This window comes from Calderihabitans maritimus (assembly GCF_002207765.1).
Lineage (GTDB): Bacteria > Bacillota > KKC1 > Calderihabitantales > Calderihabitantaceae > Calderihabitans > Calderihabitans maritimus.
In genome coordinates this window covers 1-46,805 of record NZ_BDGJ01000101.1, presented here as the reverse complement: position 1 = coordinate 46,805, position 46,805 = coordinate 1, and the positions used below count along the sequence as shown (strand labels likewise).

Genomic DNA, 46,805 nt, shown 5'->3' with positions numbered 1-46,805 from the left:
CGCAACCACCGGTCCTGCTAACGGCCCGCGTCCTGCTTCATCCACTCCTGCCACAAGCGTACAACCAGTTTCCCTTTCAAAATTATAAAGTTCCCAAACACGTTTCCTTTCCTCCCTCAACTGTTCCCTTTTCCTGATAAGCTGCTGGTAGATTTTCCTAACACCCCGGCGGGGATCCACTTTAAGCTGCTTGATTAAAGTTTCCGGCAACTGATTATAATTTTCTTCTATGTATTTTCGAACCTCATCCACCGTTAACTCTCGAATATCCATCTCTTCCGCCCCCCACCTCAAAAATTTCTATTCGCTCTCCCAAAAACCTTTCTGAAAAAGAGATTTTGTAAAATTAGAAAAATAACCCGCAGGTGTTAATCAGCGGGTTAACTCATATTTTTTCTCGCTTTGAAATTGGTTTATTAATTCTTCGAGCCCCCTGGTGCTCCGCCTCAATCGTTCCAAATTATTAAGAATACTTTCCAGACCTTCCTCTTGCTGTCGACAACAATCAACGATTTTCTTCCATTGTTGGTTTAATTTACAAGTAATTAGCTGAAGTTCCTCCCAAACTTTTTTCTCGGCTTGCCAGACTATGCTAATTTCCTTCTGTATTTCCCACAAATGAGAAATGGGTTCCCAAATCTTTTCCTCCTCCTGCTCCAGTACTCCATCACTCGTTAATAACTTAGAAAATTCTTCTCCCGCCCTGAACATGCTGCAGCTCAAGGCCTCCACTTCTTTTTTTAAACGATACAACTCTTCAGAACTATTATCCAGAGCCCTTGCTGCCTCTTTAAGTTCGACCACTGCCCGGTCCTCTAGATAAAAAACTTGCTCCGTCCAGGGAGCAACAACCCTACTTCGGTTTTCAAGGTTGGCTTCTAAGACTATCATCATCACTTCTTCCCTTTGTTCCAAGAGATTCTGTAATTTCTCCTGCACTTCGCCCATTCGGGCTACCATTGCTTCAATCTTTTGGTTCACGTTTTCAGCCTTTTCTCCCATCCTTCCAACCTCTTCTGCCGCAAGTTCAACTAGATACCGGATATCAGTCCTGCTCTCAAAATTCCGGCTTAAAATACTCTCCAAGCTTTCTACAGTCTCCTTAAACCGAATGCTATTGGAGGTTAACTCCGACCAATATGTGCTCCGTTCTGTTGTTCTGGTAACTAGTTTTTCTGTTGCCTGCAAAACCTGTTTCAAATGTCTATTCAATAATCCATAATCTTTTCGGGACTGGTTGACCTGGGCTAAAATTCGTTGTGAAAAATTGGTTGCGCAGGAAATAGCTTCTTTTGCTATTTCCAGTATATTACGGAAATAGTCTGCAACCCAACTTAAAACATAGTAGAGATGGTTTAAATCGCCTTTCCTGAAACATGCCGGTGGGACAAAGAGTTTTCCCTCAATTATGGATTCCCCTGCCGCAATCGTCTGCTTTAATGGTTTTTGGACGGAATTTTGCAATACCAAATAAAGAAACCAACTGGTTCCGGCTATGAAGAGAAGTTGCGCGGCGACAGGTAACCCCTTAAATGACCATACACCGGCATTTTCGACTGTCTCCATCAGAAGATTTAGCCCAACAGCCACAAATGCCATGAAGCCAGTGACTTTCAACGTTATCCAGCGCCCCAGGTTACCGTTCATTAAGCATCCCTCTCTCTCGCCCAATGATTGCCAACTGATCTCCTATGCCGGTACCGGTCGTAACCAGAATACCCGGTTCCAGTTCAACCGCCATCTGCGCTTCTCTAATCCACGGACTGAAGCGGTACGGCTTTAACTGGCTGATGGCAAAAACTACGCGAAAACTGGAATTCAGGAAAACTACATCGATGGCAAAGCGCATAAAACACGTATGCACTGACCGGCAGGGTACCAAAAGTAATCCTTGGTGTTTTGGAAAATTTGGGTATCTCATAAGCCCTCTTAATCGCTTAAAAAAGGAATTAGCAACTGTTAGATCTTCAGCCAACATTCTTCTCCGGGTAACATTATATAATTTCACTTTTCATTCCCCCAGGATTTGCATTATTTGTAGCATGGCCGGTCCGAGCAGAACGATAAACAGAGTAGGAAAAATAAAAAGTACCAAAGGCAGTAACATTTTAATCGGTGCCTGCATGGCCTGGGTTTCTATTTTCTGCTTTCGCCGCGCCCGGATTTGGCTGGCCTGGGAACGTATAACCTTACTCATACTGACTCCCATCTGTTCCGCTTGAATTATGGCCCCTACGAAAGTGCTAACTTCTTCCAAACCTATTCGCAAGGCAAAATCCCTCAGACATTCCCGCCGCGGTTTACCTATCTGGAACTCCTTCAGTACCCGCTCAAACTCTTCGGCAAGGCTTCCTTTATATTTCTCCACCACCCTGCTCAAAGCGCCATCAAATCCCAGCCCTGCTTCTATACTTACGGTCAGAAGGTCTAAAACATCCGGTAATGAACGAGAGATTTCTTCTTGTCTCTTCCGGATCTTTTTCTTCAGATAATAGTCTGGAACCCAGCGACCGGTCCAAAATCCAAAGAGAGCATAGACTATAGCACTACCAATATTATCCTGAAAAACCAGGGCCAAAATCATTACTAATATAGCAATCAAAAGTGCCAGAAGATACCTGAGAGCTGTAAATTCATCTGCATTTAACCCCCAAGGATTTCCTGCTTGGTTGAGCAGCAGTTGTAACATCTCCTTTTTTTGTCCCGGGATAACTTCAGCCAAAAAATCAGCGAATTTTCTTATTAGAGGTAACCCCAGCCGCTTTAAAAAAGGCTGATTTAATTCCACATTTCGGAAATCGAACTCAGAATTAAAATTTTGTCGGAGGCGTTTTCTAAGACCAGAATTTTTTTCCTTAATTACCCCTTCAACCGCCTGAACCAAAAGCACCGTACTTAAGAATATTAACCCTCCAATAATTTTCTCCACGGTCAACGCCCCCTGCGCTCATATCTGAACATTAACTATTTTCCTTATCAAAATTACTCCTAGTACCTCGGAAATTACCCCCCAACCTAACAACAACCTTCCGGCACGGGTACTGAAAAGGACAGCTATGTATTGCGGATTGAAAATAAGTAAGAAAGCTAACAGGAATAACGGTAAACTGCCGATAATAAACCCAGAAATTCTGCCTTGCGCCGTAAGAGTTTTGATCTCACCCCGAATTCTAATTCTTTCCTTGATGGTTGAAGCGATATTATTCAAAATTTCTGCCAAATTTCCGCCTACCTGCCGTTGAATTAAAACGGCAGTTGTCATCAATTCCACGTCCGAACTTTCGGTACGTTGAGCAAGACGCAGCAGGGCCTGCTCCGTTGATGAACCCAGCTTAATCTCTTGTAAGGTCCTGGCAAACTCATTACCAATTGGAGCAGCCATTTCACGGCTAATCATTTCCATGGCCTGGGTAAAACTGAAGCCGGCCTGAAGAGCGTTGGCCATTAAAATTAGCGTGTCTGGCAACTGATTCTCAAGCTTTTGTTTTCTTTTAGCTCTAGCTCTATTCAAAAGCAGAGCCGGAAATAATAGCGTGCCGGCAAGCACGCTTAAGCCCAGTAAATATCTTTGGGTCAAAAAGAGTCCTGCTACGGCCATAGCGGACAGGAGCTCTAGAGCTAGAAACTCCTGCACTTTAAAAGGTGCATCAGCCTGAATTAAAACCAAATCCAATTTCCGCCATAGGTAACCCCATTCAATCTTCGTTTTAAATAGCTTGCCTGCTATATCTATGAATACCTTGAATTCTGGTAATTGTTTCTTAATATCCTTATTCGGTTCTACTGAATACCGGCTGTATCTTTCCCGCAGTCGTGCCTGCCGGTGATCTTTTAAGATACTTAATGCTACACCGATAAAAAATGCACTTGTAAAAGACAAAATCACCAAACCTAATTCGGGAGAAAGCTTCACTCCGTTCACTCCCTACCAGTCGGCCCGGGAAAAGATATCGTCGGGCAACCTGATGCCCATGGCTTCTAGCCGGGGCATGAACCTAGGTCGTATTCCCGTGGCTCGAAAGCGACCCAATACTTTTCCATCTCCTTCTACTCCCGTCTGCTCATATACAAAAATATCCTGTAGAACAATAACCTCTCCTTCCATTCCCTGAACCTCAGTGATATGAGTAATTTTGCGCGTACCGTCCCGCAACCGACTTTGTTGTACAATCAAGTCCACAGCCGAAGCAATCTGTTCTCTGATTGCCCGTACCGGCAAATCCATCCCCGACATTAAGACCATAGTTTCCAGACGAGAGAGTAAGTCTCGCGGAGAATTAGCATGGGCCGTGGTAAGCGATCCGTCATGACCGGTGTTCATAGCCTGCAGCATATCCAGGGCTTCTCCACCCCTTACCTCGCCTACCACTATCCGGTCCGGCCTCATTCGCAAAGCGTTGCGGACCAAGTCGCGAATAGTTATAGTCCCTTTGCCTTCAACATTCGGAGGTCTCGTCTCCAGCGAAACCACATGCTCTTGTCTCAAATGCAGCTCTGCCGCGTCCTCAATAGTGATAATCCGTTCGTGATGGGGAATAAAGGAAGAAAGAACGTTAAGGGTAGTAGTCTTTCCGGAACCAGTGCCGCCGGAAACTATAATGTTTAGACGGGCGCGGACACACGCTTCCAAGAACGAAGCCATAGCTTGGGTGAGTGTCCCGAACCGGATCAGGTCTCCTGCTTCCAAGGGTTTATGGGAAAACTTGCGGATAGTCAGTATAGGTCCGTTCAGAGCAAGGGGAGGGATAATAGCATTTACCCGGGAACCATCAGGAAGCCGGGCGTCTACCATAGGCATGCTCTCATCAATCCGTCGGCCTAAGGGATTCACTATTTTTTCAATAATGTTCAGAACATGCTCATTATTTCGGAACTGTACATCAGTCAACTCTAATTTTCCATTCCTTTCGATGTATACTTGCCGAGGACCATTTACCATAATTTCCGAAACAGTAGCATCATTTAGAAACGGCTGAATAGGGCCGTACCCGAGAACTTCGTGTAAAAGCTCCTGCACAATCGAATTTCTTTCCGAACGGGAGAAAAAAAGCTGTTCTTCTTCAAACATTTCCTCTACCACTGCCATTATCTTAGGTAACAACTGCTCCTTATCTATCCTTTCTTCCCCCAGCTCTTCCACTAATCTTTGGTGTGCCCTCATTTTAAAATTTTCTACCGCAGAAGTTTCAGAATCACTACCCGTTCTACGCTGGCGTTCTTCACTTCTATCTTTTTTCTCCAGCCGTCTTAAAAGAGACATGTCTTTTGCTCCCCCTTAATCTAAAACCATTCCCAGAACCTTATTCCAAAAAACACGTATCGGGAAACCGCGGTTGAAGGATACTTTATTTTTGCCAACTACCTCCCCGACTAGTTCAAATATCTTAACTGTAAAAGGTGCCGTCCCTCGGCGCAGCACCACGGGTATGCCTTGGTTTACAGATTCAGTTACCAACTTACTAGCCTCGGGTATCTGTCCAACCACCGGATATTTCAGAGCTTTTTTAAAAATGCTACCTTCAACCTCGCCTGCCGAGCCCAATCGGTTCACTACCACACCGACTTTCTGGTGATATTGCAGTTGCTCTAATATTTCTGCCAAACTCCGCAGGTTTTTAAGACTGGCCAAATCCCTTGCTGTAACTAACAGTATGTGATCAGCTACATCTAACAAACTAATATTAATGTCGTGAAAGAAGCAGGCTGTATCTACTATCACGTATTGATATTTCTCTTTTAAGTACTCTAAAATTTGTTCTACGTCTTCCCAGCTAACTAACTCCGCTTCCTGCGGAAAAGAGGGAGCCGCCAGTATCTTGACACCGGAAAAGTGGGGTATCAAATAGCTTTCCATTAGTTCATCATCCATCTGATCTTTCTCCTGGACCAGTCCGCTGATAGTTCTCCGGGGATCCAAATTAAGGAACAGGGCGATATCGCCGAATTGCAGATCTAAATCCACCAGTACAACCTTTCCTTTTTCGCTCCGGGCCAGGGCTACGGCAAAATTCGTAGCTAAAGTTGTTTTACCAACACCACCTTTTCCGGAAAAAAAGGCAATAATTTTGCCCCTTTCTTCCTTTTCAACTAAGCGTGTCTCCGCTACCTTTGTACCTCCCTCTCGCTTTCGACGGGCGGCATATACCTTACGAATGGTGCCCGCCAGTTCATCACCGCTGAAAGGCTTTACCAGATATTCGCTTGCGCCTGCCATCATAGCTTTTCTCAAATACTCCTGCTCTCCTTGAATGGAGATAATGATTACCGAGGTCTCAGGGACATGGCAGGAAATAGCTTCGGTAGCTGCAATCCCGTCCATCAGAGGCATATTGACATCCATTAAAACTATGTCAGGTTTTAGATTCTCCGCCATCTTGACGGCTTCTTCCCCGTTCTCCGCCTCACCTATTACGGTAATGTCGTCTTCAAAATACAGCAGACGACTGATATCCTTCCTGGTTTGAGCTACATCATCCACCACCAGCACGGTGATTTGTTTCACTGTTTTCCTCCTTCCCCTTATGGCAGCAGGTCGGTAGCTCTCTGAACCGGTAAAGAAACTCTTTCTTTATCTGTCACTGACCGAAGTATCAGATGTAACCGCCCCACTTCGGCGGCAAGTATCAAGCGCAGAGCCTCCTCCGCAGAAACTTCCAAAGTAACGCTGCGCAGACTGGAATTGATCTCCTCTCGCTGGTTTTCCCGTTTCTGACCCACGGCCAGTATTTTCACATTTTGGACCAACACTACCGCTCCCGTACCGAGTTCGTCCCCACTTTCTGAAGTCCTGACAATAGCTATTACGTCTACCCGATCACCTGGTTGAGCCAATCCGGCCACACCGGATATTTCATCAACAGCGATAGTTACCGCTCTCAAGCCAGGAGAAATGTGGTAAGCCAGCTCCGATGCTTCTTCCGTATCCTTAACCACCCGGTCCCACAATACCTGTTCTCCCGCATATAGATTTTGCCTGGTTATGGCTCCGATGAGCTCTTCCTTACTGGATACCGTTCCCGGTAAAACAAAAGAGAATGGTATTTCTTTCTCCTGCACCATTGACTCCTTAATCACTTCTCCTGGGGCAATGTTTTCGGCCGCCACAACCACTTTGACAGTTTTCCAGGTCTCTTTCCAAGACTCTTTCAACTTCAGGAGATACCAATAGGTTGTGCCGCCAGCCAGTAAACCCAGCACCAGGGCGAAAACAAAAATTCTCTTGCTATTCATCCTTATACCTCCGTCCATTTATTCCGCCAATCGTACGCCCCGGAGCCCAAAGTCTAATCCGTGCCCTGTTATTCCCGATGCCAGGGTTTCAACAAAATAACCGTGTACTTCGCTCTCCTTCCCCTGTCCTTTTACTGCCTCCACAAAAAAGGCAGCAAATCCGGTTATCTTTACTTTTTTTACTTGCTGCCCTTCGACCTTCCACGGAACAAATACCGGTACAATCAACAAGCGAGGGCAGTCCCGGTAAAAAGATTGTGGCGTACACTGCCGTGCGTGACTGCACAAAGAAAGGCGATAATCTATAGCCCTCAGGGTAGGACCGGACAAATTTCCGGTTTGAGTATCTACTACCTCGCCCACTCGAAGCCATCCTTCATATCCGTACTTGAGATTCTCCTCGTATTGGTCTGCACCACCCTTGCCCAAAGCCAGTGCTCCGAAGTTTCCGGGTCCGAGATTGTTTTCCCGTCGGGAACTTCCGGCTCCGTATTTGAGAATATACCGCCGTCCCAATACAAAATTATCTTGCTTAACAGCAAGCGGGGCGGCGCCGCGAACCGCTAATAAACTCCTAACTTCAGCCTGACTTGCCTTCTGTACCAAACTATCTCTTATCCCCAAAATTCTCCCGAAGAAAAGTCGTACCGGCCTGACCGCCTTCACTCGCAGGCTCTGTCTGTCTTGCGCCACTTGAATTTCCATTAATTCTTCCGCTAACCCGTTACGCCTTGCATATTCTTTAGCTATTTCTACTGCCCTATCCGGATTACCGGGCAATTCCTGTGCTCCGGCTAAAGCCGCCGCATCTATACTCCGGCTCAACTTCTGACTCGCCAAGTAAGCCAGTCCTATATCAGTTACCAAGGCGGTAAAGCCCAGCAGCATCACCATACTTAGTGCGGTGAGCACTATGACACTTCCCTTTTCTTCACCTATTAAACCGTCCCAAAAAACTTTCACTCGCCTCAATTTTTGCCACCTACTCTACCCGCATAACTGTGCTGGCCTTAACCGGATAAGGGTTGGTCAGGATAAAATTCAAAGGAGGGGTAAACAGCGGAATAGAATACTCAACTGAAACCTCTATCATTTCACCGGCCGTCCGGTTTTCTTCCGCCGGATAAATACTCACAGATATCCTCTCCGGTTCCAACGGGCTGGCAGCTCTCTTGACCTGCATCACGATCTCCGCGTCAGTTCCTCCCACGGCTCCCAAACGAGCTCCCTCCCGAGATCCATGCACTACCGCCAAATAAGCATTCGTAAGACGCGCGGTTTCGATTATCCCCCCCATAAGCATTAACAGGACCGGTAAAACCAGGGCCAGTTCCACCAAAGCTTGCCCATTATCCCCATCGCGTAATTTTTTGAGGGCGGTCATTTTCTCACCTCATCCACGCGACCACGAATGCTCCCAACGCTATAGCTAAGGCGTAGGGAAGTCGATAATCATTGTCCCTACTACGCAAACCTTGGAGAACGGACAGTGAAAAACGCGTCCAATATAGTTGCCATAAAATCATTCCCACCCGCATCAAGGTCGTCTTCAATTGCTTGTTTTTTAATAATACCAAACAAGATAATAATCCCCCGATAAGGGCTGCGGCCAGGAAAGTATAAAATACGAAAGAACTCCCCTGTAAGGCTCCAATCACCCCGAGAAGCTTGACATCACCGGCTCCTATACCGTCAAGTAAAAAAGGAAGGAAAAACAATCCTAAACCTACGAGCAGTCCTCGGATGGAAAAAAACACTCCCTGCCATCCGTCCGATAGGCCGTGTACCAGTACGGCCAATCCAAAGCCCGCAATTAGAATTCGGTTAGGAATTTTTCGTTCGCGCAGATCGTGATAAACTGCCATAACTAAAACTGTAATTAAAACCAAATTTAATATCATTTCCATACGCATCATCCACCTTGGTTGTCCAATGGTGAAACGGCATCACGGAAAAGAAAAAGAACGGCAGCCCTCCTGCTAATACAGCAGGGCCACCCAGGGTGGAAGGAACTAAAAATCCTAACCCCTCGGATTCGTACCCTCCAGTCCAGTGGTAATATCGTTAAAGATAGCAGCCAATTTATCTTTCATCGCCAGCAGAGAACCTATTAAGAGAACCGCTACCAATGCCAATATCAGCCCGTATTCGGTCATCCCCTGACCATCTTCCTCCCGCCACAGTCTGCGCAAAACCGCCAGCAACTTAACACACCCCCTAAGGAAACTCTTTTTCAAACTAGTTTTAAAGCCTTTGTTAGGCTCTGGGGTACCCCGGTTGTCTCTAATTTAACATATATTCTATTTTCTTCCTATCGAGCCAAAGTCTTAATTTACATAGGACTTCGGTCCCAAAAATTAAAAGAGACAATTGATAACAATTGTCTCTATAACTCAACCAGTTTATGCTTAACCGCATAAAGGGCAGCCTGAGTTCGATCCTCTACCTTAATCTTTCGAAAAATATTAGTAATATGATTTTTGACGGTTTTTTCGCTGATGAACAACTTCTCCCCGATCTCCCGATTGGAAAATCCCTGAGCAATCAATTTAAGAATCTCCACTTCCCGCTTGGTCAAGGGTGGGCTCTGAACCATCTCTTTTTCTTTGGCCAATTGCTGTAATCCATGAATGACTTTAGGAGTGAGAGAAGGATGCAAAGCTGGTTTACCCTCTGCTACTTCTAGAACTACCTTTATAAGATCGTGCGCATCGATATCTTTAAGAACATACCCGCTGGCCCCCGCTTTAAAAAGTTCAGTGACGTATTCTTCATCGTCGTGTATGGTTAAAACTATCACTTTGGTGGACGGAAATTCTCGTTTTATAAGGCGAGTAGCCTCCAATCCATTTACATTAGGCATATTGATATCCATTAGTACAATATCAGGCCGATATCTTCGAGTTAATTCCACGGCTTCCTGCCCGTCGCTTGCTTCTCCACAAATAACTATCCTTGGCTCCAGCAGTAGTATTTTTCGCAACCCTTCCCGGATTAAAGAGTGGTCATCAGCAATCAGAACCTTTATAACCTCCATAAAAATCACTCCCGTTTCTGCAAAGGAATGCTAATCCTGATCTGAGTTCCCTTACCTGGAGCAGAATCAATATTAATCTTTCCTTCCAAAAGCTCTACTCTCTCCCTCATCCCTATCAACCCGTAGGATTCTCCCTTCCCGCCAAACACCTCCTGAGGGTTAAAACCACAACCGTTATCTTTTACACTAACATTTATCCGTTCGGGAGTTGTTTCCAGCCTGACCTGAACTCGAGAAGCCCGCGCATGTTTTTTAACGTTATTTAGCGCCTCCTGTACCAAACGAAAAACGGCTACCTCTAAAGCTGGAGCTAATCTTTCTTCCTGTCCCAGAACGGTAAAATCCACTTCCAATTTGCTCTCTTCCTGCAGATTGGCCATGAACCTTTTCAGAGTCGGAATCAATCCCAAATCATCCAGTACCATCGGACGGAGGTCAAAGATAATCTTACGTACATCCTGTAGACTCTGCTTAACCAAATTTTTGAGCTCGGAGAGCTCCTTCCCCACCCGGGAAGGGTCAATAGCCAGCAGTTTTTCACAAATCTCCGCTCTCAAGATAACATTGGCAAGAGATTGAGCCGGACCGTCGTGAATCTCCCGTGCCACCCGCTTGCGCTCTTCTTCTTGAGCTTTAATGATACGCAACCCCAGTAGCTGTCTCTGCTGTATTTCTTCCAACTGGTTACTCAATTCCTGCAAGTTACCCCCCAGGAAGTTGAGAACTACTCCCACCTGGGAGGCAAGGTTTTCCGCTTTTTCCACCGTCTCTTCCAGCTTACGGAGACTAATTTCCAGCTGATCCCTCCGGAGTCTTAATTGCGTCTCCCGTTCCCTTAACAGCCCTAATCTGATTTGTAACTGCCTTGCCTTTTCGTAAGCCTGCCGCATATCTTCCTCCGTATACTTGTGAAAATTCCTGCTGACCTCCATCAGCCGAATTCGAGCCTGCTTTTCCTTTCTTTCCAAAAGGTCAACTTCGTCTATAGTCTTTTTTACCTGATTTTGAATTTCTTGTAACTCTGCCTTAATTCTTTCCCTTTCACTTCGAGCATTGTCGGCGATATCAAGGATTTGATCACGGCTTTTTTCCAAAGTAGCAAGGGTCTGTTTAATTACTTTGTCCAAAGCCCTAACATCTACCACCATAAACACCCCGAATATAAGAATATCAATATGTTTCTTGACTCAAGCAGTTATTTCCTGCCTGCTTCCACTATCAATCGTTATATCTTTAAGCAATAAAAAAATCACTACTAACTGTAGTGATTTAAATTCATCATTTGTCTATGCGATCCAAGGTGAATCTTCCAAGCTTGCCTTCGCGAAAGTCTCTTAATAAAATTTTTCCTGCTTTTTGGTAATCCACTTCGCCCCCGGGCAGCAAACAACCCCGTTTTCTGCCAATCTGTTCCAATACCTTTTTCGCGTTAGAGGTTAAATTTCCTAAACGGTAGCGATTTGACAAGACCTGCGGATAATGTTCCTGCAGGAATTCAACCAATTCAGTAGCTACCTCAGCCTCATCGTAGACCAATTCACTGATAGTGCCCACCAGTATCAGTTTGAAACCAATCTCTGCATCTGTCAATTTTGGCCACAAGACACCCGGAGTATCAAGCAATTCTAGATCCCGGCGAAGGCGTATCCACTGTTTACCCCTAGTTACGCCGGGCAATTCACCCGTTCTGGCAGGAGCTCTGCCCGTTAATCGATTGATTAAAGAGGATTTTCCTACATTAGGAATGCCTACAACCATGGCCCGGACAGCTCTAGGACGCAAACCCTTTAATCGCAGTTTCTCCAACCGGGGCCTTGCCACTTCCCGACAGGCAGGCAATATTTTCGATACTCCTAGCCCGGTAAGGGAACTGACGGCCACGGCCTTAAAGCCTTTTTGACGGTAATAATTAATCCAGGCTTCCGTAGCTTCAACTTCCGCCAAATCCGCCTTATTCAAAACCAGCAGGCACGGTCGGTCACCATAAAAGGCTGCTAAGTCCGGATTACGGCTGCTTTTAGGTATTCGTGCATCAAGTACTTCTATCACCAGGTCGACTACCTTCAAACTTTCCTGTAGTTGTTGTTTGGCCTTCACCATGTGGCCCGGATACCATTGGATTTTCACTTTAAGCACCTACCTGATTAACCCTGCTCGAAACCAAGGCCAAAAAATAAGGACCGCTTTGCCAATGATATACTTTCTATTCAGGGGCCCCCAGAAACGACTGTCTTGACTGTGACTGCGATTATCCCCCATCACGAAGTAGTAACCTTCCGGTATAGTGACGGGACCGTAATTGCCAAAACGGATATCAGGCGGCAGGTAAGGTTCCTCCAATTTTCTCCCGTCTATAAACACTTGGTTGTTTTTTACTTCCAGGGTTTCCCCGCCAAAGGCAATTATTCTCTTAATAAAGTCTCTTTGAGGATCTAAAGGAAAACGAAATACGATAACATCGCCTCGGCGCGGTTTTTGAAAATGGTAAATAAATTTATTTACCAATATTCTGTCTCCCGGCCGTAACGTCGGTTCCATAGAGCTAGAAGGAATGTAGAAAGGCTGAAAAAGAAAAAGGCGAATTATAAACGATAACATCAAAGCGATAGCGACAGTCTGCAAGATCTCGGTGAGATTGTGCCACAGTCTTTGGTTACCTTTCATTATGTTCTCCTGCTCCTCCAGAAATAAAAACTGCTTGATCAGGTAAATAAAGGGACTGGCATGGCAGTCCCTCCTATATTCTAACGTCTTTCTTTTATCCGAGCGGCTTTGCCAACTCTGTCCCGCAGGTAGTAAAGTTTGGCTCTACGGACTCGTCCCCGACGTACAACTTCAATGCGCTCTATCATCGGTGAATGGACGGGAAAAGTCCGTTCTACCGCAACTCCGTAGGAAATACGGCGTACCGTAAATGTCTCCTTGATCCCTTCTCCTTTCCTTTTAATGACGGTTCCTTCAAAAGGCTGAATTCTTTCCCGGTTTCCTTCGATAACCTTCACATGAACCCTTACCGTGTCACCCGGTCGAAAATCGGGAATATCTTTCTTAACATATTCCTGCTCTACCGCCTTTATTAAATCCATATGTAGTTTATCCTCCCTTCTTACTGCTCGAAAAAAGGCTTATTAGCTCCAAAACACCATGCTGTATTATAGCACAACCACTTCTCATTGGCAACTTATTTCCACCACTTTTCGCCACAGAGTCGATCAATAATAATCGATACGGCACTCCGGACCGAAAGGTGGTTATAGTTTCCGACTCCATATATAGGCTCAAGAATGTAATCGGCTTTCAACATTATTTCCTCGGCCAGACCCCAGCCAGTACCAAAAAGGATTAAATATGGATTTACCTCCTCTTCCAACTGCTTCCGCAACTCCCGATAACCGATGGAATTAGGATAAAGTCGAGCGTCTGTAACCACCACTCGAGGCCTTGTCCCTTCCTTTTCCCTAATCTTTTCCTCCGCTTCTGCAACGCTGGAAACTAAATGTATGGTGGTAAAGGCCCTTTGTCGATCCGGATTGTACCGGGCACCCTGTCCCGACTGCCAATATTTAATGATGCGCCTAGCTATTTCCACCTGTCCCGGCAAGGGCTGAATCACAAAATAACCGTCTAGCTCATAGCTGGCTGCAACCCGAGCCAGATCGTGTAAATCCAAGTTGGTAATCGAGGTGTTGATAATCTCCATCCGCTTGTTATAGACGGGATAATGAACCAGACCGATATACAGGGGCGCTCTTTTTTTGTCCATGGCTATTATACCTCTTTTATCTAATTTCCATAATTACTCTTCTTGGCCATGCTCCTGCTTAATTTCTTCCAAAAGCAGATGGTCTTCCTCGGTTAAAGTTGCCTTCGCCAGCAGATCCGGGCGACGCAACCAGGTCCTCCGCAAGGCCTCTTTACGGCGCCACCTTCGAATGCGCTGATGGTGGCCGGACAACAATACCTCCGGAACCGAATATCCCCGAAATTCCTTGGGGCGAGTATACTGAGGATACTCCAACAAACCAAAGGTAAATGATTCCTCACGGGCGGATTCTTCATCCCCGAGCACTCCCGGTATTAACCGGCTAACCGCATCAACTACTACCATAGCGGGTAATTCACCGCCCGTTAAAATGTAATCACCAATAGACAGTTCATCGGTAACGAGATGTTGCCGTATGCGTTCATCAAAACCCTCGTAGCGGCCACATATGAGGATCAGGCGGGAAGATGCGGCAAGTTCCTGTGCCTTCTCCTGGTTGAATAATTCTCCTTGAGGGCTTAACAAGATAGTACGGCATTGCGGGTAAAAATCCTCTCCTCGAATTGCTTCCACCGCCCGGAAAATCGGTTCCGGTTTCATTACCATCCCCGCACCGCCACCGTAAGGGTAATCGTCTACTGATTTATGTTTATCAAGGGCGTAGTCCCTGATATTTACTAGATTAATTTCCAGCAGACCTTTTTCCTGAGCTTTGCCGATTATACTGGTTTGTAACGGTCCCTGAAACATCTCTGGAAAAATAGTTAGAATATCAATGCGCATCTTTATCGCCCCACTTAGGCCTATTCCCGCAGGCCCGGTAATAATTCTACCACCAATTTGTTTTCTTCCAGATCTATCTTCTTAACCACATCCTTCAAGGCCGGTATCAGAATTTCTTCTCCCGTGTCGGGGTTCTGAACAACATAAACATCATTACTTCCTGTCCGATGCACATCCACCAGTTCTCCTAGAAATTCTCCTTTATCACTGTAAACCTCGGAACCAACCAGTTGAAATATGTAGTAGTGACCTTCAGGCAGAGGGACGACTTCTGACCTGTTAATCTTGATCAGGTAATCCTTCAATTGCAAAGCTTCGTTCATATCATTGATTTCTTTAAATTTAACAATAACGAATTGTTTGTGAAATCGTGCTCTCTCGACGTGCAGTTCTCGCATATCTTCCTTTTGTACATATACTTTACCAAGTCTCTGGAAACGTTCTGGGAAATCGGTTAACGGATATACCCGTACTTCCCCTCTATGTCCATGAGTGGTAGTGATTTTGCCTATGGCGATCAGGGGCTCAACCATCATGACACCCCTCCCCAATAGCATCCGGATAGCGGATGTCAATTATTTTGTTGTCTTCCAGGACAATTTCCACCCCACTGATTTTTTCCCAGTAGTCTCCAATCTGAACTTCCACCAAACGGTTTACCGTTCCCTGCTTTATTTCCTGACCAATTTCCATCTCTTGGACCTCTTTGAGTTTTTGTAAGAGTTGGTTGCGTGCCTCCATTCTTTTCTGCTTTTCTCCTTCTAATTGCCGCTTTATCACAACCACTTGGTCCGGCTTTTGCTTCTCCCATTCGGCAATTAATCTTTTTCCAGTAAATTCCAACCGTTGTAGTTCCGCTTCTAACTTTTGAAGAGCCGCCCGGATATCTCGGATAAGTTTTTCTTTCAAATGGAGGGTTACTTTTGCTTTTATGGTAATCGGCTGAATAATAGTTAAACTTTTCACCCCATCCCTCCTTCCGAACATAAAAGGGGCTGATAGCCCCTCCGGTTAAATGATTTCTAGAACAACTCTTTTGCCTTCCTTAGCTGCAGCTGCCTTGATTACCGTTCGAATAGCTTTGGCAATTCTACCCTGTTTCCCAATCACTTTACCCATATCTTCGGGAGCGACCCGCAACTCCAAAATGACTGATTTCTCTCCCTCAACTTGGTTAACCTGCACTGCATCAGGGTTGTCTACCAGAGCTTTCGCCAAAAACTCTACCAGTTCCTTCACCGGATTTACCCCCTCACCTCTACTTGGCTTTCGTCTCCATATACTTCTGCCAGACTCCTGCTTTCCGCAACAGTGCCTTGGCCGTATCTGAAGGCTGGGCCCCTGTCTTCAACCATTTGAGAGCCTTTTCCTCATCGATGTTAATGGCTTCCGGTTGTCGGGTAGGATCGTAATAACCTATCTCCTCAATAAAACGTCCATCCCTTGGAGAACGGGAGTCAGCTACAACTACCCGGTAAAAAGGATCCTTTTTGCCTCCCATTCGTTTCAACCTAATCTTAGTAGCCATGTGATCACCTCCTTTTAATTTCCCAATTAGTTAAATCCTATACATATTTTTTTAATGTAAGAAAGGGAAAGGAAATATTCCCTTTTTCGCCTTTTTTCCTTTTTTACCTTTTTTGAACTTTCCTCGTCCGCCAAAACCTGCCATCCCGCCTAACTGTTTCATCAACTTCTGGGTCTGGAAAAACTGCTTGAGCAGTCGATTCACATCCTGGACCGTGGTACCGCTTCCCCTGGCTATCCTCCTCTTCCTGCTACTATTGATGATCTCCGGATTACGCCTTTCTTCAGGAGTCATAGACTGGATTATGGCTTCGATGCGAACCAATTCTCTCTCATCAAACTGAAGGTTCTTAAGCTGCTTGGCTCCCGCCAACCCGGGGATCATGCCTATTATTTCCTCCAAAGGACCGAGGGATTTCATCTGCTGCAGTTGTTCCAGAAAATCCTCTAAAGTGAACTTTTCCTGAAGAATTTTTTGTTCCATCTGGCGGGCCTTCTCCTGGTCAATATTTGCCTGAGCTTTTTCAATCAAGGTTAAAATATCGCCCATCCCCAGAATGCGAGAGGCCATCCGATCCGGGTAAAACGGTTCCAGAGCATCCACTTTTTCTCCCATTCCTACAAATTTAATTGGGCACCCGGTAACCGCTTTCACCGAAAGGGCAGCCCCGCCTCTAGTGTCGCCGTCCAATTTAGTAAGGATGACTCCATCTAATCCTAACCTTTCATGAAAAGTTTTAGCCACATTTACCGCATCCTGCCCGGTCATAGCATCTACTACCAGCAGTATTTCATGAGGTTTGACCTTTTCTTTAATCTGAACTAACTCGTTCATCAATTCCTCGTTTATGTGAAGTCGTCCTGCCGTGTCTATGGTCACCACGTCATAACCACCTTGGCGGGCATACTCTACAGCAGCCAGAGAAATATCTACCGGATTCTGTTTCTCTCCCAAAGAAAATACAGGTATTCCTGTTTGCTCTCCTAAAACCTGTAACTGTTTTATGGCTGCAGGACGGTAAACATCAGCTCCAACCATTAAAGGACGTCTTCCCTGCTTACGCAACAAGTTGGCCAGTTTGGCAGCAGTAGTCGTCTTACCGGCTCCCTGCAGACCCACCAGCATTATTACTGTAGGAGGTTTGGATACTAAATTTATTTTGCTCTGCGTTCCTCCCATCAGTTGCGTAAGCTCGTCGTTTACAATTTTAATAACCTGCTGAGCTGGGGTTAAGCTTTTTAATATCTCTTCCCCCACAGCCCTCTCCTTGATTTTGCCGATGAAATCCTTAACTACCTTATAATTTACGTCCGCTTCCAGCAGTGCGAGCCGCACTTCCCTTAGGGCTTGTTCCACATCTTTTTCCGTAAGTTTTCCTTTATTTCTTAACTTTTTAAATGTCTCTTGAAGCCTCTCGGCCAATTTGGAAAAAACGGCCATTTTAATCCCTTTCTAATTCAAAAGTTTTTTCAAATATTCTTCTGCTTCCGTAAGATAACACATTTCTCCGCTGGCACGATACTTCGCCAATAAATTCAGAACTGTTTCTATATCTTTTCTTTGCGTCAGAAACTTGTTGAGAAGACCTAACTTACTCTCTAATTCTTCCAATGTTCTTCCTGCCCTTTTCAAAACGTCATACACAGCCTGCCGGCTGGTGCCATACTCCTCAGCAATTTCTCCCAATGATAAATCATGATGGCAATATAACTCCACAATTTCTTTCTGCTTACTGGTCAACAATTTCCCGTAAAAGTCATAGAGCCACGCTATACGCGCTATCTTAGGAAGCATTAGTTTCACCAACGTTGTTAAGGAGTAATGCTTTACAGTAGTATATTACTTATACCCTAACAAAAAGTCAAGAACCATAAGCAAAAAGATGTTTACTGTCAGGTTAACCCTAGTTAAACCCCTAGCCTTTAACGCTTTTCAGGGATCTATCAATTCCCCGGTAGTGCTGAAACGAAGTGGAAACGCTTCTTTTTCCACCCGCAAGTCCGCCCGTTCAGCCAGTTCCGGGAGTAATGTCTCCGAAGCATATAGTTCCTGCAGGTGCAAAGTGTTGTCAATTAGAAGAGCTCTGACTTGTCCGGCATCCATATGGAGGCTCCTTACAGCAACATCAATGGCTTCCCGGTCACTTTCGAAAACCATAGGCAGCATGGCTCTCTGGACAAATCCCGTGGTCAGACAATTCAAATAGGTTGCTTCAAAATTGATTTTTTTAACCAGCCGGCGTGTCGTAAAATCCGCTAAACCTATACCTGTAGCGTTACCGTGAGATTGAGGAGAAAGATCCAAAACCACTATGCGCCGAATATGGGGAACATCAGGTTCTGGTATTCCAAAAACTCTCCACCTTCCAATGACATTGGTATCCATACCTGTACCGCTGAAATTCTTGCCCATTTCCTTCACAATCAGCAGGTCCAGTGAGTTAACCGGCAACTGCGGAAGAAGTTTCCTTGCCTCTTGAAGGAGTTTCTTTTCCTCTTCCTGGAATTGTTCCGGCCGTATCGCTTTTATAATCGCCGTCTCTTCATATCCATTCTCAACGATGGCCAGTCCAAACAGAACCGGGAGCCGCGTGAGCATTTCCCGGGCGATTTCCGGAATGGTGCGGGCCATCTCACCGGGACCCAGCCGATGAACCACCGTCGCACCTGGTACGCGACCGAGTCCCACAGCCATCATTTTCAGCAACCCGCTTTCGTTTTCGCCCCGAAAGGCCGTGTGAGGTTTTACCCGGTTTACTACCACCAGACCATCAGCCTCCACCGCCTCTCGGGCACAGTAAACAGGAAACCCGGAAGAAGTACATCCTAATTGGACCACCTGATCGGAAACCAGTACCGGAACTCCCAAGTTCTCTTCCCTGATTCCTAACTTGCTTAAAATCTTACGCTGGCCCTCGGCAGTCCCGCCTCCGTGACTGCCCATAGCCGCTACCAGGAACGGGCGCCCTCCTGCCTCCTTTATCTTCTGACAGACACTCTTGAGGATCCGGTCGATATTAGCGATACCTCGACTTCCGGCAGTGACTGCTATCATATGTCCTGGCTTAACTATCTCCGGCAAATTAATTTTTTCCAGCTCCCGCGCCACCTCTACTTCAATATCTTCCACCTTGGGCCGCGGTAGTATCTGCTTAACTTTAACAAACGACGGTAAGCCTTCTCCCAACTTGCCTTCCTCCTTCCATTTTCCTCGCCCCCAGCGCGTTAAGTAATTCACTCCTCTAATTGTTTTAGTTTTTTCCATAGCGTGGTCCGGCTAACGCCCAGCAGCCGGGCTAGTTCGCTTCGGTTTCCTCCCACCCTTTTATCCAGTTGACGTATAATTTGTACAACCATATTGTCGAGCTTGTCTATTTCTATAACTAAACTATTATCATCCCAATCGTAGTTTTCTCTTTCAGCGTTATTCATGTCTTCACGAAAATGTTCCAATAAATTAGGCTCTAGTTCATCTCCGTCAGCAAGAATGACAAACCTTTCCACAAAATTTTCTAACTCCCTCACATTACCCGGCCAGTCATATTGCAAAAACCATTCCATAAGTTTTGCTGGAAGACTCTGAACCGTTTTGCCAAACTTAGCGTTAAACTTGCGAAGAAAGTGTTCCACCAGCAACGGAATATCTTCTTTCCGCTCCCTCAAGGGCGGTAGGGTTAGCTTAAGTACATTTAACCGGTAAAAAAGATCATCCCGGAAAGCACCCTGCTGTACTGCTGCCCGCAAATTCTGGTTAGTAGCGGCGATCACCCTGATGTCTACCGGGATAATTCGGTCGCCACCTACGCGCATGACCTCCTTTTCCTGCAACACTCTCAGAAGTCTAGCTTGTAACTCAAGAGATATCTTTCCTATTTCATCCAAAAAAATTGTTCCTCCATGAGCTAACTCAAAGAGTCCTGCCTTTCCTCCTCTTCGAGCGCCGGTGAAAGCCCCTTCAGCGTAGCCAAATAACTCGCTTTCCAGCAGACTTTCCGGCAGGGCAGCACAGTTGACTGCCACAAAAGGTCCCGTCCGGCGCTTGCTACTTTGGTGTATGCTCTGGGCAATTAGTTCTTTTCCTGTCCCACTCTCTCCTGTGATTAGCACGGTAGAATCCGTCTCCGCAAACTTTTCGGCAGAAGCTATAACATCTTTCATAACCTTACTCCGGTAAATAATATCGTTAAAACTAAATTTAGCTACCAACCCCTGGGTGTACAATTCTTTACGAATTCGTTGCTCTAACTGCTGAATTCTGGTAACGTCCTGAAGAGTTAAGATGATGCCTAGAGTTTGGCCCCCGACTTTGACGGGCATCCGGTTAACTATTACCTGAGATTCACCCACCTGTCTTAAATCTCCCTTTATTTCTTCTTGACCCTTGAGCAAATCTAACAGATCGTCATTAGCCGTCACCGCACTAATGCTTTTGCCAACTACCTGGCGGGCAGCTATACCCAAAATTTTTTCCGCGCCGGGATTAAAAACAGTGATCACACCGTTTTCGTCAACGGCAATTATCCCTTCGTTGGCAGCATGGATAATAGTTTTTAACCGTTCCTCCTTTTCCCGATCCTTGCGAATGATTCGGAGAATATCAATGGCCCTCTGGATTGCCTGCACTAACGCCCTTCTACTGGTATAAACCAAAACCCCTTGCATTCCTTTCTGCCGGGCTAATCTAACTCCGATATACCCGCCACCAACTATAACTTCAATACCGTCCTTATACGCTTTTTCTACCTGTTCTTCAATTTCCCGGGTATTGCCGTATAGATATTGTTTGACTTCCGTTCCCAAAATTTCTACCAAACTGTCAAAATCGTACTCAATTTGTTTATATCGGAATCCAAGAAAACCTATCTTATCTCCGAGTTTTTTTGCATTCCATAACGCCTGCAGAAGGTCAAAATCAGTATACTCAGCCGTAACTACAGGCACGTTAACTACCCGTTCAATTGCTGCGGCCGTACCCGCCCGGCTAATAACAACTTCAACTTCCCCTTCCTGTACAAGTTCCTGTGCGCTGGCAGCAGCCTCCTCAAGAACTTTCTCCAATATTATTGCTTCTACCTCCATCTCCACACATATTTGCCGGGCCAGAACAGTAAATTCAGGATAAGGCGAGGTTATTAAAATTTTAGACATTAACAAGATCACCCCATTTTAAAACGAAACTGTTAAGGAGAATTAAAAAACCCAAGCCTAAGTTGCTTGGGTTTTTTAATTCTCTACCCAAATTAATTTCCCTCTATAAAAGCGTTCACTTTATATACCGACTTGTTCTGATATTTAACATCAAGATTCTTTTTTCTCCGGTGCCATATGAAAATCTCGAAAGAACGGGGTATAATCCACCTGCATGTGATAATTAGGGGTAGGCCAGCCGAATTGCTGCCGCTGTGCCAACCTGTAAGCAGCTCCGTGTTTTTTCATTTCAAACCCTACGCTGCTGCAAAGTTTGTCTGGATCGAGATCTTCTAAATACACCACTTTCTCCTCCACAGCGCTCTTTACCACTTCCTCGCCCGCAGAAGATCTCACCAGCAGGGCAGAAGTGCCATAATAATCAGGTCCGGTCCGCTGTGGCGCCCAGTAATCCCCTACCGCAATGTCGGCGAGTTCACTTGACCAATCAATACACATTTCACAGCGGTCCCTTTTATAGTGCGGCATCAACATATGGTAAACATAACGGTGTCGGTCTACGGTAACGGTTTCTCCGTTCCGAAGCTGTACTACAAAATGCCCTGGCCAGTCTCCGCCCCGGTATTCCAACCGGGCTATTTCTTCCATTTTGTCTATACCGCACCACTCCACCAGAATATGGCGGGTACCCTCAAAATAAAACTGAGAAGCACAAAACAAACCTATTGTTAATTTAATTTTTACCGAAATATCCCGTGGTATACCATAATACTGCATCTTACGCACCGCGTGAATATGGCAGGGTAGACCAACCAGTGCTATACGCCGATATCCGCGCTTTACAGCTTCCCGAATGCGCATGTTAACAGGAACCACGGCATATTTGGACTGAGCAGCATCCACAATTTCCTCTCGGCTGGCCGCTATCTTGGCTTCCGTAAGCCAGGGTTTCTCTGTATTAAAGCCAGCCACAATCGCACAGTCAATTATTCCCGTTTCCAGGGCGTGCACCAAGAGTGCCGTTACCACGCCTCCGCTAGCGCCCTTTTTCCGGATAAAATCGTCCCTAGCATATCCATTATAGCTGTTGCGATAAACTCCCAGATCTGCTAAAGCCGGTTTACGATTTCTACCAAAACAATGTCGTTCCAATTCCAATAGCGGCACATCGTTTCCCGGGCAAATACGGGAACAAAGGCCGCAGGAGGAGCATACACCAGTACAAACCGGCATAGGTTCGCCGTACACCCGGGACATACTGAGCGCCGCGGAGGGACATATTCCCACACAACTGCCACACCCCGTACACAGTCCCCGTCGTACCACTAAACTTTCCAATTGGGGAAAACCTATGTTCATAGTCAGGACTGCCTCCTACTTCAACCCCAATTTCTTTACCCGATAATAACCGGTATAGATTACCCCTAAAGGATTGTGGGCTAATACCCGGTCCTTTACCACCAAGGTGGTTACCGGAGCCTTCGAATACTTGGTGAACAAAATGTCATGGCCAATACATAAGCCTACAATAATGTTTAATTCGGTCTTGCTATCATTCAGTATCATAGCCTGGCCTACCGGGTTGCAAGTAGCCTCATACCGGTCTTCTATAATGTTAGGTATGTTGAACTTTCTCTTGTCAATACCGCACACCTTGCAACAAACAGAACTCACTTGGAAGCCTTCTTTTTCGAGAGCCTTATTTAAAATGGCAGCCTCATCTCCCAGTCCAACACAAAAAGCCATGCCCAGACGACTGTAACCCATCTCCCGCGCAAAACGCATTAGTTCTTCTAGTCGGGTTAATTTCATATAATATTCGCTTTCTAACCGGCCCGCTGTGGAAAGAATTTTCCGCTGTTCCGGATCTTCGTAGTGAGGCATCACCTTATCAGCATAATCAACACACACTTTCCCATGGTTGTAGCAACGCCGTTCTTGACATGCGGCACACCGCATATTTAACACCTCTTTCTTTAATCATTACTTCCCAATCCGCTCGTTATTTTCCGTACATCGCTTATATACTCGAGTTGCAAGACATCCGTGATTACCTTTTCCAGACGCGAGGGCGTTAGGAACGCTCCGGCTAATTGCCGAAACTTTTCAATCAGTTCTTCCCGGCTAACAGGGTTCTCCGGATCTCCTTTCGGGAAATCCGTATATCCCGTAAATTTACGTCCGTCTTTGAGGATAATTTCCACCCTGCCCGGCCACTTGGCTGGATAAGCAGAATCCAGATCCGGATCGGTAACAAACTCTACACGGGACAGGAATTCCCGCAATTGGGGATCTCGCAGGTTATCTTCAGAAAATTCTTCCAGTCCTACCCTTCCGTACCTAGCCGCCAGTGCTACACAGAACTGAGTACTGAACTTAGCTGCGTAAGGAGTCTCCGGATCAGCATTGTCAGTGATATTCAAGGCTATTTGGTACGCTCTAACCCGCACCTTTGCAATTTCCTCAAAGGACAACCCGTATTTTCGCATTAAGTCTAAAACAATGTCAACAGTCTGATGAGTGTGCCGGCAAGAAGCGTGAATTTTGAAACTGGTTTCCGTAATTTTGTAATGTTTGCCTAGCCTGTCAGTTATTTTTTCGAGATCATATTCAGAGGCAGTTGCCCGGCAAAAGCCCCTCCGACCCTCAATAATTCTAGCGGCTCCTGTAAAATTCCTTTCAGCCAGCAAGGCCGCCAAAAGTCCGTTCATAGCAGCTTTTCCCGGATGCAGGTGTTTGGTCATAGCCCCATCTTCGATAAATTCCCACAAACCTGCAGCCTGCGTACCAGCATTGCCCAACGCGTGCACCAATTGTTCCTCTGTCAGGCCCACGATTTTTCCTACCGCTGCAGCAGCTCCAAAAGTACCGCAGGTAGCCGTTGTATGCCAGTAATAGTAATGTGAAGGAGTAACCGCCTCCCCAATTCTGATGCCCACATCGTAACCTATCACCACCGCGGTAAGAAGTTCTTTGCCCCCGGCTCCCTTCATTTCGGCCGCAGCTAAAGCAGCCGGAATTATAGGTGCTGCCGGATGGAAGATTGAACCTTTATGTACATCGTCCAACTCTACAGTGTGGGAAATAGCCCCGTTAACCAGCGCAGCGTGCAAACACGAATTTTTACTTCCGTCAGTTAGCACCGTAGCCTGAGGAGTGCCTCCCAGCTTCGTCACTAACTGAGAAAGGATCTTCCCCGGTAATTTATCAGAACCGGCTAAAGCCGAACCTAACCAGTCCAAGATGCAGAGCTTGGCATATTCAATTACTTCAGGCGGTAAGCTACTAAAATTGGTACGGTAGATAAAACTCGCCAGTTCCTTAGAAATCATCTATTCCCCCCCTTTATCCGAAATTTCCTCAAACACTGAAAAAAGTACCATCTTCTTCCTTTGTCACTAAACTCTGCGGTATTGCGCTTTTCCTTCCTGGTACAGATCACGACCATGAGCATCATTTACCACTATGGCCGGAAAATCTTCGATAATTAATCTCCTTACCGCCTCTGTACCCAAATGCTCGTAAGCCACCACTTCGGCCTCTTTAATATACTGGGCCAGCAAAGCTGCGGAACCGCCAACAGCAGCAAAATAAACGGCACCATATTTTTGCATAGCCTCCCGTACCTCCCGGGATCTGGCTCCTTTCCCGATCATTCCCTTTAACCCAGTTTTAAGCAGAACCGGGGTATAAGCATCCATACGACCACTGGTGGTAGGACCGGCCGAACCGATGACCTGCCCCGGCTTGGCTGGGGTCGGGCCGACATAGTAGACAATTTGTCCCCGCAAGTCCACCGGTAACTTTTCCCCTTTTTGCAATAACTCGACCATGAGTTTGTGGGCAGCATCCCGTGCAGTATAGACTTCTCCAGAAATCAAAACTTTTTGTCCGATATTCAACTTTCTCACTTGTTCATCAGTAAGGGGTGCTTGAACCCGGATTGCTGACATTGACCACACCTCCGGAATTTCGTTTGCCTATAAAATAATTTCCCGATGCCTGCCGGCATTACAATTGATGTTAACCGCTACGGGCAATCCACCAATATGGGTAGGATAGGTTTCTATGTGGACAGCTAGAGCAGTAACGCGCCCACCCAATCCCTGCGGACCAATTCCCAAGTCATTTATAGCAGACAACAGCTCTTTTTCCAGTTCAGCCACCTCTGGTTGAGAGTGATGGCTTCCCACCGGTCTCAGTAAAGCCTTTTTGGCCAGCAACGCCGCCTTTTCAAAAGTACCACCAACTCCAACCCCCACCACTACAGGAGGACATGGGTTAGGACCTGCCTTATCCACGCAGTCGATGATGAATTTTTTCACCCCTTCAAGACCATCCGCCGGTACCATCATCTTGATAGCACTCATGTTCTCCCCACCGAAACCTTTCGGTAGTACGCTAATTTTTAAGCAGTCGCCGTTAACAATTTCCGTATGAATTACGGCAGGAGTGTTGTCTCCGGTATTGATGCGGTTAAACAGCGGATCCTTGACTACCGATTTCCGCAAATATCCGTCAGTATACCCTTTTCTGACACCCTGGTTAATCGCTTCGGTTAAATCTCCCCCCACAATACAAACCTCGGAACCTATTTCTAAAAACACCACCGCCATCCCGGTATCTTGGCAGACCGGAACTTTATTCTTTTGAGCGATCTCAGCATTCCTCACCAACTGCTCCAAAATCTCTCTTCCCACTGGCGATTCCTCTTTTTCCAACGCACCTAACAAACTCTCTCTAACATCCGGGCAAAGCTCATAGTTAGCCTCCTGGCACAGCCTTGCTACCGTTTCGGTGATTTCACGGACATGAATTTCCCGCATATCGTTAGTCACCTCCAATTGTCCACTACTTACTAAGCCACCTTTTAAGCCCATGAACAACCGTTTCTCTATTTAATTCAGCGATAGAAGTAGTAAGAGGGATCTGTTTCGGACAGGCACGGACACAATTCTGGGCGTTACCGCACTCCGCTATACCCCCCTCCTCCATCAAAGCATCCAGGCGCTCCTCCTTGTGCATGGCGCCGGTAGGATGAGCGTTGAATAATCTTACCTGAGCTATAGCAGCAGGTCCGATAAAGTTACTCCTTTGATTGACATTGGGGCAAACTTCCATACAGCACCCGCAGGTCATGCATCTGGAAAGCTCATAAGCCCACCGCCTGGTTTTTTCCGGAAAACGCGGGCCGGGGCCCAGGTCAAAAAACCCGTCTATGGGGATCCATGCCTTCACTTTTTTTAAATTTTCAAACATCACACTTCTGTCTACTTTTAAATCCTTAATCAAAGGAAATTTGGTAAGGGGCTGTAAAACGATAGGTTGAGCCAAACGGTCTACCAGCGCACTACAGGCCTGCCTTACCTTACCGTTGATAATCATAGTGCAGGCACCGCATACTTCCTCCAAACAATTACATTCCCAAACTACAGGAGTAGTGGGTTTCCCGTCGGCATTAACCGGGTTTCTCTGAATGGCCATTAAAGCAGAAACCACGTTCATGTTAGGTTCATACTCAACCTCAAACTCTTCCCAATACGGCGAATCCTGCGGGCTGGCCTGCCGCCTAATTCTAAGCCGAATTTTGTCCGCCACGTTTGGCCACCTCCTCCAGTTCTACATCGTACCTCCTGGGTTTAGGCTTAAAATACCGGATGTCTACGTCCTCGTAACTGAATTCCGGTCCGTCCACCGTGTATCTTGCTTTGGTCGTTTTCAGCCAGTTAACGTCGTCTCGCTCTGGGTATTCCGGCTTATAATGAGCTCCACGGCTTTCGTTACGGTTCAATGCACCTAAAGTAATCACTCTGGCTAACTGAAGCATCCCCCACAGCTGCCTGGTAAAGATCACAGCTTCATTACACCAGCTCGATCTGTCAAAAACGTTAATCTTCTTGTATCTCTCCATCAATTCCTGAATTTTGTTATCAGTTTCCTGCAACTTTTTATTGTAACGAACTACGGTAACATTGGTGTTCATCCATTCCGACAGTTCCCGGTGAAGTTGCCATGGATTCTCTGTTCCATCCATTTTGCAGATGTTGTCAAATTTTTCCCTTTGTCGCTTAACTTCTATTTCAAAAATTCTCTTGGAGATATCCTGTCCCGATTTATCGAGTCCCTCTATGTATTCCTTAACCCGCATACCGGCCACCATGCCTCCATAAATGGCCGATAACAGTGAGTTAGCTCCCATTCGGTTAGCTCCGTGGTATTGATACTCACATTCTCCCGCAGCAAAAAGTCCCGGGATATTGGTCATTTGATTGTAATCAACCCATAACCCTCCCATAGAGTAATGGACTGCCGGAAAGACTTTCATCGGTACCTTTAAAGGGTCTTCTCCAATAAATTTACGGTAAATCTCTAAGACGCCACCCAATCTTACCTCCATTTCTTCAGGATCTTTATGAGTAATGTCCAAATATACAGCATTCTTACCTTCTATGCCCAAACCCATTTCCACACAGACTTTAAAAATCGCTCGTGCGGCTACATCCCTAGGAACAAGGTTTCCATAGGCCGGATACCACTCCTCTAGAAAATACCATTTCTTGCCATCCTTATATGTCCAGACCCGTCCACCTTCACCGCGTACGGTCTCCGATATCAGCCTGCATTTATCACTGCCCGGAATAGCGGTTGGATGAATCTGGATAAACTCGCCGTTAGCATAGTATACTCCCTGCTCATAGACGGTGCTGGCAGCAAATCCCGTATTGATGGTAGAATTGGTTGTCCGTCCGAAGATCATCCCCGGTCCGCCGGTCGCCAACACTACTGCCTCTCCAGCAAAGGCATGAATCTCCATATTGGTTAAGTTTTGGGCAATGATGCCACGGCAAATGCCTGTATCGTCAATAACTGCCGCCAGGAATTCCCATCCCTCATACTTTCGAACTTTCCCCTCCACTTCAAACCTTCGAACCTGTTCGTCCAGCGCGTAAAGAAGCTGTTGACCGGTAGTAGAGCCGGCAAAAGCTGTACGGCGGTATTTTGCTCCGCCTACACCTCTAAACTCCAGAAACCCTTCTGGAGTCCGGTTGAACATTACGCCCATCCGGTCGAACATGAAGATTATTCCCGGACCGGCTTCACACATCGCTTTCACAGGAGGTTGATTCGCCAGGAAATCCCCCGCATAAATTGTTTCATAAAAATGCTTTTCCGGTGAATCTCCTTCGCCCCCGGTATTGACCGCCGCATTAATGCCTCCCTGAGCACAAACCGAGTGAGATCTTCTTACGGGTACTACAGAAAACAGATCTACCTTTAAACCAGCCTCGGCAGCCTTTAAAGTAGTCATCAAGCCGGCCAAACCACCACCTACCACAATAACTTTCTTTTCCATCAAGTTTCATCACCTCTTTCATATTTAAACAAATGCCATCAACGCATTGATTCCAACGTAACTGAGTAAAATAAAGATCATACCGCAAACTGCAGATAATACCTGTTGTGCTCTCGGTCCTACCGCAATACCCCAACTTACCAAAAAGCCCCATAGCCCGTTAGACATATGAAATACAGTTGCTATCACGCCTATTACATAGAATGCCAGTACCCACGGGTTCAATAATAATTCCTGCATGGCTGCAAAAGATACTTCTTTCCCGTAAAGCAAATTGGCAAACCTCAAGGAATAAATATGAATTGACACAAACACCAACGTAACGATGGCCGTTAGACGCTGCAAATAAAACAACCAATTTCGGTAATAAGGGTATTGCAGAACGTTATTTTTGCTCAGGTAGACCACGTAGATTCCATATATGCTATGAAACAGCAATGGCATGAAAATGAACACAAGCTCAATAAAACCTAAATAAGGTAACCCCTTCATAAAAGCAATCTTTTGATTATATGCTTCCGCTCCTTTAAGAGCAAATGAATTGAGATATAAATGTTCGAACAAAAATACGGTCAACGGTACTACGCCGGCCAGGGAATGAACTTTCCGCGTCACAAACCCGATCTTGCTCACTAACCTTCCCCCCTTTTGACAGTTCTTTTGTAATGTGGACCTATCCATTTAAACAGGTAAAATCATCCAGCCGCGGCCTTCATTATTCATTTTCAAACTGATAGCAATTATGAGGCCAGCCACCTCATAAGTAACAATCCTTTAAATTACAATCATGCGAGAGCTTCAAAAAACGTAATTAAATTATCCCCTAGGTATCTTATGTCCATAATTTGAACACCAAGTTAACATCTCTCTTTCTCTCCCTGGAACCAGTGAAATTTACTCCCGATTATACTTCATGCGCCTTAGTGATACGGTCAACAAAGTAAGCTGAAAGACCTGTGTAGTTAACTGGATCTAATAAATGTTCAACCTCGTCTCTGGATAATAACTGACCGACAACTGGGTGAGAACATAAACCTTCAACCAAGGCAATGCCTTTTTCAAAACATTCCATAGTAATCTGATAAATCAGATCATGGGCCTTTTGCCTACCAATTTCTCTTGCTAGCCGCAGCATAACTGCTTCTGACATAATCAAACCACCAGAAATATTAAGATTCTCATACATTTTGGCAGGATATACCGTTAAATTTCGCAAGACGTGTTCTGAATATTTAAGTGCCGCCGAAAGCAGGATACAAACTTCCGGAAGAAACTCCCACTCCGCCTGCCAAGAGCTCATATCCCGTTCATGTTCCTGGTGATATGCTGTTTCCAAGGCTAAAGGAACCTGGGCGCGGATTATTCGAGTTAAAGCAACTATGTTCTCACAGATCATAGGATTCCGCTTATGAGGCATAGTACTGCTGCCGACTTTGCCTATAACAAAAGGCTCTTCCACTTCTCCCAGTTCCGTTTTCTGTAAGTTGATAATCTCATTGGCTATCTTCCCGAGAGTAGAGGCAATCAGGCCAACAACACATAAAAATTCAGCAATCCGATCGCGGGATACATGCCAGGCCACATCCGGCACTTCAAGCCCCAATTCCTTCATCATCAAGCGTTGAACTTCCAGTCCCTGATACCCTAAAGAAGCTAGAGTACCTACTGCACCAGCAAAGTTGCCTACCAGAACCCGCTTGCGACTTTCCCTCAACCTTTCCAAATGTCTGCCCATTTCGCCAACCCATATCGCCACTTTGTATCCAAAGGTTATAGGTAAGGCATGTTGTCCATGGGTCCGTCCGGGCATGGGTACGTCTCTGTATTTTTGAGCCAGTAGCGAGGCCGCTCGGTGTACTTCGGTCAGTTGTTTTTCAATAAGCTCGTAAGCCTCTTTTAACTGCAGAATAACAGCCGTATCCATTATGTCCTGGGTTGTGGCTCCCCAGTGAATATATTCACCCGCGTCCCCTGCGCAAGCATCGCGAAATACCCGGATCAAAGGAACTATAGGGTGCCCAGTCACCTCAACCTGCCGTTTCATTTCCGCTAAGTCCAAAAATGCAACTTTACCCTTACGGGCAATCTCTTCTGCAGCTTCTTTCGGAATAATGCCCAACTCGGCCTCGGCTTTAGCCAATGCCACCTCAACATCTAGCCATTTCTGAATGAGGTTTTCATCATCAAAAATGTTCCGCATTTCAGCTGTACCAAACTGATCTGCAAACAGGATAGAGTCCAACATGTGGGCAGCCAACTTTACCCCCCCCTTACACTCCGCTTTCAAGTTTTTCTTACATCAGACTGGGAAGGTATAACGATAACTTGGGAAAAGCCATAATTATAAACAATCCCACAATCATCATGATCAGGAAAGGCAATACCCCTCGTACTACCTCCCCGAGAGGCTCTTTGGCCACACCACTTACTACAAAAAGGTTCAACCCTACAGGAGGAGTAATCATGGCCAGTTCCATGTTAATGGTCATAATTATCGCAAAATGAATAGGATCTATACCAAGCTGTTTAATGACAGGTAAGAGAATGGGGAGAGTAATGAGTATAATGGAAACAGCTTCTAAAAAAGTACCCATGATAAAAAACATGATGTTAACGGCAATAAGAAAACCCCACCGGGAAGCAAAGTTTTCACCTATGAACTGCGCTACCACCTGGGGAACCTGCTCGCTGGTCAATAAAAGTGCAAATAACATAGCTCCTGCAATAATCATAAAAATCATAGAGGTGATAGAGGCAGTCTCTACCAGAATTGGCCGAATGTCTTTCCAGGTTATTTCTTTATACACAAAAATGGCTACAAACAAAGCATAGACTACCGACACAGCAGCTGCTTCGGTAGGAGTAGCTATCCCGGTATATATGCTGCCCAGGATAATTACGGGTAACATCGCTCCCCAGATAGCCTTCTTGGTGGCTTCCAACCGTTCACCCCAAGTACAAACACGCTGCTTACCAAATCCCTTTCTCTTGGCAATAACAACAGCGGCCGTAATCAAAATTAAACCCAGAAGAATGCCGGGGATAACACCGGCCATGAAAAGCTTACCTATCGATTCTTCTGCCACTACTCCGTAGATAATCAGAGCTATGCTGGGAGGAATAAGGATACCCAGCGTTCCTCCCGCTGCCACAATACCCATGGAATATCTCTTATCGTAACCGGCTTCCAGCATTCCAGGTATAACAATTGAACCTATAGCAGCAGCGGTGGCTGGGCTGGAGCCAGAAATGGCAGCAAAGATCATACACGCAGCTATGGCCACTACACTTAACCCACCGGTGGTATGTCCCAAGAGTGTTCGCAACCAGTTTATTAAGTATTTAGATACTCCACCCCGGGACAGTAAAACACCTGAGAAGACAAAGAACGGAATGGCCATCAGCGTAAAACTATCAAGGGAAGTAAACATACGTTGCGGGATCATGAATAAAGCAAAATTCCCTTGTTGGATAAAAATTAATGTGGTGGCTACGGCCAAGCTGAAAGCTATGGGTACGTTAAGTAAAATTAAAACAACAAATGCTCCAAATAGTGTTAAAACCATTACCGTTCACCATCCCCTAATTCCTTTGTTTGCGGTGAAACAAAAATTTTATAGATCCGTTCAAGAAACCGAATAGCCAGAAACAACCCGCCAATGGGCACCGCCAGATATACCAAAAACATGGGTATCTCTACATCGAAAGAGACTTGTCCTCTTGCCTTGACGAAGGAAACTAAAATGCTACCCTGCCAGATCAGAAATAGAGAGAACATTAATCCGACCGTATTGGCAAAAAGCGAAACCACTTTCTTCATCGGACGTGGCAGAACGGCGTAAAGCAGATCGACCTTGATATGTGAATTTTCCCGCAAAGCTACTGCCGCCCCTATAAAGGCACCCCAAATAACCATAAAACGAACAACTTCACTAACCCAGTTAACCGGACTCTGGAATACATAGCGCATAAAAACATTGTAGAAGGTAAGTAGAGCTGCCACCGAGATGAGAAGTCCGGAGGTAACGTCCTCTATTAAGCTCCATATTCTATTAATCCGGGACAAAAAACATCCCTCCCTGAGAATGATGAATTCTAAGACTTCCGAGCCCGCTACTTTACAAGCGGGCTCGGATAGGTACTTACTGCTGCACCATTTTGATAACATCTTCCAGTAGCTCTTTGCCTACTACGTCCTCAAATTCTTCGTACAGCGGCAGTACCGCTTCCCTCATCTTAGCTCTTTCCTCCGGGGACAATTCAATAATCTCTAGCTTGGTCTGCTTCAGCTTTTCTAAGCTTGCATGTTCTGACTCACGCGCTTTTTCCCGCTGCCACTGGGAGACTTCCTGCAATGCATCCGCCAGAATTGTACGAATATCGTCAGGCAATCCTTCCCACCAATCCTTGTTAGTAATAACAATATACCCCAAGTAAGAATGGTTACTAATAGTTAAGTACTTAGTAACTTCATAAAACTTCATAGTCTCAATGTTAGTAAACGTATTTTCCAAACCGTCCACTGTGCCCTGTTGTAAAGCTGCATATACTTCACTAAAGGGTAAAGTAATGGCGGACGCACCAAACAGCTTGTACTGAGCCTCTGTAATTTTACCGCCTGGAATGCGGAATTTAAGCCCCTTGAAATCTTCCACCGTCCTGATAGGTCTCTTGCTGTTTATAAGCTGCATAAAACCATTATCCCAGTAAGCTAATCCTTTCAAACCAATGTTCTCCAACTTGTCCAAAAGACGTTGTCCAAGCTCTCCATCGCTGAAACGGTAAAAATCTTCGGGCGTCGGGAAAAGGAAAGGAAACTGTAACAACTGGAAGGCAGGCGCATATCCTGTCAACTTCCCACTGTAGGGAGCAATAAAGTGAATATTGCCGGCCTGAAGTGCTTCTACTGAATGTAAATCATCGTATAATTGAGACGATGGGTAAACTTCAATCTTTATCCTGCCACCACTACGCTCATATACTAAATCGGCAAATCTCTGGGCGGCAACTCCTTTAGGGTGATCTGGGGTATTAACATGAGAAAATTTAAGAATCATGGGTTTTTCTTTAGTTGGCCCTTCCGCTTTGTTGCTTTCGACTTCGTCGCTGCCTTGACCACAACCTGTAGTAACCAAAGCGAGAACCAATACCAACAGGCCTACAATTAAACCGTTCAAAACTCTTTTTCGCAAAAGGGATCCCTCCGTTTCATTTTTTGTAAATTTCCTTAATTACGGACCTCCTGCAAGAGTGTAGACCCTCAACTTACACCCCCTTTCCAATTAGCCCGGATTAGATACAAGATAATTTAACAATTTAAAATTTTCTTACAAATACGGTTAAAAAAATATCATAAAATTTGCCGTAATAAAGTAATTATATCGTCAAACTTATCAGCGACATGCACCCCTGCGTCTCTTAACTTCTCTATTTTATGGGAAGGTTTTCCCATTCCGCCCGCTATCATGGCCCCGGCATGTCCGAAAACCGTTCCCTCCGGCAACGTCTCGGTAAACTTCCCGGCCACGAAGGAAATCAGCGGTTTAGTAAAACCTCCCTCCCGGACAAAATCAGCCATTTCCTCTTCAAAATTTGTACCAGGCTCAGAAAAGGTAACTACAGCTTGAGTGTCAGTGTCTTGTTCAAAGAGAGCCAGCAAATCCTTGGGAGGTGAGCCTATTAATGCGTCACCCCCAATGCTTACGCAGGTACTTACACCGTACCCCGCTCTTTTAACCATCCAGGCAGTTTCAGCAGTCATCCCTCCACTGCGAGAAATCACCCCCACGTGGCCGGGGACAAAACATCTCTCCGGATTGTCGCCTCCTATAGCCCCTAATTTCATCCGTTCTCCCGGACTAATTATGCCCACTGAGTTTGGTCCCACTATGCGTACTCCTTCCTCTCGGGCAATATGCAAGAATTTAATGACATCATGCTGCGGCACGTTTTCCGTGGCTATAAATATAAACTTGATGCCGTTATCTATAGCCTCCATTACCGCACTAAGCACAAAGGCCGGCGGTACATATACCATAGCCGTATTTATTTCATGTTCCCGGCAGGCTTGCCTCAACGTGTCATACACTGGTACTCCGTGCACTTCCTGTCCGCCTTTGCCGGGGGTCACCCCCGCAACGATAGGAGTACCATAATCCAAGGTGTGTTTAGTAACCATGGATGCTTCCCGACCGGTAATTCCCTGCACAACAATTTTACAGTTTCGATCCAACAAAATAGCCACTACCTCTTCCCCTCCTTTACTCTCCGTACCCGGGATATCTCTCTTTCATTTTTTCTACCATGCGCCGGGCTGCGCCAGTCATGGTAATTTCGTCCCCATAATATTCAATCCCCGCTTCAGCAAAAAGGCGCCGGGCAGTCTCTTCGTTCACCCCTGCCTCCCGAACCACAATCGGGAAATCCTTGGGGTCAATATTCAATTCCCGGATTGCCCGAATCACACCTTTAGCCACTAAATCCACCTGCGTATTGTTGGTAATGTTTTGTGCAACAAACAATCCCTTCACTCCAGGCTTAGACAGGATAACCTTAGTTAGGCCATAAACTTTTTCGTCGGATGGATTGCCCCCAAATTCTGAGTAATTAGCGGGTCTTCCACCAAACTCCACTAACGCATCAAACAATAATAGGCTGCCGCCACCACCCCCGCACATAAAACCGATATCTCCATCCTCCATCTCGGTATACCGTGCTGTCCCACGATAAGGATCAGCCTCGTTAACTTCTACCGCCTTTTTTTCCAGATCGGTCAAAGGCCGCCAGGCCCGCTCAGTCCCCATCTGGACTTTACCAGCCAGTTCCGGGTGGCGGAACATAGCACTGTCATCAATAGCCATCACCGAAGCAGCCGCCACAATCTCGTCATCAGTTGTCACAACCAGCGGGTTAATCTCCAGAATATAGGCTTCATAATCTTCAAACACCTTATATAGCTTTTTTAATAAACCTCCTAGTTTAACCAAGCGCTTCCCACTAACTCCTAAACCAGCCCAGATCTCTCGGCTCTGATAATCAAACAATCCTTTCCAGGGGTGAACATAATAAGTGCAAACCTTCTCGGGATGTTTTTTCGTCAGTTCCTCCACATCTATGCCGCCACTTAAGCTGGCAATGATTACTGGCAATTGCTTAACTCGATCAATGGTGATCGAAACGTACAGTTCCTCCTTTATCTCCAATTTCTCCTCTACCAGCACCTGTTGTACAGGGTATTTAGATACCGTCATTTGCAGCAGTTCCCCGGTAAGAACACGCGCCTGTTCGGCATTATCGGCAAATTTGATAGCTCCCGCCTTACCTCTTTTGCCAATTGGTACCAGCGCCTTTAATACAACAGGCTTTCCCAGTTTTTCAACAATTTCAGCGGCTTGCTCCGGGCTTCCAGCCACATAATATTCCGGTACAGGTATGCCCGCCTGGCGCAGGATATCTTTACTTTGATTCTCCAGCAACCTAGCCATTAACATTACCCCCTTCTATTTTTTAGTTCTTATCCCGTAAGGTTTCCACCAGTTCCAATACTTTTTTAGCCCGAGCAGCTACCGGGTAGTCGATAAACTTTCCGTCAAGCTGAATGGCAGCTATCCCCCTGGCCTCCGCTTCATTAAAAGCTTCAACAACCCGTCTAGCATGTTCTATTTCATCGGCAGTAGGAGTAAAAATTTCATTTACCGGTTGGATTTGAGATGGATGAATTACCAAACGTCCAAAGAAACCTAATTGTCGCACCTTTTTGGTATCAGCTACCAACCCCTCAATATCTTGAATATCAGGGTAAGGCGTATCTACCGGAGGCTGAATGCGTGCCGCACTCGAGGCTATTACTAATTGACTACGGGCATAAAACACCTCCGTACCTGATTTGCTAAAATTAGTGCCAATATCCAAAGTAAAATCAATTGCTCCAAAAGCCAGCCTTGAAACTCTCTTCGAAGCAGACGCAATCTCTAAAGCTCGTACAACACCCAACGCCGATTCGATGATAGGGATCAGGTCTAATGTACCAGAACCAAGGCCATGTTTTTTTTCCTGCTGGCTGATGAGCCAGTCAACATACCGAATACCCTCCGCCGATTCCGCCTTGGGAAGTACAACTCCATCCAACCCAGGCCGAATCACTTCCTCCAAATCATCCTGGATAAAGTCCGTATCCAAGGCATTTACACGTACATAAAGCCTGTTGCGCCGAGGAATTTCTAAGGCTTTTCTTACCATCTCCCTGGCAGCTTTCTTTTCTGTAAGCGCTACAGCATCCTCCAAATCCACGATGACGCCATCCGCATTCAGGCTAAGAGCCTTTTCCACCCTTCTAAAATTATTCCCGGGCGCAAAAAGTAAGCTTCGCATGGGAACCATGACGCAAGACCCCCTTGTAAAGTAACCGACGTTCCTTTTTGCCATCTAGCCGTCCTTGCTTTTAGTTCACGTTTCATTGTGGATACGCAAATTTGATGCCAAACTGTTGCCAAAAATTAAAGCCCCTATCAAAGGGGCTACAAATTTTCCGTTAAAGGCGTTTTTCAGTCCTTTCGGTACTCGAATACGACATTTCACCCTACAGACAATACGAAAAACAGAAAAATTACTCTTCTCATCTTAAAAAATGCTTTGTTTATTTTTTTAACACTAGACCGTTTATAATTAAAACATGGTTATCCCCGCCAGACGGCGGCACTCTCTTATAATCTCGCAGCACCCAACTCGAAATCGATTTGTTTTTATACCCTGTTGTCCAAGACAATTTGGTGCAAAAAATCACCTTAAGGACATGTGTACCACGACCTACATAAACGACGCAAATCATCGGATCGCGGTGAAAGCAAATATATGAAAGACGACTAATGGAACAACAGCCTTAGTATAAAGGAACCCCGGCTACAACTATACATTTACGAGGGTTCCATAAAACGATGAGTTATCCTCCGCCCACTGTAGGAAAGAAACTGACCAAATCGCCTGTTCGCAGTTTTGCTTCTTTACCTACAATTTTGCCGTTAATATCGACAACCATGACTTCATCGAAATTCAAACCAATAGCAGTGTAAATGTCCATTACTGTAGCCTCGTCATTAAGTTCCACCCATCCTGTATTCCCGTTTGCTTCTTGCAGTTTGGCAACAAATTTGCGCAAATGTCCGTAAAGCTTCACCTTGACTCGCATTCACCATAGCCCCCAAACATTTTGTACTTACGATAACTATTTGTTCGGTACGATAGCCGCTCTTGTAACTACCCTGTTCTCCGCCTTTTGTAGCGCCTCAGGGACCTCTTCTAAGCCGTACTCTTTGTCGGTCAGCTTGTCAAACGGATATCTGGCGTGATTCCGCTCCAGGAACTTCAGGGCCCGGTACAGATACCAAGGATTATATCTAACTACACCAATAATTTTTGCACATTTTCTGGTAATTAAACCCGGAGCCACAGGTACTTCAAATTCCTTACTCACATTAACATTTCCGATGGAAATATAACGTCCCCCAGGCCGTATCATATGCACTCCATCGATTAAGGCTTCCGGTACTCCCGCAACTTCCAGCACGACGTCGGCCCCATCGCCTTCCGTCAATTTCTGTACCTCTCGGCTTCGAGATTCTAAGGTGGTAAATTCATTCAAATCGATAACATAATCGGCACCAAAGGCTTTAGCCTGCTCCAAACGTTCCTTAACTTTGTCAATTACAATTACCTTAGCGCCTTTTTCTTTTGCTACCGCTACGGCATAAAGACCAAGACCGCCTGCTCCCTGAATGACTACTGACTCTCCGTTCCTAAGTTCAGCCAGGTCCAATCCACAAATTACCTGCGAAAGCCCACAATTAGCACCGGCCGCCACCGCATCAGGAACACTATCAGGAACTTTATAGAAATACTGATTAGGCTGTACGTAGTAGTGGGTAGCAAAAGTTCCGGTAAAATGGGGTGGCTTCTCAGGAGGCTGCGACCAGAAAGCATAGGCATTCTGACACAGGTTAAAATCTCCCCTCAAACAAGAACGGCATTTCAGACAAGTCAGGTAATATGCCGGTACTACCTTATCTCCTACACTAACAGGATTGCCTGCATAATCAGTTGTTACACCTTCCCCCAATTCGAAAATTTCACCGATCATTTCATGTCCTAAAACCGCATGTTTAATGACCGGATGATGCCACCTCCAAATATGTAGTTCAGATCCGCACAGATTGCTCCTACGAACCTTCAAGAGCACGGCTCCCGGCTGTACCTCCGGTAAATTAAACTCCTTGATTTCCACTTTTTTAGGCCCCACTAGAGCTGCTACTTTCCCTTTACTCATTTAGTTATTCCCCCTAAGATTAATTGCCAAATTGAATTAGATTAAGCCAAAAAATTCACAATTTGGGGAATTCACCCCAAAATTCGGTATCCCAATATCGCCGGTAATCTTCCTCGGATAAATCAGAAACTAAATTGTGTGGCGGTAGTTCCTCCTCCAGAAACATTTCAGGCAGCCGGTCATGAACTTCATTAAAACCTGCAGCCAAATTAAAGGCTCGTTCTTTCTTGATAACATCTTTGCCGTATTCCATGAGCCACTCCGGTTGAAAGTTGGTGCCATAAACCGCATTAATGAGATTAACGACATATTCAGGCTTTCCCCCTACAGCGGGTATCACAAACATGCAAAAACCCAAACTATCGTGAGCAGCAACTATTACCTGAATGTTCCTGGATAGTTCCATCTGCCCCTCTGGCTTGTGATGATCAATAGGAGCTCGCAGGGTAACGCCGGCAGTGTGGTCACCTCCCATCGGGCTCATAGCATAGGTTATAGTCATACCTTTAATAGCCCGAGGATCGTGGGCCGCTATAGCCTGTCCTTTCACGACCGGTAATCGACTTATGCCCAACACTCTTCCTGTAATGAGGGTTCCCTGTCCTAAAACACGACCTAAAATTGTACCCTGACCAATTTCTTCTTCTATGATACGATAGATTTCTTGGGCATCTCCAAACGGCGCCATCCCCGCCTCGATGGCAACTCCTAAGGCTGCTCCTGTCTCGATGGTATCGATGCCTATATCGTTACAGAGCTTATTTAAACTTGCAATCGCGTCCAAATCTGCTATCCCCAAGTTTGAGCCTAACAACGCTAAGGTCTCATATTCCAAGGGCGACACTAAGGTATTACCTTCCTCATCAGGTACTACGTTTGAACAGCGAATCACACATCCGTTCATACAGGCATGAGAGTGTTTTCCCGCGCCATTTCGCTTTTCAATCAGGTCATAAAGGGCATCCCCGTCGATAGCTTCCGCCTTTTCAAAGGAACCTTGTCTGAAATTATAAGTAGGCAAGCCCCCCAACTTGTTTATAGGGGCTAAGGCACTGGCTGTACCATAATTAGTATAGATTTCTGAAGTCTGAGGTGTAGTCATTAATACTTTGATAAATTCTTTTCGGGCCTTCTTAAAGGCCTCTTCGTCATGGACAGGTACCCGATAGTCCCCGTCATTTGCGATAACTATGGCTTTAAGCCCTTTACTCCCCATTACCGCCCCAAGGCCTCCCCGGGCGCAGGCGCGGCTGGTTTGGCCCTCGGAATCGGTAGCAAAAATCCCGGCCAAATTCATTAACATCTCACCAGCAGGACCAATCGTAATAACACCAATGTCTTTCCCGTAGCGTGCACGCAACTTCTTCGCCACGTCGTAAGTCCCAAGCCCTTTCAATTCACCCGCTGGCAAAAGTTCTACGCCATCCTTTTTGAGGTAAAGCAAGTAAATTTTCCCTGTTTCTGCTTGCCCTTCAACAATAATAGCTCGAATCCCCAGTCTGGTCATTCGCTGCACAGCTATTCCACCAGCATTGGCCTCTTTTATTCCCCCTGTTAAGGGACTCTTGCCACCGGCCGACAATCGTGCTGCGCTAGAAATGCCCAGTCCTGCTAACGGACCACCAGCCAAAATCAACTTGTTCTTAGCACCTAATGGATTGGTCCGAGCAGGTACTTCTCGACACAGGATTTCAGCTACAAGGCCTCTGTTGCCCAAAAGCTTATACTCTTCAGGCAAAGGCTCTAAGGCGGTTCTAAGATTTGACATATTTACCCGAAGCAAGTACATAAAATAACCCCTCCCCCAACAGGCTCCGTATATCCTTAGCGGTAATTCCCATACTTGACCCAAGCCGGTTCACTAGCGCTACTTATCCAGTGGTAACTTTTAGCTTAGGATCTTGAGCTTTTTGGTCACCCAAATCTATATTGAACTCTCCCTCAGGGGTACTCGATACCGGAATTCGTAAGGTGGGAACAATTGCTTTATTGGCTCAACCCGTTTAGTAATACTGTCTACTAAGTAGGTTTTTTCTCTCCCAACACGACTGAATACATAATATAGAAGGTAACAAGTTTCTACCCGTTCAATTCGATAGGTTTTGGCATTGATCGGTCTGTATAATCGTTCTATCTGGCGCCTGAAAAAATCCAGGCCTCTCTCTACAACAGTATGAGTATCAAAAAAAGTTGGAATTATTGAGTCGTGAATAGCCTCTATAGTAAGCCGGTCGGGCAAATTATAATCTATCAATCCGCAAAAACCTGTAACTCCGTCGAAACCATACACCTGGCTAATTTCTTCCCACGGCCGAAAAAGTTTCTTAATCGTAGCCCGTGTGTAAAGTAAATATATCGGATAGTAAAGCGCTCCACGGTAATCATAGCTTTCTCTCCAAGGCGTAAACATGTTCATCATTTTCAATAATAAGTGCCGGCCGAGCACTAGTTGTTTTGCCTCATCGGAGGATATTAAAGGTTTTAGTACAGGAATACTAATTTTTTTACTACTACCACTGTCAGGCACCAAGTTGAGCCTCCTCATTTAGCAAAGTTGATATGGCGGTCTGGCACCAGTACCGGTTTTATTTAGCTACTAAGATGTTATCCACTTCCTTACCAGACCGCCCGGCTTTTCGTAACAATCAGACACAATTTTTGCACTTTGCCTAACTAAATTTACTGCTTTGGTTGCATTAAGCATGTACAGTTGTTCTGTCCCCGACAACTGTACTTCCCGCTTTTTCTCCAGCAGATGGAGGCGCCCACAATTTTCTAACATGTTCTTCAGGTAACGGCTCCGTAAACAAGCTGACTATATAGGTTACTGCCACGCTTATGATAGCTCCTACTCCGGCGGCGGCAAAAGGGTTCTTATTCCAGGGGAATATGCCTTCATAAAGGCCAAGCTTTGGCCCTAGATGAATCCAGAAATAGAACGCAAAAGAAACAATCATACCCCAAATAGCTCCCGCCCGAGTAGCTCTATGCCAAAAGGCAGCTAAGAACATGGGGCCAGCGAAAGCACTAACAATACCTCCAATGCCTACCCATAACAAAATTGATAACAAAGCAGGTGGCTTTCGAACCATCAATATAGCCACAACACCAACCACAACGACTCCTATTCGGCCGATTAACAATGCATTACGGTTAACCTCTGGCGAATTTGGATCTTTACCAGCTAGAGGAACATAAGTCTTTCGATATAGGTCGTTTGCAAAAAGCTGAGAAACAGCCATAAACAAACCATCTGTGGTGGAAACGATGGCTGATAGAATTGCAATAGATAATAGTCCTCCCAGCCATGGCGGCATAAGTTTGGTAAATAACTGCGGAACAACCTGGTCTGGTGGAATATCCCCCAGCCCCATTGCCTTACCTAACAACCCGGCAAAAACCATGGCACCCATAATTAAACCAAGTATACTGGCAGCAACGTTAAACTGCTTGGTTGCTCCGGTTCCTCTTAAAGCAAAGAATTTGTTACCAAGATGCGGTAAACATGTGAAGGGAATATGAGCAATAAATAGAAGGAAAATGGTCCACCATGCGTAGAAAATGGGATTATTCGGATCAGTATGGACTGTCCATTGCATGTTATCGGGTAAAGCCGCATTAACAGCAGAGGCTCCACCGCCTCCCACCGGATAACCGGTGAAAAACAGAACAATAATAAGGATAACTATCAGCAACATCAAAAACCCCTGTACAGCATCTGTAAGAATATCACTATGGGAACCACCCATAGCCATATATAGAGCTACAAGGCCCCCTGCAAACCATATTGCGTACTTGTATTCAAGTCCCAGAACAACTGTAAACATTTGTCCGGCTGCTACCAACTGCGCCATAATATAGTAAATCAGGAATATTCCTAGCACAGCTGCCATAACTCGAATTAAATTGCTCTGATAATAGTCACCTAAGTAGTCTGGAATACTCAATGACCCTAAGCGGTCTCCCATTTTCTTGGTGCGCCGGGCCAGGAGTGTAGATCCCAGGTATATGCCTATTGGATAAATCATCGGGTAGTAAAGAGCCTTGAACCCCATTTTGTAGGCCATACCCGGAATACCCATGAAAGTAGACCCACTAGCAGTAGTAGCTACGTAGGCTAATGCCAAAACCCACCACGGATACGAGCTTCGAGCAACCGCGTAATCTTCCTCCGTAACTGTTTTTTTCATCCCCACATACCCTAAATAGATCATAAGAAGGCAAAAGAGAGCCAAATAAAGCCAACCAAACGTTGCCGTACTCATTCACCATCACCCTCCATATCGCCACCGAAAAGTATGTTATCCCGCTGTTCAAAATAATCTTCGAGCCAATAAACCCACAAAAGCACTAACGCAATGTAAGCTAAAGAAGTAAGAGTTACAACTCCTAATACTGTCATAAAATCAGCTCCCCCCTTTTTCTAATTTTAAGACGTACTTCACTGCCTCTTGAACAGTCATAGAAACTTCATCCTGATCACCTCCTATCGCTACACGAGAAGAATTATAAAGTTTTATAGGGCCGCTTCATCTAATTTCCAATTTTGGCCCTTGACATATTACTGTGCGTCTTAACTACTGCTTTCGTCTTTACAATGCCCTTTCATAAATCTCCTTTATTTCATCCACCGTGAGTCTTCTCGGATTATTGGCCAGCAAACGAGTAATTTTGATGGCACTCTCTGCCATGCCTGGTATAGCCTCCGCAGTTACACCAAGCTCACGCATATGTAAGGGAACTCTCACATCGGTAGCCAGCTGTTTAATACTCTCTATGAACTTATCTGCCGCCATGCGATCAGACAGTTCCTCAACCCTCTCACCCATAGCCATGGCCATGGTCTTGAACTTAGTCAGAACACCAAGTAAGTTGAATTCCATTACATAGGGCAGTAATACGCTATTTGCTACACCATGAGGAACGTGAAACTGCGCGCCCAGAGGGTAAGCTAACGCGTGTACGGCAGCAACACCAGCATTGGCAAAGGCAATGCCTGCCAGCAGACTGGCCATAGCCATGTTGCTTCTAGCTTCCATATCTTGGCCATTCGCCACAGCAGTACGTAGATTTCGCGAAATGAGTCTGATAGCTTCTAGGGCTAGCACATCAGTAATTGTTGTGGCATTAACGGAAATGTATGCCTCCACGGCGTGGGTTAGGGCATCCATACCAGTGGCAGCCGTAATGTGCGGAGGCATGGTAACCGTTAGCTCCGGATCCACAATGGCTACCCTGGGAATCAGGTACGAACTCACCATTCCCTTTTTAACCTCTTCATCAACATCAGAAAGAATAGCAATAGGCGTTACTTCACTACCCGTACCAGCCGTAGTAGGTACCGCGATAACCGGTATGCCCGGATTGGGTACTAGATTTACGCCAATATAGTCTCTGATTTTTCCCCCGTTGGTCGCCAAAACGGAAGCAGCCTTGGCCACGTCTATGGAACTGCCACCCCCTACAGCTATCAGGAGGTCACAGCCGCTTTCTTTAATTGCCTGTTGACATTTCATAACTATCTCCAGGGACGGTTCGGGCTCAACTTCACTAAAAAGTCCGACTTCCAGGCCAGCGGGAACCAGGGCTTCTCTTACCCGCTCTACCAGACCGCTCTTTGAAAGGATAGGATCAGTGACTACCAAAATTTTGGTGGCCCCTAGATTTTTAACTTCATCAGAAATGCGCGCAAGACTACCTCTTCCGGTAATAATCGTGCTAGCTGTCCAAAAGTAACTGATTTTCATGCAAACTTACCTCCTATCTGCTTATATGTATTGGTTTCGGCAATTACCATGTTAGCAAAATTCATGCCTTTTAGAATGTTCTTAATTAGCTGTTAATTATTCCTTGTATTCTTGGCCTGATACATATCGCTCCTCTTTAACTCTCCTTTTTACTAGCTCTGAATGCAGCAAAGGTGCAACAAAAAATAGCGCATTACTGCGCTATTTTGTAATATTATATTTTTTTATTTTCCGAGCCAGGGTGCTCCTGTGAATGCCTAAGGCACGGGATGCTTCTTCGTATGTGCGATATTTTTTAAGCGCCTGCTGAATAAGATCCTTTTCGAATTTTTCTACTGCTCTTTCCAGGTTTTCTTGAGTTTTCTGGGCAAGGGGAACGGTGGATAACTGTTCGGCTAATCCTTCCAGTTCGCTAATAACCATTTGAGCGGTAATTTTTTCCCCCGGAGTCAGAACCACCAGTCGTTCCATCAGGTTTTGTAACTCCCGGACATTACCTGGCCAGTGGTAGTTGGCTAACTCCTGCAAGGCTTCCGGAGTCAGAATTTTTTTCATATTATAACGAACCAGGTAAAACTTAAAAAAATGCTTCGCCAGGGGTATGATATCCTCCCGTCGCTCTGCCAGAGGTGGAATATAAAGGGATATCACGTTTAATCGGTAATATAGATCCTTCCGAAAACGCCCCTCACGAACCAACCGTGCTAAATCTTGGTTGGAAGCAGCCACAAAGCGCACATCTACCCTTTCTGGCTGCCCGCTACCCAGGGGGTATAATTCTTTATTCTGGAGCAACCTCAATAGCTTTGCCTGTGCAGAGAGGGGTACCTCACTAATTTCATCCAGAAACAGAGTACCACCATTTGCAGCCTTAACCAATCCAGGTTGCCCCTCTCGTCGGGCACCTGTAAAAGCTCCCGAACGGTAGCCGAACATTTCTGCCTCAAAAAGTTCCCCCGGAATAGCAGCAGCGTTAACCACTACGAATGGTTTATGCTTTCTCGGACTGTATTCATGGATAAGCCTGGCCACAACTTCTTTACCGACGCCAGAATCGCCCTGGATCAAGACGGTAGCATCGGAAAATGCAGCACGAATGGCTTGGGTCACTATTTGTTTCATGGCCTCACTTTCAAAAACGACGGTTCCAATCTCGGGTAATTCAACCAATTGATTAAAAGGCATAGGTTTAGTTATGTGTTCACACTTGTTATTTCGAAGGGGCCTCACCGTCGTTACTACCATAATAATATTGCCTTCTTCATCAAATACGGGATTCCCGGTAACCATAACTTTTCGACCAGTTTTAAGCACATGTTGGATAAAAGTAATAGGGTACCTCTGTTCCAACACTCTCAGAGAAGCCGAGCAGTCAAAGTAACGCTTATCTACCAGCTCACTCATGTTGCGGCCGAACAGTTCATCACCATGCAGACCAGTTAAACATTCGTAGGCACCGTTAACGCCCAGCGTATAAGCCTGTCCGTCAGTAAAATAAAAGCCAGTCTGGGTATCAGCAATACGTGCTGGTTTCCCCTTATAATTCATTCTTTTCGCATGTTTAAACTGCCGGGTATCTCCTTTAATAGAATTTAAAGATGTATGTAAAGGGACTAGATGATCTCCTACACCACCCAAAAGGAATGATATTTGCTTCGAAAAAGCATTCTTCAACAGCATTCACCCCCCTCTCTTTGTTTTTGAAATATTTCGACATTTATATTGAAACTCCTCTGCTTCAACAAGGAAATCAAGATAAGTTCTACTTACGCTAAATTACTAACAATCCCTACACTAAAGTTAGTTGTAGAATTGTAATTTTGCCGTTAGTGTAAAATAAACTTGGGTAGAATCCATCAATTTCCACAAGGGAGGATTTGGGGCAAAAAAATAGAAGA

Annotated in this window: 49 protein-coding genes and 1 pseudogene; all 50 read right to left on the bottom strand. The window is 45.6% G+C overall.

Annotation, left to right across the window (positions count from 1 at the left end):
• Positions 1-273 (bottom strand): annotated as a pseudogene (locus tag KKC1_RS16290) (ribonuclease HII); the annotation flags it as partial.
• 99 nt (positions 274-372) lie between these two features.
• The gene (locus KKC1_RS08870) at positions 373-1,647 is read right to left on the bottom strand and encodes a hypothetical protein (RefSeq protein ID WP_088554109.1); all 1,275 of its coding nucleotides are present in this window, start codon (positions 1,645-1,647) and stop codon (positions 373-375) included.
• Complete coding sequence (locus KKC1_RS08865; RefSeq protein ID WP_088554108.1) at positions 1,637-2,008, bottom strand: DUF192 domain-containing protein; 372 nt, start codon at positions 2,006-2,008, stop codon at positions 1,637-1,639. Before KKC1_RS08865 ends, KKC1_RS08870 begins: the two co-directional genes overlap by 11 nt.
• 3 nt (positions 2,009-2,011) lie before the next feature.
• Complete coding sequence (locus tag KKC1_RS08860) at positions 2,012-2,929, bottom strand: type II secretion system F family protein (RefSeq protein WP_088554107.1); 918 nt, start codon at positions 2,927-2,929, stop codon at positions 2,012-2,014.
• Between the two features lie 18 nt (positions 2,930-2,947).
• Complete coding sequence (locus KKC1_RS08855) at positions 2,948-3,913, bottom strand: type II secretion system F family protein (RefSeq protein ID WP_088554106.1); 966 nt, start codon at positions 3,911-3,913, stop codon at positions 2,948-2,950.
• A gap of 12 nt (positions 3,914-3,925) precedes the next feature.
• Complete coding sequence (locus KKC1_RS08850; RefSeq protein WP_088554105.1) at positions 3,926-5,260, bottom strand: TadA family conjugal transfer-associated ATPase; 1,335 nt, start codon at positions 5,258-5,260, stop codon at positions 3,926-3,928.
• Positions 5,261-5,275: 15 nt separating this feature from the next.
• The gene (locus KKC1_RS08845; protein WP_088554104.1) at positions 5,276-6,502 is read right to left on the bottom strand and encodes a CpaE/TadZ family protein; all 1,227 of its coding nucleotides are present in this window, start codon (positions 6,500-6,502) and stop codon (positions 5,276-5,278) included.
• Positions 6,503-6,519: 17 nt separating this feature from the next.
• Positions 6,520-7,230, bottom strand: a complete 711-nt coding sequence (cpaB, locus tag KKC1_RS08840; protein WP_192868158.1) for a Flp pilus assembly protein CpaB — start codon at positions 7,228-7,230, stop codon at positions 6,520-6,522.
• 18 nt (positions 7,231-7,248) lie between these two features.
• Positions 7,249-8,193 carry a pilus assembly protein TadG-related protein gene (locus tag KKC1_RS08835; protein WP_238134256.1) on the bottom strand — a complete coding sequence of 315 codons (945 nt, stop codon included), beginning with the start codon at positions 8,191-8,193 and terminating at the stop codon, positions 7,249-7,251.
• Between the two features lie 19 nt (positions 8,194-8,212).
• On the bottom strand, positions 8,213-8,614 hold the full coding sequence (locus tag KKC1_RS08830) for a TadE/TadG family type IV pilus assembly protein (RefSeq protein ID WP_088554101.1): 402 nt from the start codon (positions 8,612-8,614) through the stop codon (positions 8,213-8,215).
• Positions 8,615-8,618: 4 nt separating this feature from the next.
• Positions 8,619-9,137, bottom strand: coding sequence for an A24 family peptidase (locus tag KKC1_RS08825; protein WP_192868157.1), 519 nt, complete (start codon positions 9,135-9,137; stop codon positions 8,619-8,621).
• Between the two features lie 114 nt (positions 9,138-9,251).
• Positions 9,252-9,434, bottom strand: coding sequence for a Flp family type IVb pilin (locus tag KKC1_RS08820; RefSeq protein WP_088554099.1), 183 nt, complete (start codon positions 9,432-9,434; stop codon positions 9,252-9,254).
• A gap of 182 nt (positions 9,435-9,616) precedes the next feature.
• A complete protein-coding gene (locus tag KKC1_RS08815; RefSeq protein ID WP_088554098.1) occupies positions 9,617-10,267 on the bottom strand; it encodes a response regulator in 651 nt (216 codons plus the stop codon).
• Positions 10,268-10,272: 5 nt separating this feature from the next.
• Entirely contained in the window at positions 10,273-11,415 is a 1,143-nt protein-coding gene (locus KKC1_RS08810; RefSeq protein ID WP_192868156.1) for a sensor histidine kinase, read from the bottom strand.
• 130 nt (positions 11,416-11,545) lie between these two features.
• Positions 11,546-12,394 (bottom strand): ribosome biogenesis GTPase YlqF, encoded by an 849-nt coding sequence (ylqF, locus tag KKC1_RS08805; protein WP_202820022.1) that lies wholly within the window; start codon positions 12,392-12,394, stop codon positions 11,546-11,548.
• 9 nt (positions 12,395-12,403) lie between these two features.
• Positions 12,404-12,931 (bottom strand): signal peptidase I, encoded by a 528-nt coding sequence (gene lepB, locus KKC1_RS08800; RefSeq protein ID WP_088554096.1) that lies wholly within the window; start codon positions 12,929-12,931, stop codon positions 12,404-12,406.
• Between the two features lie 80 nt (positions 12,932-13,011).
• Positions 13,012-13,353, bottom strand: a complete 342-nt coding sequence (gene rplS / locus KKC1_RS08795; RefSeq protein ID WP_088554095.1) for a 50S ribosomal protein L19 — start codon at positions 13,351-13,353, stop codon at positions 13,012-13,014.
• Positions 13,354-13,448: 95 nt separating this feature from the next.
• Positions 13,449-14,030 (bottom strand): RNA methyltransferase, encoded by a 582-nt coding sequence (locus KKC1_RS08790; protein WP_088554094.1) that lies wholly within the window; start codon positions 14,028-14,030, stop codon positions 13,449-13,451.
• Between the two features lie 33 nt (positions 14,031-14,063).
• Positions 14,064-14,813: a tRNA (guanosine(37)-N1)-methyltransferase TrmD gene (gene trmD / locus KKC1_RS08785; protein ID WP_088554093.1), complete on the bottom strand. Its 750-nt coding sequence runs from the start codon at positions 14,811-14,813 to the stop codon at positions 14,064-14,066.
• A gap of 20 nt (positions 14,814-14,833) precedes the next feature.
• Positions 14,834-15,349, bottom strand: a complete 516-nt coding sequence (gene rimM / locus KKC1_RS08780) for a ribosome maturation factor RimM (protein WP_238134252.1) — start codon at positions 15,347-15,349, stop codon at positions 14,834-14,836.
• A complete protein-coding gene (locus KKC1_RS08775) occupies positions 15,339-15,779 on the bottom strand; it encodes a YlqD family protein (RefSeq protein ID WP_192868155.1) in 441 nt (146 codons plus the stop codon). The genes rimM and KKC1_RS08775 overlap by 11 nt, the downstream gene beginning before the upstream one ends.
• Positions 15,780-15,824: 45 nt before the next feature.
• Positions 15,825-16,052: a KH domain-containing protein gene (locus KKC1_RS08770; RefSeq protein ID WP_088554091.1), complete on the bottom strand. Its 228-nt coding sequence runs from the start codon at positions 16,050-16,052 to the stop codon at positions 15,825-15,827.
• 19 nt (positions 16,053-16,071) lie between these two features.
• Positions 16,072-16,341 (bottom strand): 30S ribosomal protein S16, encoded by a 270-nt coding sequence (gene rpsP / locus KKC1_RS08765; RefSeq protein ID WP_088554090.1) that lies wholly within the window; start codon positions 16,339-16,341, stop codon positions 16,072-16,074.
• Between the two features lie 51 nt (positions 16,342-16,392).
• Positions 16,393-17,781, bottom strand: coding sequence for a signal recognition particle protein (gene ffh, locus KKC1_RS08760; protein ID WP_088554089.1), 1,389 nt, complete (start codon positions 17,779-17,781; stop codon positions 16,393-16,395).
• A gap of 12 nt (positions 17,782-17,793) precedes the next feature.
• Complete coding sequence (gene ylxM, locus KKC1_RS17055; RefSeq protein WP_088554088.1) at positions 17,794-18,135, bottom strand: YlxM family DNA-binding protein; 342 nt, start codon at positions 18,133-18,135, stop codon at positions 17,794-17,796.
• Positions 18,136-18,273: 138 nt separating this feature from the next.
• Entirely contained in the window at positions 18,274-19,527 is a 1,254-nt protein-coding gene (locus KKC1_RS08750) for a nickel pincer cofactor-dependent isomerase, group 22 (protein WP_202820020.1), read from the bottom strand.
• 47 nt (positions 19,528-19,574) lie between these two features.
• Positions 19,575-21,488: a sigma 54-interacting transcriptional regulator gene (locus KKC1_RS08745; protein WP_088554086.1), complete on the bottom strand. Its 1,914-nt coding sequence runs from the start codon at positions 21,486-21,488 to the stop codon at positions 19,575-19,577.
• Positions 21,489-21,638: 150 nt separating this feature from the next.
• On the bottom strand, positions 21,639-22,847 hold the full coding sequence (locus tag KKC1_RS08740) for a Coenzyme F420 hydrogenase/dehydrogenase, beta subunit C-terminal domain (RefSeq protein ID WP_088554085.1): 1,209 nt from the start codon (positions 22,845-22,847) through the stop codon (positions 21,639-21,641).
• A 15-nt stretch (positions 22,848-22,862) separates the two neighbouring features.
• Positions 22,863-23,447, bottom strand: coding sequence for a DUF1847 domain-containing protein (locus tag KKC1_RS08735; RefSeq protein ID WP_088554084.1), 585 nt, complete (start codon positions 23,445-23,447; stop codon positions 22,863-22,865).
• Positions 23,448-23,464: 17 nt separating this feature from the next.
• Positions 23,465-24,820, bottom strand: a complete 1,356-nt coding sequence (locus KKC1_RS08730) for an MmgE/PrpD family protein (protein ID WP_088554083.1) — start codon at positions 24,818-24,820, stop codon at positions 23,465-23,467.
• Positions 24,821-24,886: 66 nt separating this feature from the next.
• Positions 24,887-25,441: a Fe-S-containing hydro-lyase gene (locus KKC1_RS08725; protein WP_088554082.1), complete on the bottom strand. Its 555-nt coding sequence runs from the start codon at positions 25,439-25,441 to the stop codon at positions 24,887-24,889.
• 27 nt (positions 25,442-25,468) lie between these two features.
• A complete protein-coding gene (locus KKC1_RS08720) occupies positions 25,469-26,314 on the bottom strand; it encodes a fumarate hydratase (protein WP_088554081.1) in 846 nt (281 codons plus the stop codon).
• A gap of 25 nt (positions 26,315-26,339) precedes the next feature.
• A complete protein-coding gene (gene sdhB / locus KKC1_RS08715) occupies positions 26,340-27,086 on the bottom strand; it encodes a succinate dehydrogenase iron-sulfur subunit (protein ID WP_088554080.1) in 747 nt (248 codons plus the stop codon).
• The gene (gene sdhA / locus KKC1_RS08710) at positions 27,064-28,842 is read right to left on the bottom strand and encodes a succinate dehydrogenase flavoprotein subunit (protein WP_088554079.1); all 1,779 of its coding nucleotides are present in this window, start codon (positions 28,840-28,842) and stop codon (positions 27,064-27,066) included. The genes sdhB and sdhA overlap by 23 nt, the downstream gene beginning before the upstream one ends.
• Positions 28,843-28,866: 24 nt before the next feature.
• The gene (locus KKC1_RS08705) at positions 28,867-29,475 is read right to left on the bottom strand and encodes a succinate dehydrogenase cytochrome b558 subunit (RefSeq protein ID WP_238134251.1); all 609 of its coding nucleotides are present in this window, start codon (positions 29,473-29,475) and stop codon (positions 28,867-28,869) included.
• Between the two features lie 271 nt (positions 29,476-29,746).
• On the bottom strand, positions 29,747-31,099 hold the full coding sequence (gene purB, locus KKC1_RS08700; RefSeq protein ID WP_088554077.1) for an adenylosuccinate lyase: 1,353 nt from the start codon (positions 31,097-31,099) through the stop codon (positions 29,747-29,749).
• A 37-nt stretch (positions 31,100-31,136) separates the two neighbouring features.
• Positions 31,137-32,408: a TRAP transporter large permease gene (locus tag KKC1_RS08695; protein ID WP_088554076.1), complete on the bottom strand. Its 1,272-nt coding sequence runs from the start codon at positions 32,406-32,408 to the stop codon at positions 31,137-31,139.
• Positions 32,408-32,908 carry a TRAP transporter small permease gene (locus KKC1_RS08690; protein WP_192868154.1) on the bottom strand — a complete coding sequence of 167 codons (501 nt, stop codon included), beginning with the start codon at positions 32,906-32,908 and terminating at the stop codon, positions 32,408-32,410. Before KKC1_RS08690 ends, KKC1_RS08695 begins: the two co-directional genes overlap by 1 nt.
• Before the next feature lie 76 nt (positions 32,909-32,984).
• Complete coding sequence (locus KKC1_RS08685) at positions 32,985-34,034, bottom strand: DctP family TRAP transporter solute-binding subunit (RefSeq protein ID WP_088554074.1); 1,050 nt, start codon at positions 34,032-34,034, stop codon at positions 32,985-32,987.
• Positions 34,035-34,192: 158 nt separating this feature from the next.
• On the bottom strand, positions 34,193-35,086 hold the full coding sequence (locus KKC1_RS08680) for a succinate--CoA ligase subunit alpha (RefSeq protein ID WP_088554073.1): 894 nt from the start codon (positions 35,084-35,086) through the stop codon (positions 34,193-34,195).
• A 16-nt stretch (positions 35,087-35,102) separates the two neighbouring features.
• A complete protein-coding gene (locus tag KKC1_RS08675) occupies positions 35,103-36,326 on the bottom strand; it encodes a succinate--CoA ligase subunit beta (protein ID WP_088554072.1) in 1,224 nt (407 codons plus the stop codon).
• Between the two features lie 22 nt (positions 36,327-36,348).
• A complete protein-coding gene (locus KKC1_RS08670) occupies positions 36,349-37,221 on the bottom strand; it encodes an HpcH/HpaI aldolase/citrate lyase family protein (protein WP_088554071.1) in 873 nt (290 codons plus the stop codon).
• A 559-nt stretch (positions 37,222-37,780) separates the two neighbouring features.
• Complete coding sequence (locus KKC1_RS08665; RefSeq protein ID WP_088554070.1) at positions 37,781-38,026, bottom strand: MoaD/ThiS family protein; 246 nt, start codon at positions 38,024-38,026, stop codon at positions 37,781-37,783.
• Positions 38,027-38,062: 36 nt separating this feature from the next.
• A complete protein-coding gene (locus KKC1_RS08660) occupies positions 38,063-39,160 on the bottom strand; it encodes a zinc-binding dehydrogenase (protein WP_088554069.1) in 1,098 nt (365 codons plus the stop codon).
• A 55-nt stretch (positions 39,161-39,215) separates the two neighbouring features.
• The gene (locus KKC1_RS08655) at positions 39,216-40,949 is read right to left on the bottom strand and encodes an aldehyde ferredoxin oxidoreductase C-terminal domain-containing protein (RefSeq protein WP_088554068.1); all 1,734 of its coding nucleotides are present in this window, start codon (positions 40,947-40,949) and stop codon (positions 39,216-39,218) included.
• Between the two features lie 135 nt (positions 40,950-41,084).
• Positions 41,085-41,687, bottom strand: coding sequence for a hypothetical protein (locus KKC1_RS08650; RefSeq protein WP_088554067.1), 603 nt, complete (start codon positions 41,685-41,687; stop codon positions 41,085-41,087).
• Positions 41,688-41,856: 169 nt separating this feature from the next.
• Entirely contained in the window at positions 41,857-43,350 is a 1,494-nt protein-coding gene (locus KKC1_RS08645) for a sodium:solute symporter family protein (protein WP_238134255.1), read from the bottom strand.
• A gap of 71 nt (positions 43,351-43,421) precedes the next feature.
• Positions 43,422-43,562: a hypothetical protein gene (locus KKC1_RS16040; protein WP_153802854.1), complete on the bottom strand. Its 141-nt coding sequence runs from the start codon at positions 43,560-43,562 to the stop codon at positions 43,422-43,424.
• A 190-nt stretch (positions 43,563-43,752) separates the two neighbouring features.
• Entirely contained in the window at positions 43,753-44,907 is a 1,155-nt protein-coding gene (locus KKC1_RS08640; protein ID WP_088554065.1) for an iron-containing alcohol dehydrogenase, read from the bottom strand.
• A 201-nt stretch (positions 44,908-45,108) separates the two neighbouring features.
• On the bottom strand, positions 45,109-46,587 hold the full coding sequence (locus KKC1_RS08635; RefSeq protein ID WP_088554064.1) for a sigma-54 interaction domain-containing protein: 1,479 nt from the start codon (positions 46,585-46,587) through the stop codon (positions 45,109-45,111).
• Between the last annotated feature and the right edge of the window lie 218 nt (positions 46,588-46,805).

Bases quoted from the DNA above. Each gene is read 5' to 3' on its own strand.
- KKC1_RS08870 (WP_088554109.1), bottom strand. From the start codon at position 1,647: ATGAACGGTAACCTGGGGCGCTGGATAACGTTGAAAGTCACTGGCTTC.
- KKC1_RS08850 (WP_088554105.1), bottom strand. From the start codon at position 5,260: ATGTCTCTTTTAAGACGGCTGGAGAAAAAAGATAGAAGTGAAGAACGC.
- cpaB (WP_192868158.1), bottom strand. From the start codon at position 7,230: ATGAATAGCAAGAGAATTTTTGTTTTCGCCCTGGTGCTGGGTTTACTG.
- KKC1_RS08830 (WP_088554101.1), bottom strand. From the start codon at position 8,614: ATGACCGCCCTCAAAAAATTACGCGATGGGGATAATGGGCAAGCTTTG.
- KKC1_RS08825 (WP_192868157.1), bottom strand. From the start codon at position 9,137: ATGGAAATGATATTAAATTTGGTTTTAATTACAGTTTTAGTTATGGCA.
- KKC1_RS08815 (WP_088554098.1), bottom strand. From the start codon at position 10,267: ATGGAGGTTATAAAGGTTCTGATTGCTGATGACCACTCTTTAATCCGG.
- KKC1_RS08810 (WP_192868156.1), bottom strand. From the start codon at position 11,415: ATGGTGGTAGATGTTAGGGCTTTGGACAAAGTAATTAAACAGACCCTT.
- lepB (WP_088554096.1), bottom strand. From the start codon at position 12,931: ATGAAAGGTAACCAAAGACTGTGGCACAATCTCACCGAGATCTTGCAG.
- rplS (WP_088554095.1), bottom strand. From the start codon at position 13,353: ATGGATTTAATAAAGGCGGTAGAGCAGGAATATGTTAAGAAAGATATT.
- KKC1_RS08790 (WP_088554094.1), bottom strand. From the start codon at position 14,030: ATGGACAAAAAAAGAGCGCCCCTGTATATCGGTCTGGTTCATTATCCC.
- trmD (WP_088554093.1), bottom strand. From the start codon at position 14,813: ATGCGCATTGATATTCTAACTATTTTTCCAGAGATGTTTCAGGGACCG.
- rimM (WP_238134252.1), bottom strand. From the start codon at position 15,349: ATGATGGTTGAGCCCCTGATCGCCATAGGCAAAATCACTACCACTCAT.
- rpsP (WP_088554090.1), bottom strand. From the start codon at position 16,341: ATGGCTACTAAGATTAGGTTGAAACGAATGGGAGGCAAAAAGGATCCT.
- ffh (WP_088554089.1), bottom strand. From the start codon at position 17,781: ATGGCCGTTTTTTCCAAATTGGCCGAGAGGCTTCAAGAGACATTTAAA.
- ylxM (WP_088554088.1), bottom strand. From the start codon at position 18,135: ATGCTTCCTAAGATAGCGCGTATAGCGTGGCTCTATGACTTTTACGGG.
- KKC1_RS08745 (WP_088554086.1), bottom strand. From the start codon at position 21,488: ATGTCTAAAATTTTAATAACCTCGCCTTATCCTGAATTTACTGTTCTG.
- KKC1_RS08740 (WP_088554085.1), bottom strand. From the start codon at position 22,847: ATGAACATAGGTTTTCCCCAATTGGAAAGTTTAGTGGTACGACGGGGA.
- KKC1_RS08735 (WP_088554084.1), bottom strand. From the start codon at position 23,447: ATGCGGTGTGCCGCATGTCAAGAACGGCGTTGCTACAACCATGGGAAA.
- KKC1_RS08730 (WP_088554083.1), bottom strand. From the start codon at position 24,820: ATGATTTCTAAGGAACTGGCGAGTTTTATCTACCGTACCAATTTTAGT.
- KKC1_RS08725 (WP_088554082.1), bottom strand. From the start codon at position 25,441: ATGTCAGCAATCCGGGTTCAAGCACCCCTTACTGATGAACAAGTGAGA.
- KKC1_RS08720 (WP_088554081.1), bottom strand. From the start codon at position 26,314: ATGCGGGAAATTCATGTCCGTGAAATCACCGAAACGGTAGCAAGGCTG.
- sdhA (WP_088554079.1), bottom strand. From the start codon at position 28,842: ATGGAAAAGAAAGTTATTGTGGTAGGTGGTGGTTTGGCCGGCTTGATG.
- KKC1_RS08695 (WP_088554076.1), bottom strand. From the start codon at position 32,408: ATGGTTTTAACACTATTTGGAGCATTTGTTGTTTTAATTTTACTTAAC.
- KKC1_RS08675 (WP_088554072.1), bottom strand. From the start codon at position 36,326: ATGGCTAGGTTGCTGGAGAATCAAAGTAAAGATATCCTGCGCCAGGCG.
- KKC1_RS08670 (WP_088554071.1), bottom strand. From the start codon at position 37,221: ATGGTTCCCATGCGAAGCTTACTTTTTGCGCCCGGGAATAATTTTAGA.
- KKC1_RS08665 (WP_088554070.1), bottom strand. From the start codon at position 38,026: ATGCGAGTCAAGGTGAAGCTTTACGGACATTTGCGCAAATTTGTTGCC.
- KKC1_RS08660 (WP_088554069.1), bottom strand. From the start codon at position 39,160: ATGAGTAAAGGGAAAGTAGCAGCTCTAGTGGGGCCTAAAAAAGTGGAA.
- KKC1_RS08655 (WP_088554068.1), bottom strand. From the start codon at position 40,949: ATGTACTTGCTTCGGGTAAATATGTCAAATCTTAGAACCGCCTTAGAG.
- KKC1_RS08645 (WP_238134255.1), bottom strand. From the start codon at position 43,350: ATGAAAAAAACAGTTACGGAGGAAGATTACGCGGTTGCTCGAAGCTCG.
- KKC1_RS16040 (WP_153802854.1), bottom strand. From the start codon at position 43,562: ATGACAGTATTAGGAGTTGTAACTCTTACTTCTTTAGCTTACATTGCG.
- KKC1_RS08640 (WP_088554065.1), bottom strand. From the start codon at position 44,907: ATGAAAATCAGTTACTTTTGGACAGCTAGCACGATTATTACCGGAAGA.
- KKC1_RS08635 (WP_088554064.1), bottom strand. From the start codon at position 46,587: ATGCTGTTGAAGAATGCTTTTTCGAAGCAAATATCATTCCTTTTGGGT.